Here is a 57,671-nt window from a genome sequence, read left to right on the forward strand (position 1 = left end):
AAAAGAAACGAGAGAGTTTAATGGTAAAATGTATGTTTTAGAACACGCATTTAATGCACAATTTGCATTTGTAAAAGCATGGAAAGGAGATACAGCAGGAAATTTAATATTTAAAGGAACTGCGCGTAATTTTAATCCGATGATGGCAATGGCAGGAAAAACAACGGTTGTTGAGGTTGAAGAATTGGTTGAAGCAGGAGAATTAGATCCAAATCAAATTCATATTCCAGGAATTTTTGTGCAACGTATTTTTCAAGGAAAGGATTATGAAAAAAGAATTGAACAACGAACAGTTCGCTCACGTTAATAATTAAAATAATGTAGCAATTAATTAATGAAACAAAGAAAAATGTAGTTGTAGAAAAATCAATTGAAGTTTCATTATTAGTTATAAAATATTGTGAAGTTTTAGAGTTAGAAAGAAAATATGTTATTTCTGGTCAATTATTAAAATCAGGAACAAGTATTGGAGCAAATATACATGAAGCTCAAAATGCAGAAAGCAAAGCAGATTTTATTCATAAAATAAAAATTGCAACGAAAGAATTAGAAGAAACAAAATATTGGTTGATACTTTGCGAAAGATCTAAAAGTTATCCTTCAAATACTGTTTTACAGGAAAAAGTAAATGAATTGGGACTAATTTTATATAAAATATTAAGTACAAGCATTAAATCTCGTTATCAGAATTGATACATTGATAAATTATTAAATTGATACACCTTTAAAATGTTAACAAAAGAACAAATAGCACAAAGAATTGCCCAGGAATTACAAGACAAATGGTATGTAAATTTAGGAATTGGAATTCCAACGTTGGTTGCAAACTATGTTCCTAATAATATTGAAGTTGAGTTTCAATCAGAAAATGGATTACTCGGAATGGGACCTTTTCCGGTTGAAGGAACAGAAGATGCCGATTTAATCAATGCAGGAAAACAAACAGTTACTATTTTAAAAGGTGGTTCTTTATTTGATTCTGCAATGAGTTTTGGAATGATTCGCGGACAACACGTTCAATTAACTGTTCTTGGCGCAATGGAAGTTGCACAAAACGGAGATATCGCCAATTGGAAAATTCCAGGAAAAATGGTGAAAGGAATGGGCGGCGCAATGGATTTAGTTGCATCCGCAGAAAACATTATTGTTGCAATGATGAATACCAATAAAAAAGGTGAATCGAAGTTGTTAAAACAATGTTCTTTGCCTTTAACAGGAGTTGGTTGCGTTAAAAAAGTAGTAACCAATTTGGCTGTTTTAGAAATTAAAAATGGTGCTTTTCATTTATTAGAAAGAGCTCCTGGAGTTTCTGTAGAGGAAATTAAAAATGCGACAGAAGGAACTTTGGTGGTTAATGGTGAAATTCCAGAAATGCAGTTCCTATCCTTAACCCTTTCCAAAGGAAAGGACTTTGAGCGCTCATAAAAAAGTATTTAAAATTAATTTTACAGCAAAATAAAAAACAAGTTTATCCCTTTGGGAAATTAAAAGAGGAACATGAAAATAATCTCATACAACGTAAACGGAATTAGAGCTGCTTTAAAAAAAGGTTTTTTAGACTGGTTGCAATCTACTAGACCAGATATAATCTGTATTCAAGAAACCAAAGCACATAAAGAACAATTAGATGTATCTGAATTTGAAGCTGCTGGATATCCATATCATTATTGGTTTTCGGCAGAAAAAAAAGGCTACTCATCAGTTGCTATTTTATGTAAAGAAAAACCAAATCATGTTGAATATGGAACAGGAATAGAATCAATGGATTTTGAAGGAAGAAATTTACGAGTAGATTATGATGAAGTTTCTGTAATGAGCTTGTATTTACCTTCTGGAACTAACGATGCTAGACTCGATTTTAAATTCAATTATATGGACGAATTCCAAAGTTATGTTAATGAACTGAAAAAGGAAATTCCGAATTTAGTAATCTGTGGAGATTATAATATTTGTCATGAAGAAATAGACATTCACAACCCGAAAATGAAAGGCGTTTCGGGTTTTTTACCAGAAGAAAGAGAATGGCTTGGTAATTTTATCAAAAGCGGATTTATTGATAGTTTTCGTCATTTAAATCCCGAGAAACAAGAATTTTCTTGGTGGAGTTATAGAGCAAATTCTAGAGCAAATAATAAAGGTTGGCGTTTAGATTATGCTATGGTTGCAGAACCGATAAAGTCAACGATTTCTAGAGCATACATTTTACCAGAAGCAAAACACTCAGATCATTGTCCGATTGTTGTTGAACTAGATTTTTAAAATATGAATTATCAAAAAATTACATTTTTATTTCTTTTATTATCTTTTTCTCTATCAGCACAAACCAAGCTAGATAGCATTGCAAACGATTCGTTAAAAAACGCTGTTAAAAAAAGTTTTTTTAGTGATAAAGATTTGTCTTTAATTGACAGTTTGGTTATTGAAACACAATACAGATCTCCTTTAACAGCTAATATCAATTATGTAATTAAAGGGTTAGAAGCTAAAGAAAAACCAGAATTAAAAATTCCTACAAATGTTTTAAAAGAACGCCTAAAGCATTTAGATAATTCATCTCCATTTTTTATTGAATACAATCCTATTTTAGAAAACGTAATCAATTCGTATTTAAAATATCGTAAGAAATATTATCCAGCATTAATGGCAAAAGCTGAGTATTATTTTCCGATGTTCGAAAAATATTTAGATCAGTTTAACATTCCGTTAGAAATGAAATATCTGGCAATTGTAGAATCTACTTTAAACCCAAGAGCAAGATCTAGAGTTGGCGCAAGCGGACTTTGGCAATTTATGTATTTAACGGGAAAACAATATAAATTAAACGTAAGTTCTTATGTTGATGAACGTCAAGATCCAGTCAAAGCAACCATTGCAGCTTGTCAATATTTAAGTGATTTATATGATATTTTTGGTGATTGGGATTTAGCTTTAGCGGCTTATAATTCAGGACCAGGAAATGTATCTAAAGCAATAAAACGCTCTGGAGGATATCAAAATTATTGGAATCTACGTCAGTATTTACCGTCAGAAACTGCGGGATATGTTCCTGCGTTTTATGCAACTTTATATATTTTTAAATATGCTAAAGAGCATGGTTTAGCACCAGAGAATCCGCCAATTTACCATTTTGCAACAGATACAATTCGGATTAAAAAAACAGTTTCTTTTGATCAAATTACAGAAGTTACTGGCATAGAAACAGAAATGTTACAATTTTTAAATCCGGAGTTTAAACTAGATATAATTCCGTTTGTAAAAGGTAAAAATTATGTAGTTACAATTCCAAGAAACACAACGATTAAATTTTTAGAAAAAGAAGAAGAATTGTATACCTTAGTTGATGAAGATAATGCAAAAAGAGAAAAACCTTTACCAAAATATTTAGAGTTAAATCAGCGAATAAGATATAAAGTTAGAAGCGGAGATTATTTAGGAAAAATAGCTAAAAAATTTGGTGTTCGAGTAAGTGAAATCAAAAAATGGAACCGACTTAGAAGTACTAATTTAAAAATTGGGCAACGGTTAACAATTTATCCAAAAAGATTATAAGAAAAAAGACATTGATTTTCCTAAAAGTGGAATAATATTTGAAGGAGATAAGGAAATAACTAAAACGTTAAATTAACAAATATGAAAAAAGGATTAACAATAGTTGCACTATTACTTTTTTTTACTTCATGTAAAAACCCAAAAGATACTTTTGTTTTAAGTAGTTCTGTTGGTAAATCTAATCATCTTCTTGTTGTTACCGAAGCAAGCGATTGGTCTGGTAAAGTTGGAGAAAATCTTAGAGAATTTTTAGGAGAATTAGTTGTTGGTTTACCTCAACCAGAAACAACATTTAGTGTTACCCAAATTGCTCCAAAAGGTTTTGGAAACATGATGACCAAATACAGAAATATTTTATTTGTTCAAGTAGGAGAAAGTGAGTCTTTTAGAGTTCAAAACGATTTTTATGCAAGACCTCAAACTTTAGTTTATGTAACAGCAAAAGATAAAGAAGGATTAAATATACTATTAGAAAAGCATAAAAAAGAAATAGTTAAGATTTTTAGAGATTCAGATATAAAGCATGTACAGCAACGTTTTTATTCTAAAAGAGTTGACGACTCTAAATATAAAACATTAGATGAATTAGGGTTGTCTTTAACCATACCAACAGATTTTAGAACTGTAAAAGACACACTAGGCTTTTTGTGGTTAAGACAACATTTAATGAGCGGAATTGCTCAAGGAGACGGAACAAATAACATTTTAGTATATTCAGTTCCATTACAAGAAGAGTTTGAGTTTGATGTTACCAATGCGATTATTAACAACAGAAATGTAATCGGAGAAAAACATATTCCTGGCTCTAAAGAAGGAATGTATATGATTACAGAAGCAGCTTTTACTCCAGAAACATTTGATGCTGTTATTGATAACAAAAAAGCATTTGAAACAAGAGGAAAATGGGAAGTAAAAAACGATTTTATGGCTGGTCCTTTTTTAAATTATACTGTTATTGATGAAAAAAATAATAGATTAATTGTTTTTGAAGGCTTTACATATGCACCATCAGTAGATAAAAGAGATTTTATTTTTGAGCTAGAAGCAATAGGAAAATCGTTAAAAATTAAATAAAAAAAGCAATTTTTAAAAAGGCTAAAACAACTTGTTTTAGCCTTTTTTTGTTTCACATAACTAAAAATCAAAAAGTTAATTGTTATATTTGAGAGAATCAAAAAACTAAGATATTATGGAATTTAATTTTTTAACAATTGCAGTAGCAGCTTTAATGCCTTTAGTTATGGGCTTTATTTGGTATGGACCAATGCTTTTTCAAAACGCTTGGATGAAAGAGATGGGTTTTACAAAAGAATCTATGGAAGGCGGTAATATGGCTTTAATTTTCGGTCTCTGTTATGTACTAAGTTTTTTAATGGCATTTATTTTACAAACTTTAGTAATTCATCAGTTTGGAGCGCAATCTGTTTTAATGGGAGAACCTGGTTTTGTTGAAGGAACAGGAGAAGCTTTTACGTATTTTCAAGATTTTATGGCACAATATGGCGATCGTTTTAGAACTTTCGGACACGGTGCTTTACACGGAACAATGATTGGTTTATTAATTGGATTGCCAATAATGGGAACTAATGCGATGTTTGAAAGAAAATCATTTAAGTACGTGATGATTAACGCAGGATATTGGACTGTAACATTAGCTTTAATGGGCGGGATTGTTTGTCAAACTGCTTTTTAAAAAATTAAAAATAAGTATAAAAAAAGACCGCAATTTTGCGGTCTTTTTTTAATTAAAATAGGTTTAAACTAATTTTTATTACCCCAACTATCACGCAAACCAACTGTTTTATTAAAAACCAGACTTTCTGAAGTTGAATCGTTATCTACATTAAAATAACCCAAACGTTGAAACTGAAAACGTTCTCCTATTGCTGCAGTTTTTATGCTTGGTTCTACAAATGCATTGATTATTTCTAAAGAATTTGGATTGATAAACTCCATAAAATCTTTGTCTTTATGTGCATCTGGAGCTGGGTCTAAAAACAATCTATCATAAGCTCTAACTTCTGCTTTTACAGCATGTTTTACAGAAACCCAATGCAAAGTTCCTTTTACTTTACGTTTGCTTTCTTCTGTTCCACTTCCCGATTTTGTTAACGGATCATAAGTACAGTGAATAACTGTAATTTCTCCATTTTCATCTTTTTCGCAACTTGTTGCAGTAATAAAATAAGCATTTTTTAAACGAACCTCTTTTCCTAATTTTAATCTAAAGAATTTTTTATTTGCTTCTTCTCTAAAATCTTCTCGTTCTATATAAATTTCTCTAGAAAAAGGCACTTCTCTAAAACCAGCACCTTCATCTTCTTGATTGTTTTCTGCAATTAAAATTTCTTCTTTTCCTTCAGGATAATTGTCAATTATTACTTTTACAGGATCTAACACCGCCATAACTCTATCAGCCGTTTTATTTAAATCTTCTCTAATTTTAAATTCTAAAAGCGCAACATCAATTACATTTTCTCGTTTAGAAACTCCAACTGTTTCTATAAAATTTTTGATAGAATTTGGTGTATAACCACGTCTTCTTAATCCAGAAATTGTTGGCATTCTTGGGTCGTCCCAACCATTAACAATTCCTTTTTCAACCAAGGTTAACAACTTACGTTTACTCATAATAGTATAACTTAAGTTTAAACGAGAAAATTCGCGTTGTTTTGGCGGATTTGGATAAACAGATTTACTGTATTCATACACATTATCACGAAACCAATCGTACAATTCTCTGTGAGGTTTAAATTCTAAAGAACATAAAGAATGTGATATCTGCTCAATATAATCACTTTCTCCGTGTGTCCAATCGTACATTGGGTAAATACACCAATCGTTGCCAGTTCTGTGATGTTCTTTGTACATAATTCTGTACATCATCGGATCGCGAAGCAACATATTTGGGCTGGTCATATCTATTTTTGCACGCAATGTATGTTCGCCTTCTTTAAATTTTCCTTCTTTCATTCCTTGAAATAATTCCAAGTTTTCTTCAACAGAACGAGATCTAAAAGGACTATTTGTTCCAGCTTCCGTAGGTGTTCCTTTTTGTACACGCATTTCTTCGGATGTTTGCGAATCTACATATGCTTTTCCGTCTTTTATCAACAGAATTGCCCAATCGTATAATTGTTGAAAATAATCTGAAGAATACAATTCATTTGCCCACTGATATCCGAGCCAAGAAATATCTTCTTTAATAGCATCTACATATTCTTGTTCTTCTTTTGCTGGATTTGTATCATCAAAACGCAAATTTACTGGCGCGTCATATTTTAATCCTAAACCAAAACTAATTCCGATGGCTTTTGTATGACCAATATGTAAATAACCATTTGGTTCTGGCGGAAAACGGAAACGTAAGTTTTCTTTTGGCATTCCGTTTGCTAAATCCTCTTCAATAATTTGCTCAAGAAAGTTGAGCGATACTTTTTCTTCTGACATATTCTCTTAAGATTGAAGCTACAAAATTAAGCAAAATAGTTGAGGTTGGTTCTAATAAAAAAGAAACCCTTTCATATTATATGAAAGGGTTTTTAATAAGAATATATTCTTAATGTTTGTAGGTTCCGTCTGGCAAAGTAGAAGGTAACTTATAAGTTGTATTTGTAAAAATTGCCCAAGCTTTAACGTCGTCTGATTGTACTTTTGCGTTTGTGTTTAAGGTCCATTCATTTTGAATATCTGTTAAACGATTTTCATTTGCGCCTAACATTGAAGAAAGTACCCAAAAATTGTATTTTGTTACTTGGCAAGAAAAATCACAACTTATTTCAGAATTTGTATACCATGCTCCAGTAGGATATGATGCTGGTGGATTTTGAAAAATACCGCCACGAGCTGTGTTCATAGCATCACTAATTTCAGAACTAGCTTGACTGCTAAATATTGATGGATACGAAACTTCATGCCCGTTTTTAGAAATAAAAGTCCAAACAGCTTCTATAGCACCATCAAAATCACCTGTATGACCGTTTGAATGCCAAATACTATTTACAGAATCTGCACCAATATCATATACATTATATCCGCTTGGCGGGATAACAGCATCTCTTTCTAAAGTGGTTTTCCATACATAAATAAAAGATTTACCTGTTTTTAGTTGATTATGAATCGTAGTATTATCAACAACTCCATCTTCATCATTATCTAAATATTGCGCTAAAACATTAGCAACATGAATTAATTTTGAATCTTCTACAGATTTAAAAGCAAAAACAGGAATATCAAACACAACAATTTTTCTATTAAAATCTTTAAATTGACTATCTGTGTTAACAACAATTCTATAATTTGGATCTGTACCTGGATCAATTAAAATAGATGTGTCTTTAATATTATCGTTAATAGTACAAGAAGTAAAATTTGCTAATACAACTGTAAAAAGCAATAACTTGGTAACAATTTTTAGGTATTTCATTTTTTTATTTTTAGTTATCTAATCTTAAATCTTCCCGAACTTTTAATACTTTTGCTGAATGGGAATAATTCAAGTAAACAATATCAAAATTTATGCCTTTCATGGTTGTTTAGAAGAAGAAGCAAAAATTGGTTCTGACTATAGAGTTGATATTGAAATTAAAGCAAATTTACAAAAATCTTCTAATACAGACGAATTAATTGACACTGTAGATTATGTACATATAAATTTTATTGTAAAAGAAGAAATGGCAATAAGAGCTAAGTTATTAGAGAATGTTGCCCAAAGAATTCTTAACAGAATTTTTACTGAACTTACATTGGTTAAAAAAGCAACAGTTTGTGTCGCAAAAATAAACCCACCAATTGGCGGTAATGTAGAAGATGTAAAAATTATTTTAAAGAAAAAAAGGAAAGCGTAAAAAAACTTGTCTAAATAGGAATTTTACGTAAATTTGCCAACTCAAAAGGTGTCGTGGCCGAGTGGCTAGGCAGTGGTCTGCAACACCATCTACAGCGGTTCGAATCCGCTCGACACCTCAAAAAAACGTTTCAATTTATTGAAACGTTTTTTTATATAGGAGCAAACTTCAGATTAAAGAAACTTAATTTGTTGAATAAATTTTTAATATCAAAAAAAACTGTATTAATTGACTTTGTTTTTTTATGATATTTATTGAAACAGAAGAAGTTTAAGAGTTTTCTTACTTAAATGTTTGATACACCAACAAAACACTTACTTCGAATTTTTAGGTTCTACAAACACCTATTTTGCTGAAAAAATGTTGCTTATTTTTTTAAAATAAACCTTAATTAGAAGGGCAATTTTGTAGTTTTATTCTTAGTTTATTTATTTTTTTGTAATATTGTGTCATAAATTTTTACGGTGATCCGAACCCCTCCAAGGAATCACTTTATGTATAACCTTATAAATAACAAACAAATGATTAATTTAGAAAAATTAACTAAAGACTTATCGATTGAAAATATTGATGAAGTAATTGGTGGAGGATGTGGAAAGAAGAGAAAAAGAAGAAAAAAAAGACGTGGAAAGGGTGGTAGCTCTAGTTCATCTAACTCAAGCAGCTCAAGCAGCTCAAGTTCTTCGAGTGGTGCAGGTGGAGTTATTGTAAACCCAGGAGATGTTATTGTTATAATATAATAATTTAACAGTCTTTTTTATTAAAATAAAACCTATTCAGTATAGCTGAATAGGTTTTTTTAATCTTACCAATGTGAATTACATTTTATCAAATAGCGTAAGTTTAAACGCTGAATTTATAAATGGAATAGAGTGTTATTACCTAGAAACGAACTCTAAAAAATACAAAACATTTAAAATTAATAAATCGATTTATGATTTTACTTTATGTTTTAAAGAGTGTAATACTTTTAAAAATGTTTTAAAAGAGTATAAAGAGAGTCTTCAAATTAAAGACAAAGAAAGTTTATTGGTTTTAGAAAACGCCTTAAAAAACTTTTTTGACCAGCTTATTTCAGAGAGAGTTTTAATAAAAGAAGGAACCAAATCATTAACTTTTGAAAGAACTTTTTTGTTTAAAAAAGAGCAATCAATTGGAGCTTATAAAATAATAGAAAACCTAGCAAATAATAGATTAACAGATGTTTATCTTGTTAAAAAAGGAACTGTTTTTTTTGTGATTAAACTTTTAAATCCAACAAAAATATTTTCTGAAAAGCATTTAATAAAATACAAAAACCTTTTAAGGTTAGAACATTCATTCCTTCAAAAATTTAATTCACCTTTTATTAATAAAACAATTGGGTATTACTCTACAAATAAATTTGATTATATTGTCTTAGAATATATTAAAGGGTTAAATATTTATAAATTTATTAAAAAGAATAAGCCTAAATTAAAAGAAAGAGAACAACTAATTTTAGAGATATTAAAAGCTTTTTCTATCATTCATAAAAAAAATGTGTATCATGGTGATATTCATTTTGGGAATATTTTGGTAACAAAAAACAATAAGATAAAGATTATAGATTTTGGACTTTCTAATAATGTAGAAACATCTGAGTTAGAATTAAAACACAATATAAGAAAACGAAATGGCGGTGTACATTATTTTATACCACCAGAACGAATTATTAAAGACGGAAATTTTAAGAAAAAATATACAACTGTTGCTTCTTTTAGCGCAGAAGTATATCAAATAGGAATGATTTGTTATTCGATTCTTTTTTATAAAGAACTATTTAATTCAGAAACTTGGAAAGATCATATACAAGACAAATTAAATTTTGATATAGAAAAAGATACAATGTTTATAAACAGAAAACGACTAAATAAATTTCATAGATTAATTATAAAGTCGTTAAAAATAAACCCAGAAGAAAGGTTTAAAGATGCACCAGAAATGTTAAAGTTTATTACCCAATAAAAATGGCAATTGTAGATCAACAATTAAAACATAACGATTGTGGTATAAGTGCCATTAAAACCATTTATAATATTTATAAAGAAGATATAAGTAGGTCTTATATACAAGATCATATTTTTTTAAATGAAAGTGGTTCTAGAATTACAGACATTTATTCTTTTTTTGAAGAGCATAAATTTGATGTTACTTATAAACTAATAGATGTTAATTCTATTACAAGTAATGCTGAATTTTTTAAAGATTTATTCCCTTTTATACTGCCAGTAGAAAAAAAAGGAGATTTACACTATTTAGTAGTAAATGAAATCAAAGGAAAAAAATTAAAGGTTTTAGATCCCGAAAATGGTAGAGTTTATTTTTTAACCTTAGAAGAGTTAAAAAGAAAATCGCACTTATCTAGTAGTTATTTTGACATATTACCAATTGAAGAAAAGTTAAGAAGCTTAATTTTAGACGAATTAAAAGAGTATCAAATAGAGATAAGTGATGCGCTTAAAAATAACGACAAACCAACACTTTTTAATAAGCTTACTTATTTTTCTTATCACAAAGAAAATTTTGGCTTTAAAGACACTGCTTCTGAAGAAGCTTTTTTAAAAGATTTAATTTTTAATCAAGAAATATCTTTTTTGCCTAAAAGTTTTAGAAGTTTAAAGTATAAAGATGATAAAGTTAGAATAAAAGCACCATTAGCTTTAGTTGTAAAAACAAATGCTAAAACTTTTGAAATTAAACAAGACGATGACAACACTACTGTAAAAGAAAAAAACGTCTTTTTAAGGTTAATTAAAGAATTAGGTTCTAATAAGAAACTCTGGAATATCTATATTTTTACAGCATTATTTGCTGGGTTAATATCACAATTTGCTGTTTTTATAAATCAGATTTTAATAGATAATGTTTTACCTAGTTTTCAGTTAAATACCGTAATGTTATTTGCAATTGGTGTAGGTGTTTTTGCGCTTTTCGAATTAGTTATCAGCCAATACAAACGATTTGTTTCTATACATTTAGGTAATATTTTAGATAAATTCTTTTTAAGTGTTTTTGACACCAAATTAAATACATTTTCTATACAATATACCCAAACTTACAGAAGAGGAGATTTAACAGAAAGGTTAAGTGATTCCTTAAAACTAAAATCTTTCTTTTTAAGTTATTTTACTCGAATTTTAGTAGACGTTATAATCTCTATCAGTTCTTTAATAATCCTTTTTGTAATACAGCCAAAACTAACCTTAGTTGTGTTAGTTGTAATTGCAATTTATTTTGCTTGGTTTAAGTTTATAACTCCGTTTTTAAAGAGTTACGAACATGAAAGGTTTAAAAGAAAAGCAAATCTATTTTCTAAAGTAATAGAAAAAATAGAAGGTTTACAGGTAATTAAAAACTTTAGAATAGAGAATGTAATTACCAACAGCATTATAACAAGTGTAGATAATTTAATAAAAACACAAACCAAATTAAAGTATATTAATTTATTAAATACTTCATTTGTTTCGATTGTAAGAACAGGAGCATCTTTATTTATTATTGTTTTTTTAGCTAGAGATGCTATTACAAATCAGTCAATTACAATTGGGCAGATTATAACTTTTTTAGCATTATCGGGTAGAATTATTAGTTCGCTTGGCTCTATTTTAAGTCAGAATTTAACGTTGCAAGAACATGAAGTTATTTTAAAAAGATATTATGATTTTAATGAGAAAGATTCATTAGAAACGTTTACCAATAATAATGGAATTAAAGATTTTGAAATTGATTCTTTAGAATTAAAAGATATTTCGTTTGGATTTTTTCCAAATCAATTAATATTAAATGAAGTAAACTTTAAAATAAATAAAGGAGAAATTATACAAATTGAAGGAAGAAACGGAACAGGAAAATCTACCTTTTCTAAAATACTTTCATCACTTTATAAACCAAAATCGGGTAGCTTTATAGTTAACAATTCAGATAGTTCGTTTTACAATAAAACCAAATTAAAAGAAAAGTTATTATTAATAACAAATGAAGATGTATTGTTTAATGAAAGTATTTACTTTAATATAACATTAGGAAAAAAAGTTTCTACATCTTTAATTTTAAAAATTGCTAAAAAAATAGAATTGTACGATTTTATTATCAGCAAAGAAGATAAATTAAGTTTTATAATTCAAGAAAGCGGAAAAAATTTATCTACAGGACAAAGAAAAAAAATACTATTAATGCGAGGACTTTTGTCTAATGCAGAAATATTGGTAATTGACGAGGTTTTATCAGGAATAGATAAAGAATCTAGAAGTAAAATAGAAAGCTTAATTAATGATTTTAATAAAACAATTATTATTATTTCTCACGAGCCGATAGAAGATATTAATTTTAATAAGAAGTATCATATACAAAATGGAAAACTTATTGCCTTATAACGCTAAAGAAATAAACTTTATAAAGTTGTTCTTTAAAATTTTAGTGGTTTTTACAGTTATTGGTTTGGTCTTGTTTTTTACATTACCAATTAATGATTCTGTAAGCTTTTCTAATGGAGAAATAATTTCAGAAAATCCAGAAATAGAATACAAATCGCCTTTTGAAGCTGTTTTAGAAAAAGTATATGTAAAAGAAGGAGATAAAGTTAAAAAAGGAGATACATTAGCAATTATTAATAATGGTGTTATAGACAAAGATATTAATAGCACAGAAAGTGAAATGAAATCACTATCAGGACAATTGTTATCTAACAAAAGAAACTTAGTAAATTTAGATAATAAAATAGTTTTTCAACGAAACGAAATTAACTTAAACTATAGACAATATATTATCTCTAAAGGAAAAACTGAAAAAGAAATTCAGTCTGAAACAAGTAGCGTAAATTTATTTAAAAATAGGTTAGAAGTTAAATCTAAAAAGCTAAAAATAGATTCTTTAATTTATAAAAAAGGAGTTATTAGTTTGTTAGAGTTAAGAAACTCGTACGATGATTTTTTAACCTACAAGAAAAATGTTATTGATGCTCAAAACAACTTAAGTCAATTAAATGCGCGTCTTTTTGAATTAGAAAATAATTATTTACAGAAAAAAAACAGCATTAGTATTTCTATTACAGAACTAGAAGAACAAAAAGAAAACCTAAAACAAAGCATTTCAAAGATGGAAGCTTCTTTAAAAAAAGAAGGAAACTCTTTTGATTTTTTAACCAACGAAATTGGCAAAAGATATTTGTTATCAGAAATTGATGGTGTTGTTACTAAAGTTTTTAATGAAAAACAAGAAATTAACTACGTAGATAAAGGTTTTCAAATGTTTAAAATATCTCCTAACAAGAAAGGTTTTTACGCTAAAGCTCAAATTGATGAGAGAGATATAAGACATTTAAAATTAGGGCAAAATGTAAATCTTAAATTAGATTCTTACAATTATTATAAATACGGAGCCATAAAAGGTAAAATTTCTTACATACCAATTAGAAAAAACTTAAACGAGCCTTTTTATGTAAGTGTAGAACTTTCTAATAAAGATAAAGACAATTTAAAATCTGGTTACACAGTTAGAGGTGATGTTATTTTAGAAACAATTCCTTTATATAAATATGCTGTTAAAAAGATGTTTAGAAAAATGGATTAGTTTTACTAATTCGGTTTTACAACTTAATTTTCACTTTAGTCTTTTTTGTTTTCATTAACAAAAAAGTCCTGTTTTTTCTGCATCTTTGTTTATATGAAAATACACCCAATAGAAACAGGAAATTTTAAGCTAGATGGCGGCGCAATGTTTGGTGTTGTTCCTAAAACTATTTGGCAAAGAACAAATCCTGCAGATGCTAATAACTTAATTTCTATGAGTATGCGCTGTATGCTTATTGAAGACGGAGAAAGATTAACATTGATAGATACAGGCTTAGGAGCAAAACAATCAGATAAGTTTTTTGGATATTATTACTTGTACGGTGATTTTTCGTTGGATACTTCTTTGGCTAAATTAGGGTTTCATAGAGATGATATTACCGACGTTTTTTTAACACATTTGCACTTTGATCATTGTGGTGGCGTTATTCAATGGAACAAAGACAAAACAGGATTTATGCCTGCGTTTAAAAACGCAAAAGTTTGGTCTAATGAAGATCATTGGCAATGGGCAACAATTCCGAATCCAAGAGAAAAAGCATCTTTTTTAACAGAAAACATTCAACCAATTAAAGAAAACGGACAATTAAACTTCATTAAAAACAGTGTTAATGATGTTGGCTTTGATGTTTTATTTATGGACGGACATACAGAAAGGCAAATGCTTCCTAAAATAGAATATCAAGAAAAAACAATTGTTTTTATGGCAGATTTATTACCAACAACTGGGCACATTCCATTACCGTATGTTATGGGTTATGATACAAGACCATTATTAACAATTAAAGAAAAAGCACAATTTTTAAATGAAGCTGCAGACAACCAGTATTTTTTGTTTTTAGAACATGATGCAGCTACAGAACTTTGTACTTTAAAACATACAGAAAAAGGAGTACGATTAAAAGAAACATTTAAGTTTACAGATATATTTAATTAATAAAAGAGATGAAGAGTATGAAAATTTTTAAGCCACTTTATATAACAGGTGTAATTACAATTGCTTTAGTAGGATGTAAATCAGTGAATACAATTCCTGTTCCGACAGGAGAAAACAATGTTGTTGTAATATCAGCAAAGAAAGCTCCACTTACCAAAATTCAAAAAGAAACTTGGGGTCATGCAGATTTAGCTACAGACACAATTCCAGGAATGAGTGTTGATAAAGCGTACACATTTTTAAAAGGTAAAAAAGGTGTTGAAGTTGTTGTTGGAGTTGTAGATTCTGGAACAGATTTAAAACACGAAGATTTAAGCGCAGTTGCTTGGGTAAACAAAAATGAAATTCCGAATAACGGAAAAGACGACGATAACAATGGATATGTTGATGATATTAACGGATGGAATTTCTTAGGGCCAATCTATAAAGAAAATGCAGAGGTAGAAAGAATCCTTAAAAATCCAAAGTTGGTTGATGAAGCTACTTATAAAATCATTAAAGAAGCTCAAGATAAAAAAGTAAAAGAAGCCTCAACAAATAAATTTAGATTTAACCAAATGCTACAAGCTGTTCAGTTTGCAGATAAAACTATTGGAGATCATTTAAAAAAGAAAGACTATACAAAAGATGATGTAGAATCAATAAAGTCAGAAGATAATGCTGTAATGCAAAGTGTAAATATTGCAAAACAAATGTTTGGTTTCGGATTATCTTCTTTGACACAAGCAATTACAGAAATTAAAAAAGAAATTCAAAAAGCAGATGACTTAGTTAGCGGAGACAATCTAAAAACAGATTATAGAAAAGCATTAGGAGACAACGCTCAAGATTTTTCTACAAAATTTTATGGAGATAATAAAACAGGCCATTCTACAAAAGATGAAGCTCACGGTACACATGTTTCTGGAATTATTGGAGCAGTAAGAAATAACGGAATTGGAATGAACGGTGTTACTAATAATGTAAAAATAATGGCGGTAAGAACTGTACCTGATGGAGATGAATATGACAAAGATGTTGCATTAGCTATTCGTTATGCAGTAGATAATGGCGCAAAAGTAATCAACACAAGTTTCGGAAAAGCATATTCGCCAAACAAAGAATGGGTTTACGACGCTATAAAATATGCAGCAGAAAAAGATGTGTTAATTGTAAATGCCGCAGGAAACGATGCAAAAAACATTGATGTAGAAAGAACGTATCCAAACGATTCAAAAGATTTAAAAACAGAAATTTCAGATAATGTTCTTACTATTGGAGCGATGAGCTCTAATTATAACGAGAACTTACCTGCAGATTTTACCAATTACGGAAAAATTAATGTTGATATTTTTGCGCCTGGAGTTCAAATTTTCTCTACAATTCCAGAAAATGAGTACGAATATTTTAACGGAACATCAATGGCAGCACCATCAACTGCTGGAGTTGCAGCGTTAATTCGTTCTTATTATCCAAAATTAACGGCAAAGCAAGTAAAACATATCATTATGAATTCTGGAACTAAAATAGATTTAGAAGTTATAAAACCAGGTTCATTTTCTCAAGACACTCCAAAAGGAGTAAAAGTTCCTTTTTCAGAATTATCTGTAACTGGAAGAATTGTTAATGCTTATAATGCCTTAAAAATGGCAGACAGAATGGTAAATGGTAAATAATACATTTACAATGAATTAGCATATATAAAAAAAGAGCTCTAAATTTACAGCAGTTCATAATTAAAGATCACAAACCAATAAAATAAATACTATCATGAAAAAAGTTTTATTTGTTGCACTATCATTTTCATTAATGGTTTCTTGTGCACAAAACTCAAAAAATTTAACAACATCTAAAAATGGGTATTGGCAACAACATGTTGATTACACAATGGATGTTGATGTAGATGTAGAAAAGTTTCAATACAGCGGAACTCAAAAATTAGTCTACACAAACAATTCTCCAGAAGATTTAAATAATGTGTACTATCATTTGTATTACAACGCTTTTCAGCCAGGAAGCGAAATGGATGCACGTTTACAAAGTATTGCAGATCCAGACGGCAGGATGATTATACGTGAAAATGGTGAAGTAAAAAGTAGAATTGCCATGTTAAAACCTAGTGAAATTGGGTATTTAAAAGTTAAATCATTAAAACAAAACGGTAAAGATGTAAAGTTTGAAGTTGCAGGAACTGTTTTAGAAGTTACTTTAATCGAACCAATTAAAGCTGGATCAAAAGTAACTTTTGATATGGAATTTGACGGACAATTACCAGTTCACATTCGTAGAGCAGGAAGAAATAGTAGAGATGATATTGCAATGTCTATGGCGCAATGGTATCCTAAAATGGCAGAATTTGATTTTGAAGGATGGCAAGCTCATCCATATATTGCTAGAGAATTTCAAGGAGTTTGGGGAGATTTTGATGTAACACTTAGAATTGATAGAAATTATACAATTGGTGGAACAGGAAACTTACAAAACCCGCAAGAAATTGGGCATGGTTATGAAGACATAACAAAGCCATTAAACGTTCCAGATACTCCAAAATTAGCGTGGCATTTTAAAGCAGAAAGAGTACATGATTTTACTTGGGCTGCTGATGATGAATATGTACACGATATTTACAAAATGGAAAATGGACCAGATTTACACTTTTTTTATAAAGACAGAGATTATAATCGAGAAAATTGGACAAAAAATCAGGCTTTAACTGCAAAAACGATGGAATATTTTAGCGAAACTGTTGGTCCTTATCCTTGGAAACAATATTCAGTGATTCAAGCTGGAGATGGAGGAATGGAATACGCGATGTGTACATTTGTTGCTGGTGGTGGAAAAAGAAGCAATATGGGAACAATTATTCATGAATTGGCTCATACTTGGTTTCAACAAATTTTAGCCAATAACGAAAGTAAACATTCTTGGATGGATGAAGGTTTTGGTTCTTATATTACTGGATTAGCTGCAAATAAAATTTTACGTGGTGGAGAAGGTAAACCATCGCCAGGAAGTTATAGAAGTTATTTTAATCTTGTAAAAAACGGGATGGAAGAAAACTTAACTACACATGCTGATAGATTTAACACAAACAGAGCTTTTAGTACCGGTAGTTATACAAAAGGAAGTATTTTCTTAACGCAATTAAATTATATTATTGGAGAAGAAAATGTAGAAAAAACATTAAAAAAATACTACAATGACTTTAGTTTTAAACATCCAGTTCCTAATGATATTAAAAGAACTGCAGAAAAAGTATCAGGATTGCATTTAGATTGGTATTTAAATGAGTGGACACAAACTACACACACAATTGATTACGGGATCCAAAGTGTTGATGGTAAAAAAATTACATTAGAAAGAATTGGTAAAATGCCAATGCCAATTGATGTTACTGTTACTTATACAGACGGCACAACAGAAGATTTTAATATTCCGTTAAGAATGATGAGAGGAAATAAACCAACAAGTGCAACAGTTATTGATGATTGGACTTGGGCACATCCTTCATATTCTTTTTCTGTATCTAAAGACATTAAAAAAGTTGAGATTGATAATTCTCAGTTAATGGCAGATATCAACAGAGATAATAATGTGTATGAAAAACGTTAATTAAAAAACAAATTACAGTTTAGTAAATAAAAGAAAAGCGAGGTTTTACCTCGCTTTTTTATTTTTCAACTTGTTCTATAAAGTTGTCTAAATTTAATTTTTCTTTTGGGATAAATCCTTTTAGAATTAAGCCAAAGCCAAAAATAATTAATAGAACACCCATGGTTTTTTTAATCTTGTAAATCACATTTGATGTTAGTTTCTTTTTTAATTTTTTAGCCAACACTATCTTTCCTAGATCGGTTATAAAATAGCTAATAATAATTGTAGTAAAGTACCAAAAAATATGATTTGGATTCATGTCTAACGTTGGCCCAATTACTACAATTAAACCTAACCAAAATCCTAAAACACCAATATTAATAAAGTTTAAAAAGAAACCTTTAAGCAATAATTTTAAATAATTATTACTAACCGGAATTTCTATTAACGGAGTGTCTTCTGCTTCCTTTTTGTTTGATTTATCAAAGTAAGTTATCAATCCATAAACTACAAGAATTAATCCGCCAATAAAAAATAGTCTTGGATCGTCTTTAATTCTTTCCAATAAATGTCTACTTCCTAAATAAGCAATAATTATAAAAGCAACATCGCCTAGAATTACACCAACATTAAACATAATTGCAGCTCTTGCGCCTTTTAAAATGCTAGTTTGTATCAACATAAAAAACACGGGTCCAATCATAAAAGAAAGAAAGAAACCAAAAAGTATTGCGTTTTTTATATCGTAGATATCCATTTTTTAAAGATACAATTTGTTATTAAACATCATCAAAATCGATAGTTATTTTTGGAGTTGTTGGATGCGCTTGACAGGCTAAAATAAATCCTTCTTCTACTTCGCCATCCGTTAAAATGCTGTTTTTGGTCATCACCGCTTTTCCTTCGGTAATTTTACACAAACAACTACTACAAACTCCACCTTGACAAGAATATGGAGCATCTAAATTATTACGTAAAGAAGCCGCTAAAATATTGTCGGTTTTACTCATTGTAAAAGTTGTTTCTTCATCATCTAACAACACCGTAATTTCTGTTTTTCCTTCTTCAATTTCTAAATCATTTTCTTCTGTAGAAGCCGTAAACAATTCAAAGTGAATTGCATTTTCTAGTAATTTATTACCTTTTAAAGTTTCTGAAACAATGTTAATCATTTCTTCTGGACCACATAAAAAAGCAGCATCAAAAGTTGTTTCTTTGTAAATATTTTTAACAAAATAATTTGTAATTCCTTTATCGATTCTTCCGAATTGAGAACCAGCATTATTTTCTTTACTAAAAATATAATGTACTTTAAAACTGTTTGGATTTTCTTCTAAAAGCGCATCTAGTTCACTTTTAAAAATAGTTCTATCGGTTGTTTTATTTCCATAAATCAAGGTAAAAGTAGAAGATTTTTCAGTTTCTAAAACTGTTTTAATCATTGATAAAACAGGTGTAATTCCGCTACCAGCTGCAAAAGCAATATAATTTTTATTTGCTTCAGGAGATAAAATAAATTTTCCTTCAGGTGCTGAAACCTCAAGAACATCGCCATCTTTTAAAACTGAAGTTGCAAAAGTAGAAAATACACCGTTTTCAACTGCTTTTACAGCAACTTTTAATTGGTTGCTGTTCGGCGAAGCACAAATAGAATAGGCTCTTCGTACTTCTTTATCGTTAATGGTTGTTTTTAACGTAATATATTGTCCGGCTTTAAAAGTAAATTCTTCTTTTAAATTTGCAGGAACATCAAACAAAATAGAAACTGCGTTGGCTGTTTCATTAATGATTTTTTGAATTGTTAATTTGTGAAATTTCGACATCAATCTTTATTTAAGAATGCAAAAATAAGAAACAAATCACGAACAGTTTGTTAGAGTTTATATAAATTAATTACCTAAGAGTTTTATATATAAGAAAATTATGTATAAATTTGTGGCGAATCGCCACAGATATTATTTCTGGTGATTTGTTAGTTTGAACGCATTCGAAAACTAAAAACTAAAAATTTACACGATTACACATCAAAACATGGGAAATCAAAAACTATTTAAAGGTTCTTTACAAACCATCATTTTAAAGTTGTTGGCACAGAATGATAAAATGTATGGTTATGAAATTACTCAAAAAGTAAAAGAACTAACCAAAGGCGAATTAAAAATTACCGAAGGCGCTTTGTATCCGGCATTGCACAAATTAGAAGCTGATGGTTTGTTAGATGTTGAGGTTGCAAAAGTAGGAAATCGTTTACGCAAATATTACAAATTAACCGAACACGGAACCAAAGAAACCGCAAATAAATTGGCAGAAATGCAAGAGTTTTTAAAAACGATGCAGCATTTGGTAAATCCTAAATTTAGTTTAGAATAATAAGGCTTGTTATGGAAAAGAAACACGAAATAACACCAAAGCAATTGGCTTTTTTAGATCGCTTTTTAAAGAAGTATAACTTTGGTTCTGAAGATGATAAAATAGAATTGAAAGATCATATTATATCAGATTTTGAAACAAATGGTAATGGAAACCTTTCTCAGTATCTTTCAGGAGAATTAGGTTTTATAAATAAGTTTATTGGCAGTAAATTACAAGTAATTCATAAAAGTTATAGAAGAAAAACAATTGATGAAGCGATTGGTTTTTTTACCTCAATTAAAAAGTTACCAATTACAATAACCGTGTTTTTTTGCATTTACCTATTAACAATTTCTTTAAACGAAACCGTTTTGATTGTATCATTTATTATTAATGTATTAGGACTTTTTATTTACAGTCAGTTTTTTTTAAATATAAAAAAAGAGGATAAAAAAAAATTAGATAGAATTGAATACTTAGGTCAGGAAATGTGGTTACCATATTTAATGGTAATGCTTCCGCTATCTTTTTATGACGAACTTATAGTAAATAATTTTTTTTTTAGCTTGTATTGGTTTATTGCATTAGTATATTCAATTGCTGCTATACTGGTTATGAAGAAGGAAAAGAAAATCATTTATGAAAAATACAAACACTTGTTAAACTAATGTTATGGAATTAACAAAAAATCAACTACAAGAAATTGAAAACTACATAAAGTCAAATGATGTAGATTATATTGATTTAAAAATAGAACTGTTAGATCATATAACTTCTGATGTTGAGCATAAAATAAGCAAAGGTTTTTCTTTTGAAAGTGCTTTTCAATTTACAAAACAAAAGTGGAATAAACATTTTAGAAACACGTCTAGTATTTTTTTAGGATTTCAACATTCTACTTCAAAAATTGTACTAAAAAAAGCGGTTAAAGAATTTAAACCGTTTTATTTTCTATACATCTTTTCATATTTTTTTCCTTTTTTAATTATTAAAACTTTTTCTATAGAATATACAGAAAACATGATGTTTTATATAAATACTTTTTTTAAAATTGCTACATTATTAGCATTAATATATTTTGTTTTTATTATTTATAAAGTAAGTTTTTCTAAAGTGAAAACAACCTATCGGTTTATTTTAAAAACACAATATTTTGGAATTGTATTTTTGTTAACTGCTCAATTTTTTACTGGTTATTCTGAGAAACTAGGGCAAATGAATGAGTTTTTTGTTAGTTTTTCGTGTGTCGGTTTAGCAACAACATACATTTGTCATCATTTTTATAAAAAACATTTTTTAGAAATTTCAAAGAATAATAAAACAAAGGTTTTATGAAAATAACAGAAACTCAAATAGAAGAACTTTATAAATTTACAAGAGAACATTTTGTATATCATTACGATGTACAAACCGAATTGGTAGATCATTTAGCAAATGATATTGAACAAATTTGGGTGGCACAACCAAAATTAACATTTAGAGAAGCAAGAGATATATCATTTAAAAAATTTGGTGTTTTTGGCTTTATGGATGTTGTGGAAAAGCGTCAAAACGCATTATCCAAAAAATATTGGAAAACCATTTTACAATTTGCAAAAGATTGGTTTCAGTTGCCAAAAATCATAGGAACAATAGGAGTTTTTGTTTGTCTTTTTCAGTTATTCACTTCAAATGTTTCAGAATTTATCTTTATTGGCATAATTTTATGCTATATCCTTTTTGTAATTGTAAAAATGGTTCAGTTGAAATCAACTTTTAAGAAACGAAAAAAAGTAGATGGAAAAACATGGATGTTAGAAGAATTAATCTTTAAACAAGGTGTTGGAAATGCAGCAATACTTCCATTATATACATTTCAAGTTTTTATTCATACAGGAGGCATAACCAATGTAAGTTTAATTTGGGGTTTATTACTCGCACTTTTTTATACAGCAATTTTTATTATTGGTTTTATTTCTTTAGTTATTTTACCTCAAAAAGCAGAAGAATTATTAAAGGAAACCTATCCAGAATATACAATGGTGTAATTTTTTTGTAACAAAAACCATATTTTAGACACTTATAACCATTAAACAATTAACCAAGTAATTATGTTTAGAAGATTTTTAAAATTAGAATGGAAACAATATTTCCGTTCTTCGTATTGGCAAAAAGGAATCGCATTAAAAATTATTATGGGCTTTTTCGCTTTATATATGATGGTTTCTTTTCTGTTTTTAGGTTTTTTCAGTTTTAAAATAATTGAAGAAATAAAGCCGGGTTCAGACCCGCTACAAGTTGTAAACGCTTATTTGCTTTTTGCAATTATTGGAGATTTAATTTTTAGGTATTTAATGCAAAAACTACCAGTAATGAATGTAAAACCATTACTTGTTCTTCCTATAAAAAAGAGCAAATTGGTGCATTATGTATTAGGAAAGTCGATGTTTTCTGCATTTAACATTTTCTCATTGTTTTTTTACATTCCGTTTTCAATTATATTGATCACAGAAAACTACAGTGTTTCTGGAGCTTTGGGCTGGTTATTTTCTATGATTTTAATAACACAATGCGCAAATTTCTTAAACTTTATTATCAATAAAAATAATGTTGCTTTTTGGATTTTAGCAGTTATTTTAATGGGAACGATAGCTTTACAATATTTTAATATTTACGATGTAACAATTCACAGTCAAGCAATTTTTGATGGTGTTTTTGCAAACCCTATTTATGTTATTATTCCGTTTGCTTTGTTGGCAATTTTATACAGCGTAAATCAAAAGATATTAAGACAGCAATTGTATTTAGATGATGCCGTAAAAGTAAAAGTAAAAGAAGCAAATACGGCAGATTTATCTTGGGCAAATAGATTCGGAGAAATGGCGCCGTTTATTAAAAACGAAATTAGATTAATTTGGAGAAACAAAAGAACAAAAACGGTTTTCTTAATGTCTTTTGCATTTGTTTTATATGGATTGATCTTTTTTACAAATCCTATTTATGAAGAAAAAATGCCAGGATTTTTAATTTTTGCATCGTTATTTGTAACAGGTGGCTTTGTTTTAAACTACGGTCAATTTATCCCAGCTTGGGAAAGCGCTTACTACAAAATGCTAATGACTCAAAACCTTTCTTACAGAAAATACTTAGAATCTAAATGGTTTTTAATGAGTATTATGACCGCCGTTTTATTTCTTTTAGCAACGCCATATATTTATTTTGGATTAAAATATTATTTAATGATTGGCGCTGGAGCACTTTTTAATATTGGCTTTAACACGCTGGTTTTATTATACGCAGGTTCGTTTAACAGAAAACAAATAGATTTAAATGCAAGCGGCTTTGGAAACACGCAAGGAACAAGTGCAAAACAGTTTATCGTAATTATTCCAGTAATGTTAATTCCTGTCGGATTATTTTACGCATTTAGTTTACCATTTGGCTTTAACGCAGGTATTGCTGCTATCGCAGGATTCGGAATTTTAGGATTAGTAGCAAAAAATTATTTTATGAATTTGATTGCCAAAAAGTATATTCAAGAAAAATATGCTGCAATTCACGCATTCGATCAAAAAGCATAATCAACAACAAATTAAGACACAAAAAATTATGATACATTCAAAAAATATCACAAAAAAATACGGTACAACTCAAGTATTAAATATAGAAGAATTAGAAATTCCTAAAGGACAAAGTTTTGGATTAGTGGGAAATAACGGAGCAGGAAAAACAACGTTTTTTAATATTCTGTTAGATTTAATTAGACCAACAACTGGCGAAGTTATCAACCACGAAGTAACTGTAAATAAAAGCGAAGCTTGGAAATCTTTTACAGGTTCTTTTATTGATGAAACTTTTTTAATTGGTTATTTAACTCCAGAAGAATATTTCGATTTTATTGGAGATTTACGCGGAATGAACAAAGCAGACATAGCAAGTTTTTTAAGTCAGTTCGAAGAAATATTTAACGGAGAAATTCTTGGAGGAAAGAAATATTTAAGAGATTTAAGTAAAGGAAATCAGAAAAAAGCAGGAATTGTTGCAGCACTTTTAGGAAATCCGCAAGTGGTAATTTTAGACGAACCTTTTGCAAATTTAGATCCAACAACACAAATCAGATTAAAAAAGATGTTGAAAGAATTAACAGACAACAAAGAGGTTACCGTGTTGGTTTCTAGTCACGATTTAAGTCACGTAACAGAAGTGTGCGAGCGTATTGTGGTTTTAGATAAAGGAAATGTTGTTAAAGACATTAAAACATCAACCGAAACTTTAAAAGAATTAGAAAGCTATTTCGCGGTGTAAATTCTTACTTTTTTTATTCTTATTTTTACGGCTTCTATTCACAATATTTTTAAAGAAAATATGTTTGTGAATAGGAGCTTTTTAAGTTTTGATGTTGAATCTATTTTATGAATACTAAAAACACAATAGTACTTTTTTTGATTGCCATATTGGCTTTTGTTTCTTGTAGCACAAAAAAAGATGCTTTTGTAAATAGAGCTTACAATTCAATTACAACTAAATACAATATTTTGTATAATGGTAATTTGGCTTTTCAGGAAGGATTAGATCAAATTAACCAACAGCACAAAGATAATTTTTGGGAACAACTTTCTATAGAACCTATTACTTTTGAAGAAAAACCAATTTCAATTGCTTCTTTTGGTGGAAATCCTGGATTTCCAGGCGCAAATAATAAAGAAGAAAAGGCACTTACAACTTTTGATAAAGCAGAAGAAAAAGCGGTAAAAGCAATTCAGTTACATTCTATGAATATTGGCGGACGAGAACGCAATAATCAAATTGATAATGCGTATTTGTTATTAGGAAAATCAAGATATTATACACAACGATTTATTCCAGCAATTGAAGCATTTAACTACGTGATTATAAATTATCCGTACGCAGATTTAATTGATGAAACTAGAATTTGGAGAGCAAAAACAAACATAAGATTAGACAATGATAAGTTGGCAATAGAATCTTTAAAGATTGTTTTAAAAAATGAAGAATTAGAACCAAGAATTAAAGAAGAAGCGCACACAGCTTTGGCAATGGCGTATGTTAAAAATGATAGTATTCAACGTGCAATTCAGCATTTAACATTAGCAACTGCAACGCAAACAAATACAGAACAAGCTGCAAGAAATCTGTTTGTTTTGGGGCAAATTTATAGTTCAGAAAACAAAAAAGATTCTGCTGCAGTTGTATTTCAGAAATTAATCAACTTTAAAAAAGCGCCGTATAAATTTAAAATTTATGCCAATATTGATTTGGCAAAAGCAAGCACATCAGATTCTGCAGTTTCTAGTTTAATAACAAAGTTTAAAACACTTATAAAAGATAGAGAAAACAGAGGATATTTAGACGCGTTGTATTATCAAAAAGGTTTGTTAGAAGAGAAAAGAGATAGTTTGCATATTGCGTTAAAAGATTTTAAAACCTCGCTTAGAATTCCAGACGGAGATGTTGTTCAGAAAACCTACACGTACGAAAAATTAGGAAATATTTCGTTTGATTATTCCTTATTTGTACAAGCAAGTGCTTATTACGACAGCGTAATTCAGATTTCAAAAAACAGTACAGATTTACGAATTAGACAAATTAGAAGAAAGCATAAAAATTTAGCAGTTTTAACTGCGTTTGAAACAACATTAAAAACAAATGATAGTGTTTTAAAAATAGCCGATCTATCTAAATTAGAACAAATTACTTTTTTTAAGAAACATATAGAAAATCTTAAAAAAGCAGATGAAAAAGCAGCAAAAGCACAGTTAAAAAATATTTCATTTGGAAGTTCTTTTAGCGGAGGTTCTTCAATAAAATCAACCAAAAAAGGAAAATGGTATTTTTACAATGTACAATCTTTAAATTTTGGCAAAAGCGAATTTGAAAAAGTTTGGGGAAATAGACCGTTAGAAGATAATTGGAGAATTTCTGACAAGCAACAAACGCAAGTTGTAGCTACAGCAACTTCAACAAAAAAAGAAGTAATTGTATCGTTGCCAAAATATGATTTAAAGACGTATTTAGATGCGTTGCCTCAAACAAAATCAGATATTGATTCTTTAGTTTATAATAGAAATGAAGCGTTATATCAAACTGGAATTATTTATAAAGAGCAATTTAAAAATGTAGATTTAGCAATTTTTAGACTAGAAAGATTGCTAAAAGAAAAACCAGATAAAATGTTGTTATTGCCAACAAAATATCACTTGTATCAATTGTATTCAGAATTAAAAAGTGGCAAAGCAGACGAGTACAAAGAGTTAATTATTAGAGAATATCCAACGTCTAGATACGCAGAAATATTACAGAACAAACCTAAAAAACAAGACGACAAAAAGATAAGTCAAACCGAAGCAATTTATAAAGAATTGTATTACATCTATAAGGATGATAAATTTGAAGATGTGGTTTCTCAAATCATAGAATTAGCACCAGAAATTAAAGATTCAAATTTAATTGCTAAATTTGAACTGCTTAAAGCCATGGCTATTGGTAAATATCAATCTAAAGAAGCATATAAAAAAGCACTAGAATATGTGTTGTTTAATTATGGAAACACCAAAGAAGGGCAACGAGCAAAAGAAATCATTAAACAATTAAATTAAAACATTCCCCAATGTTTAATAAAGAAACTAATCAGAAGAAACCAAACGCAATGGAAAGAAATATCTTAGCCAAAAACACAAAGATTGTTGGCGACTTAAGCTCTGAAGGAGATTTTAGAATTGATGGAATTCTAGAAGGAACATTAGAAACAAAAGGAAGAGTAATTATTGGACTTGAAGGATCGGTTCAAGGAAAAGTAATTTGCGACAATGCAGATATTGAAGGAAAATTTTCTGGAGAATTAAAAGTAAATAAAATGCTAACCATAAAAGCAACGGCTTCTATTGGTGGAGAAGTTATTTTAGGAAAATTATCTGTAGAACCAGGAGCAGCTTTTAATGCATCTTGTACTATGAAAGGTGCTTTAAAAGAGCTAAATGCAAATGAAAAAAAATCAAAACCCGAAGAAAAAACCGCTTAATAAGTTTATTAGACTTAGTGGAGTTGGATTGCAAATGGGAATTACCATTTACTTTGCCGCTTACTTTGGAAAAAAAATTGATGCTCATTATCAATTTGAAAAAAACTACGTAACATTAATTTTTATACTTTTCGGATTTGTAGGCTCGTTAATTAGCTTAATGATCCAGTTAAAAAAAATAAATGAAAAAGAAGAATAGTACTCAAAAGGTAGTAGTTAATTTTTTTACTCAATTAATTATTGGTCTTTTACTTGTTTTTTTTGTTCATACTTTTCTTTTAGAAAACTACGACTTGCCAGTTTATGAAGCTAAGATTGTTTTAGCTTATTTTATAAATGGTTTGTTAGCCATTATTATTTTTTTGGTGTTATTTTTTTTAAGAGTAAAGCAAAAAAATCAATTAGGTTTTCTTTTTATGTTTGGCAGTTTTTTAAAATTTGCTGTATTTTTTATTTTCTTTTATCCTTCTTATAATGCCGATGACACTATTTCTAGATTAGAGTTTATGGCGTTTTTTATACCTTATATATATGCTTTACTAATAGAAACTTTAGCGTTAATTAAGCTTCTAAATCTTCCTGAAAAAGCGACATAATCATTTAGAATTTTAAGCGGATAAAATAAAGTTATAAATAGTTTTTATTTTTAAGAGAAAAACCTACCTTTGCACCGATTTTAAAGACACTATTATCCGAGTGATATGCGAAGAAAATTTTTAATAAAAAAGATTACGTTTTTACTATTTTTAGTTTCGTTTGTTTCTGTGGCTCAACACAGTGACAACGCAACAGTTGAAAACCAACCTAAAGAAGAAAAGAATTTAAAAGCTTCTATTAAAGAATATATCCAACATCACTTGTTAGATTCTTATGATTTTGGTTTGTTCTCTTATACAGACGAGAATAAGGAAGTTCATCATATTGGAGCTCCGTTACCTATTATTTTATGGGACAATGGATTAAAAGTATTTTTGTCTTCTAAATTCCATCATGGTGAAACTGTTGCCGAAGTAGATGGAAATTACTACAAAGTTTATCACAATAAAATTTACAAAACGGATGCTGCTGGTACAATTACATACGATGCAGAACATCATCCAACAAACGTAAAACCATTAGACTTCTCAATCACTAAAAATGTGGTATTTATATTTTTAGTTGGTTTATTAATGTTCTTTGTTTTTACTAGAATGGCTAAAAACTACCAAAAAAATGCTTTACCAAAAGGTGTTGGTCGTTTGTTAGAGCCAATTATTTTATATATTAGAGACGATATTGCAATCCCAAATATTGGAGAAAAGCATTATAGAAAATACATGAGTTATTTATTAACTGTATTTTTCTTTGTTTGGATTATCAACTTGTTAGGATTAACTCCATTAGGAGTAAACGTAACAAATAATATTGCTGTAACTTTAGTGTTGGCGTTAATTACATTTATATTAACAAATGCAACAGCAAATAAAAGTTATTGGGGGCACATTTTCTGGATGCCAGGAGTTCCTAAATTAATGAGAGTTGTTTTAGCTCCAATAGAGCTATTAGGGATTTTTATTAAGCCATTTTCATTAATGATTCGTTTGTATGCAAACATTACAGCAGGTCATATTGTATTAATGAGTATCATTGGTTTGATTTTTATATTTAAAAGTTGGATTGGTGGTCCGTTATCATTCGGATTGGCGTTTGCATTATCATTATTAGAATTATTAGTAGCAGCGCTACAAGCTTATATTTTTACTATGTTATCTGCATTGTATTTCGGTTCAGCGGTAGAAGAACATGATGATCACTAAAATTGAATGTTTAATTAATTAATTATATATATTATGGAAATTCCAAGTATCGTAGGAGCAGGATTAATTGTAATCGGAGCTGGTTTAGGTATCGGTAAGATTGGTGGTTCAGCAATGGACGCTATCGCACGTCAACCAGAAGCTTCTGGAAAAATCCAAACAGCAATGTTAATTGCTGCTGCCTTAATTGAAGGTATCGGATTTGCTGCATTATTTGCAGGTTAAAAAAACTAACAAAAGCTATAACGGTTGGTTATAGCTTTTGTTTAACATTAAACAAAAGATAAAAAATTATATAGATATAATAATATGGATAAGTTAATAAACGATTTTTCTTTCGGGCTATTTGTATGGATGGGCGTTTTGTTTGTACTATTGGTTTTGTTGTTAAAGAAATTTGCTTGGAAACCAATTTTAGATGCTGTAAATGACAGAGAAGAAGGTATTAAAAAAGCTTTAGCATCTGCAGAAGAAGCAAAAAAAGAAATGCAAAATTTAACTGCTAATAACGAAAAGCTTGTTAAAGAAGCTAGAGCAGAAAGAGACGCAATGATGAAAGAAGCTAGAGAAATCAAAGAAAAAATGATTTCAGAAGCTAAAGAAGATGCAAAAGAACAAGCGGCTAAACTAATTGAAGGAGCAATCGTTGCAATTAGCCAAGAAAAACAAGCAGCAATTGCACATTTAAAAAAGGAGGTTGGAGATTTATCAATTATTATTGCAGAAGCAGTAATTAAGAAAGAATTAACTTCTCAAGAAGACCAAATTAAATTGGTAGAAGAAAAGCTTAAAGACGTTACTTTAAACTAAATAGCAGTATGAAAGGTACAAGACCAGCATTACGTTACGCAAAAGCTATTTTAAATATAGCAAAAGAATCATCTTTAGAAAGTAAAGTAAATTTAGACATGCAACTAATTTACGAAACGATTTCTAGTAGTGATGATTTTCAAACAATGTTGAAAAGTCCAGTAATCAAAGCATCAAGTAAAAAGAAAGTTTTAGACGCTCTTTTTGCAGATAAAGTAACTTCAATATCTTTAGGATTGTTTAATCTTCTTGAAGAAAACAAAAGAATGATTATGTTAGCGCCAATTGCGCAACAATATACTATCATTTATGATTTCTTAAAAAATATGGACACAGCAAAAGTTACAACTGCTGTTCCGTTAACAAAGAGTTTAGAAGAAAAAATATTAGAGAAAATAGTTGAACTTACTGGAAATAAAACTAGTATAGAAAACAAAATTGATCCAGCTATTTTAGGAGGATTTATTTTACGTGTTGGAGATATGCAATATGACGCAAGTATTTCTAGCAATTTGAATGAGATAAGAAAAGAATTTGACAACAGTCAATATATACCAAAAATTTAATTTTACATCAAATTATAAAAGATGGCAGCAATTAAACCAGCTGAAGTTTCAGCAATATTAAAGCAACAATTAACAAATTTCGAAGCAAAGGCTTCGTTAAACGAAGTAGGTACTGTATTACAAGTAGGTGATGGTATTGCTCGTGTTTATGGATTATCTAATGTTCAATATGGAGAATTAGTAGAATTCGAAAGTGGATTAGAAGGAATTGTATTAAACCTTGAAGAAGACAATGTAGGAGTTGTACTTTTAGGAGACCCAACATCTGTTGTAGAAGGCTCTGTGGTAAAAAGAACAGAAAGAATTGCTTCTTTAAATGCTGGAGAAGGCGTTGTTGGACGAGTAGTAGATACTTTAGGGAATCCTATTGATGGTAAAGGGCCAATTGAAGGTAAAACGTATGCAATGCCTTTAGAACGAAGAGCTCCTGGAGTTATTTTTAGAGAGCCAGTAACTGAGCCATTACAAACAGGTATTAAAGCTATTGACGCAATGATTCCGGTTGGACGTGGACAACGTGAGTTAATCATTGGAGACCGTCAAACAGGTAAATCTACCGTTGCTTTAGATACTATTTTAAATCAAAAAGAATTTTATGATGCTGGTGAGCCAGTATATTGTATTTATGTAGCTATCGGTCAAAAAGCTTCTACTGTTGCAGCTATTGCAAACATGTTAGAAGAAAGAGGAGCAATGGCTTATACAACAATTGTAGCAGCAAATGCTTCTGACCCAGCAGCAATGCAAGTTTATGCACCGTTTGCAGGAGCAGCAATTGGAGAATATTTTAGAGATTCTGGAAGACCAGCTTTAATTATTTATGATGATTTATCTAAACAAGCTGTTGCTTACCGTGAAATATCTTTATTATTAAGAAGACCTCCAGGACGTGAGGCATATCCTGGTGATGTATTTTACTTACACTCAAGATTATTAGAACGTGCTGCAAAAGTTATTAATGATGATAAGATTGCAAGTGAAATGAACGACTTACCAGATTCTTTAAAAGGAATTGTAAAAGGTGGAGGTTCTTTAACTGCATTACCAATTATTGAAACACAAGCAGGAGACGTATCAGCATATATACCAACAAACGTAATTTCGATTACAGATGGACAAATTTTCTTAGATGGAGATTTATTTAACTCTGGAGTTAGACCAGCAATTAACGTAGGTATTTCTGTATCTCGTGTTGGTGGTAACGCACAGATTAAATCGATGAAAAAGGTATCTGGAACATTAAAATTAGATCAAGCAGCTTACCGTGAATTAGAAGCGTTTGCAAAGTTTGGTTCAGATTTAGATGCTGCTACAATGAGCGTAATTTCTAAAGGACAACGTAACGTTGAGATTTTAAAGCAAGCTCAAAATGATCCATATTCTGTAGAAGATCAGGTTGCTATTATTTATGCAGGTTCTAAAAACTTGTTAAGTAAAGTTCCAGTAGAAAAAGTTAAAGAATTTGAAGCAGATTATATTTCATATTTAAACGCTAAACATAGAGACGTTTTAGATACTATAAAATCTGGTAAATTAACAGATGAAGTTATTGCTACGTTAGAAAACGCTGCAAAAGAGATTTCAAGCAAATATTAAGCTTAATATATAGTTGTTATTCTTACGAAAGTGAGAATATCATCATTCAAATTATAAAGAATGGCAAACTTAAAAGAAATACGTAATAGGATAACAACGATTGGTTCTACCATGCAGATTACTAGTGCCATGAAAATGGTATCTGCTGCTAAGTTGAAAAAAGCGCAAGATGCAATTACAGCAATGCGTCCATATTCATCTAAGTTAACCGAATTATTACAAGGTTTAAGCGCTACTTTAGATGGCGATGTTGGAGGAGCATATTCTAATCAAAGAGAGGTTTCTAAAGCATTAATAGTTGTAGTTACTTCTAACAGAGGTTTGTGTGGTGGATTTAATTCTTATGTAATTAAAGAAACACTTAAAACTATTGAAGATAATTATAGCAATTGCTCTGTAGATCTACTTACTATTGGTAAAAAAGGACATGGAATTTTATCAAAAAACCACAATGTAATCGAAAATAATAATGATATTTTTGATGACTTAACTTTTGATAATGTTTCTGTAATTGCTGAAAAATTAATGAGTTTATTTGTTGATGGTAGCTATGATAAAATAGAAATTATTTACAATAGATTTAAAAATGCTGCAACACAAATACCAACAGTAGAGCAATTTTTACCAATTAAACCTGTAGAAGGAGAAAATGTAAACGCAAATTTAGATTACATTTTTGAACCATCAAAGGAAGAGATTATTTTAGAGTTAATTCCTAAATCATTAAAAACACAATTATACAAATCTATTAGAGATAGTTTTGCCGCAGAACACGGTGCTCGTATGACAGCGATGCACAAAGCAACAGACAATGCTACAGATTTACGTGACGATTTATTATTAACATATAACAAAGCACGTCAAGCTGCAATTACCAACGAAATTCTTGAAATCGTTGGAGGTGCTGAGGCATTGAACAATTAGACTTAGTAAAAGCGAAGTCAATTTTTCAAAAAGTGCGGAAGCATTAAACAATTAGATATAATTATACAAGTATATTTGAGAGCTTATCAATTTTGATAAGCTCTTTTTTTTTGTAAATTGGCATAACAATTGAAATATAATATAAAATTAAATGTATGAAATCAATAAAATTACTCCTCTTCTTATGTGTTGTTGTTAGTTTCTCTAGCTGTAGCACATTAAAATTAACTAAATCGGCACCTTTTACTGTTTTTGGAGCAACTTATCACAATTGGGTTGGTGGACAACCAGGAGTTAGCGGAACAAATTTAATTATTGGTGTAGAAAACGATGCAAACATTACTTTTAAGAAAATATATTTTCACAATAAAGTTGTTGATGCAAGTACTACAGAAAGGAAAGGAAAAAAATATGTGACAGCCAACATAAGTACTTCAGCAGAAATGATTATAGTAACTAGAACAAAAACTACTGTAAATGGAGGAGTGGTTATGTCTGATGAAAGAAACAATCCAAAAATTAAAAGAAAAAGAATTCCTTTTAATTTAGAACCAAACGAAGCAGTAATTAGCTATATGTTTGGTGAAAAAACATACTATTATAAAGTATCAAAAATCAAAAAGACTGATACAATTTATTATCCATAAAGAAATGCGGTTTTTAATTATAAAAGGCAACCAATATTGGTTGCCTTTTCTTTTTGGCACGTAATTTGAAATTACAATACTATAATCATAAAATTGATGCTTATGAAATCAGTAAAACTACTTTTAATACTTTTAATTACAGGAGTTGTATTTACATCATGTAAATTTTTAGATGATGATTACATGTACGAAATTCCTTTAGAAGAAGTGATGACCGAATATGATTTATGGTATGTAGATTATCATAAAACGACAGGGAATGGAGATGTACCGTTTTTATCAAAAGCATTTACAGTATCTTTTTTTAACGGACAATTCTATGCAAATAATAATATTGCCGATATTGGAATTACTGGAAATGGATTAGGAATTAAAGTTGGAAACTATAATACATATAATGGATATTTAGAAATAGATCACAGTATAGATGGTGGCTATGATTTTGATGTATTTGTAATTTCTGCAAACGAAATAAGAATTGACGATACATATAACAATGTTTCCTATTATTTAATCGGATATCAAAGAAATAATTTTGATTATGATAAATTGTTTTATGAAAACATCGAATATTTTCTGCAAGAATATGTTGCTTGGGAAAAAATAAGTACAAGTAATTCAGGAACTGTAAATGCTTTTGATCAAGAAATGTTTTTACAATTTACACCAGAAAACAACACAACGTTCTATTCGTCAAAAGATCCTTTTGGCACAGATATTGATATTATTAATTGGGATTTTATAGGCAGTTATAACATATACGATGTTCAAAATTATGACAACCTAAAGATTTTAACACTTAATTATGATGGCGGAGACAATGAAGAATTCGAATTAAGCGTTATTAATGATAGAAAGATAAGTTTATACCACATAAGTTCAGAAACAACTTATGAGTTTAATGGAAGAGGTTTTATTCAATTCTTAAAAGGAGGAAAAGAAAAACCAAATGTAAATGTAAGGAACAACGGTAGAAAACGAACTAAGATACAAAGAGAAACAAAAATTAGAAGACATTTAAAATAAAGTTTGGTTAGTTGATTTTTAGTTGGTTGTGTAAGCAACCAATTAAAGTAAACCGCTCTAGAGGTAGAGCGGTTTTTTCATGCATTATAGTTTTGATTTTTAAATCAACTCAAGTATCTTTAACAAAAAGAAAATCAATGAGTTTAATTGCATTTATAACCGGAGCAACATCCGGAATCGGAAAAGCAACCGCAGAACTGTTTGCTAAAAACCAAATTCGTTTAGTCCTTTGTGGAAGAAGAAAAGAACGATTAGATGAACTTCAAAAAGAATTAGAAAAACTAACCGACGTAACAACATTACAATTTGATGTTAGTAACAAAGAAGACGTTTTTTCGGCAATTAATTCTTTACCAGAAAACTTTAGTGATATAGATATTTTAATCAACAACGCTGGTAATGCTCATGGGTTGAGCACCATTCAGGATGGAGAAATTGATGATTGGGATGCGATGTTAGACATCAACGTTAAAGGATTGTTATATGTTTCTAAAGCTATTATTCCTAAAATGACAGCAAAAAACAGCGGTTTTATTCTTAATATCGGCTCTATTGCAGGGAAAGAAGTCTATCCAAACGGAAATGTGTATTGTGCCTCTAAATACGCTGTAAATGCGTTAAATAAAGGAATGAGAATAGATTTAAACAAACACAATATTCGAGTTTGCGCAATTCATCCAGGAGCTGTTGAAACAGAGTTTTCTGAAGTTCGTTTTAAAGGCGATACAGAAAAAGCAAAAACAGTTTATTCTGGCTATAAAGCATTGCAAGCAGAAGATATTGCAGACATTATTCACTTTGTGATAACAAGACCTTATCATGTAAATATTGAAGATTTAATTGTGTATCCAACAGCACAAGCTAGCGCAACAATTATGAATAGAAACTAACATGATTAACAAACGCCTTTTGATTAAAAATTTACTTTCTCATAATGATGAGAATAGTTTTTATGATAAAAAGCAAAAGTTATCATTGCATAATAAAGAAGGAAAAGCAAAGTTTATAAAGCATGTTTGTGCGCTGTCAAATTCGAATCCAACAAACAATTCTTATATTGTTATTGGCATCGAAGACGAAGAAAATAAAATTATTGGTGTCGATTTTTTTGATGACAGTAAAATCCAGAATCTTGCAAATGCTTATTTAACGAATCCGCCAAAAATACAATACGAAAACGTTCCTTTCCCGACTTTACCTCGTCATAAAGTAATTGGACTAGTTAGTATTTTACCAAATAATAGAATTACATCGCTTGCAAAAAACGCTTGGAAATACAAACAAGGTTCGGTGTTTTTTAGACGCGGAAGCAATTCAATGTCATCAAAAGGAAATTTTGAACTTAAAAACACCAATCAAGAAATTGTTGAAGCAATTGAAAAAAATGCGAGTAATAATATAGAATTAACGTTAAACGGAGTTTTTGATTTTATCAACAATCACAAAAAAGAATACAATCCGCAGTATAAAGTTTTTAACGAGCAATTTGTGTTGTGTTGGGCTGGAAAAAAAACGACTATAAACGGAGAAGAATTTTTTTCTAGAGTAGATATCGAATTGATAAACGAGCAGGTTCAATTGTTTTTTTCTGCTTTAGATGAAGTGCAAATTAGTTACAATTCGCATTCGTTTATCATTACAGAATATATTTTATTAGGCATTGATAAAAATGAAACACATTATCCGTTAGAAAAAACAATTATCCATTTTAAAGACAATGGCAAGCACGATATTGTAAATGAATTAATATTTAAACCACCAACTTTTGATGAAGTAATTATTAAACATATTTACGATAACAACAACGTAATCGTAAAAAAAATAATTTCAAAAACAGCGCTTTTTGTTACCGAACACGAAGATGTTTTTAAAATGCCAACCAATTATTTAATTTGTTATTTACATGGATATTTAGACGCTCAAACTCAATTACAAAAAGCAAAAGAGTATATCAAAAATATTCCAGATAAAACGACCTATATTAAATACAAAGAAGCAATGCGAGTGTTAAGAAAATTGAAGTACAATTAAAAAACCACGCAATTTGCGTGGTTTTTTTAATAAGTTTAAAGATTTAAAAGTTAATTTCTCCCTCTTCCTCTTCTTCTTGGTGGATTGTCTTTTTTCCATTTTTCGTACATCACCCATTGAGCGTCTGTAAATATTTTTTTCAAACCTTTGTCTGTTTCAGTTTGCATTTTGGTAAATGCTTCCATCATTTCTTCTCTACCACCACCACTATTTCGTAGTTCTTGAAATTTTTTTGTTCTGTCTTCCGAGGATTTAATAAGTAAATCATACACTTTTGTTCTTTGCTCGTCAGATAAACTAAATTCTTTTTGCCAAGTATCAGCACTTGTTTTAGCTTGTACTTTTGGATCTGGACGTTCACCTCTTTGAGCCTGAACTGTTAGTGTTCCAATTAGAAATAGGATTGTAATTACCAAGTGTTTTGTTTTCATTTTATAAATATTTTTAATTTAACTACCAGTTATAAGAATAAATAAATTTTTTATCCAGCCTGTTTAAGCTTAGACTAATATTTTTTAATTAGGTTTAATCTAATAATTATTTTATTTGTACACCTTCTGGATATATCTTTTCTAACTCGGATGCTTTCATTTTAATCATATTTACATCTAATGAAATGTCAGAAAGAGGTTTGTTGGTTGAGTCGCGCTCTAAATTTGTTATAGTGTTTACAACATCCATACCTTTAATAACTTTTCCAAAAATGGTGTATTTGTCATCTAATCTACTTAAACCGTCTTTATTTTGAACAATATAAAATTGACAACTAGCAGAAAGCATTTTTGGATTATCATCACGACCAGCTCCAACAGCACCATAAACATGACGCAAATTTTCATCAAACTCTGGTTCTAATAAATATTCTGGATCATTAAAACCTTCTGGTGTGTCTGGGCAACCGCCTTGAGCAACAAAATTTGGTATTACACGATTAAACGTATAATTATCCCAATAACCATCAGTTGCTAATTGTGTAAAACTTGCTTTGTGATTTGGAGTTTCATCATGTAACCAAATTAAAATTTCGCCTTTAGTAGTTACAATTTGTCCAACATCATATGTTTTTTCTGTGCTGCAAGAAACCATACCAATAAGAACGAATAAGTAGATTATTTTTTTCATAAAGATTTTCTTTTTGTTTCTATAAAAATAGAGATAAAATTTAATTTATTTTCTTAAAAAGAAAAACCAACTCAAAAGAGTTGGTTTTTTTTATCGTTTGCAATTATTTAAAACCTCTTAAAGGTCAAATTTAATTCCTTGTGCCAAAGGCAATTCATCAGAATAATTGATTGTATTTGTTTGTCTTCTCATGTACACTTTCCAAGCATCTGATCCAGATTCACGTCCGCCACCAGTTTCTTTTTCTCCACCAAAAGCGCCACCAATTTCTGCACCAGATGTTCCGATGTTTACATTAGCAATTCCACAATCAGAACCAGCATAGGATAAGAATTTTTCAGCTTCTTTTAGTTCATTAGTCATAATTGCAGAAGATAATCCTTGAGCAACTCCATTTTGTTTTTCAATTGCGTTTTCTACTTCACCAGAATATTTCATTAAATATAAAATTGGCGCAAAAGTTTCATGTTGCACAATTTCAAAATGGTTTTCAGCTTCAATAATTGCTGGTTTTACGTAGCAACCACTTTCGTAACCTTGACCTTCTAAAACACCACCTTCAACCAATACATTTCCGCCTTCAGCTTTTGCTTTTTCAATTGCGGCTAAATAAGTGTTTACAGCATCTTTGTCGATTAACGGACCAACATGATTGTTTTCATCTAACGGGTTTCCAATTTTAATTTGTTTGTAAGCACCCACAATTGCGTCACGTACTTTATCATATACCGATTCGTGAATAATTAATCTTCTTGTAGAAGTACAACGTTGTCCACAAGTTCCAACTGCACCAAAAACAGCACCAGGAACTACTACTTTTAAATCTGCAGTTGGTGTAATAATAATTGCATTGTTTCCTCCTAATTCTAATAAAGATTTTCCGAAACGTTTTGCTACAGTTGCACCTACAATTCTTCCCATTCTTGTTGATCCCGTTGCAGAAACTAAAGCAACTCTATGATCTGTTGTAATCATTTCACCCACTTTATAATCTCCGTTAACAATAGAAGAAATTCCTTCTGGTAAATTATTTTCTTTTAAAATTGAAGCAATAATATTTTGACAAGCAATGGTACATAAAGGCGCTTTTTCGGAACCTTTCCATACACAAACATCACCACAAATCCATGCTAAAGCTGTGTTCCAAGCCCAAACAGCAACAGGAAAATTAAATGCAGAGATAATACCAACAACTCCAATTGGATGCCATTGCTCTCTCATTACGTGTCCTGGTCTTTCAGACGGAATCGTTTGTCCGTTTAATTGTCTTGATAATCCAACTGCAAAATCACAGATGTCAATCATTTCTTGAACTTCACCGTAACCTTCTTGCAAAGATTTTCCCATTTCGTAAGAAACCAATTTTCCTAAAGGCTCTTTTAGTTCTCTTAATTTGTTTCCGAACTGACGTACAATTTCTCCTCTTTGTGGAGCAGGCATATTTCTAAAAGACTGAAATGCTTCAGTTGCAGTTCTCATGACAACTTCGTAGTCTTCTTTTGTTGTAGTTTTTACTTTGCCAATTAATTTACCGTCAACTGGAGAATAACTTTCTATAATTTCTCCGTTAGAAAAATTATTTGAACCTGTAGAAGTTCCGTTATTTATATCTTTTACACCTAATTGTTGTAAGGCTTCTTTTATACCAAATTCGCTCATTTTGTAGTTCTTTTTTAATTATTAAAATAGAACATCAAAAATACAAATAATTTAATAGATAATAAATTAAACAAAACCTAAAAAGATTGTTTAATATCAAACATTAAAACTGCAACAATTCTTCTGGCAAAGGTTGTAAATCTAACTCCTTCACTTCAGTTTTTATTTTAATTTCTAGAAGTGGAGGTGTTTCTAAAGTAAGTTTTATTTTTTTCTTTTTCTTAATTCTTTTAAGTACATCATTAATTGTATTTCTTTCGCTAAGAATTAAATTATTTAGAATTAAATTTGATTCTTCTTTAAAGTCAAAACAATCAACAAAATAAGTAGGTTCATCGTTTTTATAAAGAATCCATTGACCAGATCTTTTTTTAGGTATTTCAAGAACATCTTTAGAACCAGTTATAGTTCTGTACGTAGTAAGCTTGTATTTTTTCATACAAATATTAATTTAGGGGGATTAATAAAAACAACGCTTCTTTACCGAAATAAAAAGCTATTGATAATAGTTTAGCTTCACAAAAATAATACCAAGTTCGAATTTAAAAAACAATTTTAACAATATTAACAAATCTTCTATAAAGATATTTTTATCAACTATTTTTGCAATACATGAAGGGTACAATTTTTAATATAAATAGCTCAAAAAACTTTAATGAAGTTGCTTTAACTATTTTTAAACATCAGTTTAAGAATAATAAAGTATATCGCTCTTTTTGTGATTTATTATACATTCATCCTTCTGATATTACCGAAATAAAAGACATTCCGTTTTTACCAATTCAGTTTTTTAAATCTCGAAAAATACTTTCTTCTTTAGATAAAATCCAAGAAACTTTTTCAAGTTCAGGAACTACAGGAAGCGTAACAAGTAAACATTTTGTAACCGATATCTCTTTGTATGAAGAAAGTTATTTAAAAGGCTTTCATCATTTTTATGGTGACATAAAAGAATATACAGTTTTGGCATTGTTACCAAATTATTTAGAACGAAAAGGTTCGTCTTTAGTGTATATGGTCAATGATTTGATTGAAAAATCCAATCAACTAGAAAGCGGATTTTACCTTAACAATTTAAAAGAATTATCTGAGACGTTACTTCGCTTAAATCAATCCCAAAAGAAAGTGTTGTTAATTGGTGTTTCTTTTGCCTTGTTAGATTTGATTGATGAATATCAATTCGATTTAAAAAACACTATCGTAATGGAAACTGGCGGAATGAAAGGAAGGCGAAAAGAATTGATTCGTGAGGAATTACACACCATTCTTAAAAACGGATTTGGCGTTTCTCAAATTCATTCCGAATACGGAATGACAGAATTGTTAAGTCAAGCGTACTCTAAAGAAAACGGAGTTTTCGATTGTCCGCCTTGGATGAAAATTTTAACGCGCGATACCGAAGATGCATTAAGCATTCAAGAGCCCAATAAAACAGGCGGAATTAACGTCATTGATTTAGCCAATTACAATTCCTGTTCTTTTATTGCAACGCAAGATTTAGGGAAAGTACACCAAAACGGAAGTTTCGAAATTATTGGACGCTTTGATAATTCTGATATTAGAGGTTGTAATTTGATGGTGTTATAGTAGAAATTAGTTTGTTTCTAAACTTTTTGGCAACTTCGTTAACTGTGCCGATCCAAATCATTGAAACAAATTCATATCAAAATACAGTTAACGAAACTGTAATATTTTTTTCTGTAATTTCCGAACATTTTCATCGACTATTAGCAAAACTAATTTCGATGAAACAATTTATCACACTACTATTTATTACGATTTCAACCACATTTTTTGCCCAACAAGATTATAACACTAAAAAAGATTTTATCGCCGAAGGCTATGATGTTGTAGAGTATTTTAACAACAATGCAGAAAAAGGAAATAAGAAATTTCAAACTACTTTTGATGGTGTAAAGTTTATGTTTTCTACAAAAGAAAATTTAGAAACCTTTAAAAAAGCTCCACAAAAATATACACCACAATACGGCGGATATTGCGCATACGCAATTGGTAAAAACGGAGAAAAAGTTTCTATCAATCCAAAAACATTTGAAATTAGAGACGGAAAATTATATTTGTTTTACAACTCTTGGGGAACAAACACTTTAAAACTTTGGACCAAAGAAGGCGCAGAAGAATTAAAAACATCTGCAGATAAAAACTGGGAAAAGTTAAAAAAGAATTAACGTTTGTCATTCCTGTGGAAAAAGGAATCCCTATAAAGGTTTGTTTAGATTCCTGCTTACGCAGGAATGACATTTAACTCGAAAAAAATACCAAATGTCATTTCGAAATGAGCTTTTTTTAAGCGATTGAGAAACCTTATAAAATAGAAGTATAATTTATGAGATTCCTCTTCGTTACTCTTTTAAAATGAAAGTATTATAATAAATTACTCAACGTTTAATAAAAAATAACTTTTCTTTCCACGTTGTAATAACACATATTTATTTGCAATTAAATCAGTAGAGGTAATTGTATAATCTTCTTTTACCTTTTCTTTATTTACAGAAACAGCATTTTCTTTTAAGGCTCTTCGTGCATCAGAATTAGATGCTAAAAAATTTGTTTTTGCCGCCAAAGCGCCAATCATATCTAATCCATTTTCTACATCTTCTTTGCTAACAGATGCTTGCGGAACTCCTTCAAAAACATCTAAAAAAGTTTGCTCATCTAAGGATTTAATATCATCAGAAGTAGATTTTCCGAATAAAATATTTGAAGCTTTTATAGCATTTTCATACGCTTCTTGTCCGTGCGTCATTACTGTAACTTCTTCTCCAATTTTCTTTTGCAACAAACGCAAATGCGGATTTTCTTTATGCTCTGCAATTAAAACATCAATTTCTTCTTTAGATAAAAAAGTAAATATTTTAATGTATTTCTCAGAATCTTCATCCGAAGAATTTAACCAATATTGGTAAAATTTATAAGGCGATGTTCTTTTTGCATCTAACCAAACATTTCCACCTTCGGTTTTTCCAAATTTTGTTCCGTCTGCTTTTGTAACTAAAGGAACAGTAATTGCGTACGCTTTTCCTTGTGCTTTTCTTCTAATTAATTCTGTTCCGGTTGTAATATTTCCCCATTGATCAGAACCGCCCATTTGCAGTTTACAATTTTTTTCTTTGTATAAATGATAAAAATCGTATCCTTGAAAAAGCTGATATGTAAATTCTGTAAAACTCATTCCTTCTGCAAACTCTCCGTTCAAACGTTTTTTTACAGAATCTTTTGCCATCATGTAATTAACAGTGATGTGTTTTCCAGTATCTCTAACAAAATCAATTAACGAAATATCTTTCATCCAATCGTAATTGTTTACCAATTCTGCCGGGTTTTCAGAAGTATTTTCATCAAAATCTAAATAACGTTCTAAGTTTTCTCTAACTCCAGCAATATTTTTCGCTAAGGTTTTTTCATCCAATAAATTACGTTCTGCAGATTTCCCTGAAGGATCACCAACCATTCCGGTTGCACCACCAACTAAAGCGATAGAAGAGTGCCCAGCTTTTTGAAAATGCATTAAAATAATAATCTGCACTAAGCTACCAATATGTAAAGAATCTGCTGTTGGATCAAAGCCAATATAACCAGCAGTTTTGTTTTTTAATAAATATTCTTCGGTGTCTGGCATGATATCATGTAATAATCCACGCCAACGTAATTCTTCTACAAAATTTGTCATCAGTAATAATTTATGAGAGAGCAAAGATACTTTTATCCTTCAAAAAAAACTATTTTAGCATCTAGGATTTTTAGAATTTAGCAATGATTTTAGTAACAGGAGGCACAGGTTTAGTTGGTTCGCATTTATTATATCAATTAACGGTAAAAAAAGAGAAAATTAAAGCAATTTACAGAACCGAAAAAAGTTTTGAAGTTGTAAAAAGAATCTTTTCTTATTTTACAGATGATGTAGATTCTCACTTTTCTAAAATTGACTGGATACAAGCTGATATTACGGACATTCCATCATTAACCGAAGCTTTTAAAGACGTTTCAATTGTGTATCATGCTGCTGCATTAGTTTCTTTTGATGCCAAAGATTACAGAAAAATGCGTCAAATAAATATTGAAGGAACAGCAAATATTGTAAATAAATGTATTAGCAATTCTGTAAAAAAATTGTGTTATGTAAGTTCTATTGCTGCAATTGGAAATGCTATAAATAACGAAATTGTTACCGAAGAAAACGAATGGAATAAAGAGTCTAATAATAACGGATACGCAATTACAAAACACGGCGCAGAAATGGAAGTTTGGCGCGGAAGTCAAGAAGGAATTGATGTTGTAATTGTAAATCCTGGAGTAATTTTAGGCGCAGGTTTTTGGGATATTAACACCGGACAATTATTTTCTAAAGTAGCTAAAGGCTTTTCTTTTTATTCTGAAGGAGTTACAGGTTTTGTTGGCGTAAAAGATGTTGCAAAAGCAATGATTCAATTAACCCAAAGTTCAGTGAAAAATGAGCAATTTATTTTAGTTGCAGAAAACAATTCATTTCGAGAAATTTTTACGCTAATTGCTAATCAGTTTGGTAAAAAACCGCCAACAATTCGTATTTCAAAAACACTTTCAAAAATATTGAGAAGAGCAGACGCTGTTGTTACTTTTATCACTAGAAAAAAACGTTTAATTACTAAAGAATCTATAAATTCTTTACACGGAAAAACATATTATTCTTCAGAAAAAATTATTGAGAAAATCGGATTTAATTTTAAATCAACAGAAGAGGTAATTGAAGAAGTTTGCGCTATTTATAAAAAAGAAAACATAGCAAAATAAATTATTCTGGTTTGTCTTTTAGGCTTTCTTCTAGCTCAGCTTTTTTTGCAAGTAATTTGTCATTTACAGCTTGATAAATTAACTCATATTCTTCGAGTTTAGAAGTGTAATAAAAGTTGCTACTACCAAATCGAGTACTGTCAATTTTATATTTATTATACACCAAAGGCATATAATTTACCTTGCGATTATTTTGTGTATTCTTTTCATTAAAAGCACTTTTTGCAATAAATAAATCAGTCAATAAAAGCACCATTGTATCCTTCGGAATTAAATCTTTGGGCTTTTCTAAAATGGTGTTACTTGTGCAAGAAGTTACTATAATTCCAATAAAAAAGAATACAATTTTCTTCATAATTATCGATTAAAAACTAAGCGTTCTCCTTTTATTTCTTCGTTAAATTTTCCGTTATCATACATCAAATTACCGTTTACAAAAGTATGTGTAATTGTTGATGAAAATGTAGTTCCTTCAAACGGAGACCAACCACATTTGTATAAAATAGTATCTTTAGAAACGGTGTTTGAAAGCGTAGAATTTACCAAAACTAAATCGGCATAAAAACCTTCTTTTATAAAACCACGTTTTTCAATTTTAAAGATTTTAGCCGGATTATGACTCATTTTTTCTACTGCTTTTTCAATAGAAATTGTTCCGTCTTTTACTTTTTCTAAAATAGCATATAATGCGTGTTGCACTAAAGGTCCACCACTCGGAGCTTTTGTATATACATTATTTTTTTCTTCGATTGTATGTGGCGCATGATCGGTTGCAATAACATCAATTCTGTCATCCAACAACGCTTTCCATAAACCGGCTCTGTCATTTGCCGTTTTTACTGCTGGATTCCATTTTATCAACGTTCCTTTTTCATTATAATCTTCATCAGAGAACCATAAATGATGCACACAAACTTCGGCTGTAATTTGTTTTTCTTCTAAAGGAATATCATTTCTAAATAAATGTGTTTCTTTTTCTGTAGATAAATGAAAAATATGCAATCTTGCTCCGGTTTTTTTAGCCAGTTCAATTGCTCTTGAAGATGATAAATAACACGCTACTTCGCTTCTAATAATTGGATGAAATTTTAACGGAATATCATCGCCATAAATCGCTCTGTAATGTTCTGTATTTTTTTTGATGGTAGCTTCGTCTTCGCAATGAACCGAAATTAACATTTTTGTAGATGAAAATATTTTTTCTAAAACCACTTCATTATCAACCAACATATTTCCTGTTGATGAACCTAAGAATAGTTTTATTCCGGCTACATTTTTAGGATTTGTTTTTAGTAACTCTTCTAAATTATCGTTTGTGCCGCCAAACATAAATGAATAATTTGCATAAGAATCTTGCGAAGCAATTTTAAATTTATCTTCAAGTAATTCTTGCGTTGTAGCTTGCGGAACCGTATTTGGCATTTCTATAAAAGAAGTAATTCCGCCAGCAATTGCTGCTTTACTTTCTGTAGCAATATTTGCTTTATGTGTTAATCCTGGTTCTCTAAAATGCACTTGATCGTCTATAAAACCTGGCAATAAAAAACTGCCATTTGCATCAATAATTTTTGTGTTTTCTGTTGCAGAAATATGTTTAGAAATTTCTTTTATAATGTTATTTTCAATTAGTAAATCGCCTTTAAAAACAACATTTTCATTTACTATTTGAGCATTTTTAATTAACGTTCTATTCATTTTATTTTGGGATTCCTTTTAGTCTTAATTTTAATACGCCAAACAATGCTTCATACACAATTGATCCGCTCATTTTAGATTCTCCTAAAGTTCTATCAGTAAAAATTACAGAAACTTCTTTGATGTTAAACTTGTGTTTCCAAGCTTTAAATTTCATTTCTATTTGAAACGCATAGCCCACAAATCTAATTTTATCAAGTTGAATTTTTTCTAAAACTTTTCTTTTATAACATACAAAACCTGCGGTTGTATCGTGAACTGGAATTCCGGTTATAAAACGCACATATTTAGAGGCAAAATACGAAAGTAAAACACGTTTCATTGGCCAATTCACAACGTTTACACCTTTAGAATATCTAGAGCCAATTGATAAATCTGCGCCGTTTTTAGAACAGGCATTGTATAATCTAATCAGGTCTTTTGGATCGTGAGAAAAATCTGCGTCCATTTCTATAATGTATTCATATTTTTTTTCAATTGCCCACCTAAATCCGTGAATATAAGCAGTTCCAATTCCGTTTTTTTCAGTTCTATTTTCAATAAATAATGTATCAGGAAACTCGTTGATAAGATGTGTAACTATAGCTGAAGTTCCGTCAGGAGAATTATCATCAACCACTAAAATATGAAATGGTTTCTTTTGTTTAAAAATAGCTCTAATTATCGCTTCGATATTTTCTTTTTCGTTGTATGTAGGAATGATTACTAAAGCGTCAGACATTTTTTTACTAATAAAAAATAAGAGTAACAAATATACGCTATTTTATCACTAATTTTGTGTTATATTTTTCATAAAAACAATTTAATGCAAGCTATAGAACGTATAGATTTCTCTAATAATTGGCTAACGCTTGTCTTTATATTAGGCTTACTTTTGTTGGTTGTTTTAAAAACGTTAAATCAACAAAAACTTTTTGAATATTCTAGAGCATTCTTTTTAAAAGGTTTTATTGAGAAAAAAGTAGAAGAACGAGCTTCCTTTTTTAATGGTTTTAATATTATTTTATTTCTGTTTTCTGTTTTAGTGTATGCATTATTATTTACTCTTTCAACAGTATTTTTTTTCCCTGAAACCGAACTTAATATTCAATTATACTTAAAAATAACAGCATTTGTTTTTAGTTATTTTACTGTATTTATTGCGTTAGATTTTAGTTTATGTCATTTGTTAGAAATAAGAACTGAATTAGCGCATCTTATTGCCGCAAAATGGGGATATTCATATAATATTGCTTTATTTCTTTTTCCGATTTTAATATTTACAACATATAGTTTTTTAACCGTTTATGCATTATTAACGGTCTTTGTTATCTTATTTACATTAAGTATTGTACTAACTTTTATAAATAACAAAAACTTGATTATTAATAAGTTGTTTTATTTTATTTTGTACCTTTGCGCACTTGAAATAGCACCGTTGTTAATTATTTATAAAATAACTGTTTAATAAAAAAGGAGATATATGAAAGTGAAAACAATATTGGTGTCGCAACCAGCTCCAAAAACGGAAACTTCACCTTATTTTGACTTGTCTGAAAAACAGAAAGTAAAGGTTGATTTTAGATCTTTTATTCACGTAGAAGGTGTAGAAGTAAAAGACGTTAGGGCTCAAAAAATTGATTTAAATCAACACACTGCAATTATACTGACTAGTAGAAATGCTGTAGATAATTTTTTTAGAGTTGCAGAAGAAATGCGTTTTAAAGTTCCAGATTCTATGAAATATTTTTGTCAGTCTGAAGCTGTTGCTTATTATTTACAAAAATATGTTGTGTACAGAAAACGTAAAATTTATGTAGGAAACAGAACTTTTCCAGAATTATGTAAATTGATTAAAAAGCACAAAGACGAAAAATTCTTATTACCAGCTTCTGATAAATTAAAAGATTTAATTCCTGAAGAATTAAATGCTTTAGGTGTAAATTGGAAACCTGCTACTTTATATAAAACTGTAGTAAGTGATTTATCTGATTTAGAAGATGTGTTTTACGATATTTTAGTGTTTTTTAGTCCATCTGGAATAGATTCTTTATTTCAGAATTTCCCAGATTTTAAACAGAACAATACACGCATTGCTGCTTTTGGAAACTCAACAATTAAAGCGGTAACTGATGCTGGTTTAAAGTGTGATATTATGGCGCCCGCACCAGAAACACCATCAATGACGATGGCATTAGAAAAGTACATTAAAGAAGTAAATAAAAAATAGGTTTCGACCGTGCTCAACCTGACAAATTTGGTTTGAGCATATAATATAAGTTGATAAAAACCGAGCAGAAATGTTCGGTTTTTTTATGCAAACAATGTTGCAAATGCTTCTTCAACTTTTCCAACAAGAATCAATTGAATTTTACGATTCTTAGTTGTTATTTTATTGTATTTTGATGCAACAAACTTTGTGTAGCCCAATTTTTCTGCTTCGCTAATACGCTGATCTATTTTAGAAACTGGTCTTATTTCTCCTGCCAAACCAACTTCTGCCGCAAAACAAACTTGTGGCGAAATTGCAATGTCTTCATTTGATGATAAAATAGAAGCAACAACTGCCAAATCTATTGCCGGATCATCAACATTAATTCCGCCAGTAACATTTAAAAATACATCTTTTGCTCCTAATTTAAATCCAGCTCTTTTTTCTAAAACAGCCAAAATCATGTGTAATCTTTTTAAATTATAACCAGTTGTAGAGCGTTGCGGAGTTCCATAAACTGCAGTACTAACTAATGCTTGAATTTCTATCATTAAAGGACGAATTCCTTCTAATGTTGATGCAATTGCGGTTCCGCTTAAATCAGCATCTTTTTTAGAAATTAATATTTCAGACGGATTTGAAATTTCACGTAATCCATCAGATAACATTTCGTAAATTCCTAATTCTGCTGTAGAGCCAAAGCGATTTTTTTGTGCTCTTAATATTCTGTACGTATGATTTCTATCGCCTTCAAATTGTAAAACAACATCAACCATGTGTTCTAAAATTTTTGGTCCAGCAATTTGTCCTTCTTTGTTGATGTGACCAATTAATAAAACTGGAGTTGCAGTTTCTTTAGCAAATTTTATCAATTCTGCTGTAGTTTCTCTAATCTGAGAAATGCTTCCGGGAGTTGCATCGATAGATTCTGTGTGTAAAGTTTGAATAGAATCTATGATTAAAAATTCGGGTTGAATTTCTTCTATATTTTTAAAAATTTGTTGTGTGTTGGTTTCGGTTAAGATTAAACAGTTAGATGTTGAAGCGTCAATTCTTTCGGCTCTCATTTTAATTTGAGACTGACTTTCTTCACCAGAAACGTACAATACTTTTTGAGAAATTGACAAAGCAACTTGTAACAATAAAGTTGATTTTCCAATTCCGGGTTCACCTCCTAAAAGCGTTACAGAACCTTTTACCAAACCGCCGCCCAAAACCGTATCTAATTCGTTGTTGTTGGTTTTTATTCGCTCTTCTGAATTTAGTTGAATCTCATCAATTCGTAATGGTTTTGCCTTTTGTTTTAAAGAAGTAGATTGTTTCCAATTTCTTTTATCTTCTTTCTGAATAACTTCTTCAACAATCGTATTCCATTCGTTACAAGTTGAACATTGTCCTGTCCATTTTGGAGTTTGTGCTCCACAGTTTTGACAAAAAAAAGAAGTTTTTACTTTAGCCATTTAAAAAGAGTTTCAAAGTTGTAAAGTTACAAAGTTTATGGGTGATAACTAATTTGTTTTTTATGAGATTCCTTCGTAAACTCACAAAGGCAAGTGAATTTTTATCCAATTACTTATTTTTATTATAGATAGGAAGCACTAAAAAAGAGAGTCCTCCAAAAATGATAATCATAGCAGTTTGCGCTGTCCACATAATCCAACCAAAAGCAGTAGCAGGTTCTTCAGAAATACCAAATAAAGCCAAAGCTCCAGCTACAGCAACAGGATATAAACCGATTCCGCCATTTGTTGCAGCAATACTAAATGCGCCAGCAATAAAACCAATTAAAACACCACCAATAGGTACGTTTAAACCTTCAATTGCAGGAATTGTAGCCCAAAACATTGCAACATACATTGCCCAAATAAACACCGTATGAAATATAAATGCCCATTTGTTTTTCATTTTAAAAATGCTTGTAACACCTTCAATCAAACCAGAAACAAAGGTTTTAATTTTAAGTAGAAATCCTTTTTTTGCATTTTTTACAAAGGATGTAAAAACGATGAACCCAATAATTAAAAGAGCAACTAAAAGGATGATTTTTGTTGGATCAAAATTTTTGGTAAGCAAATCGTAAATAAAATCGAATTGGACAAAAAGAGTAATTAAAATGATAATTAACATCATAATTAAATCAGCAATTCGTTCTGCTACAATAGTTCCAAAACCTTTTTCAAACGGAACGTTTTCGTAATTTGTTAATACTGCAGCTCTAGAAACTTCTCCGGCTCTTGGGATTGCTAAATTGACTAAATATCCAACTAAAACAGCTAATATGCTATTTCCTAATTTAGGATTATATCCAATAGGTTCTAACATAAATCGCCAACGATAAGCTCTAGATAAATGACTTAGAATTCCGAATAATAATCCTAAACCAATCCACCAATAATTAGCATTCTTAAAATAAGAAACTAATGTTGCAATTGAAATATTTGATAAAGAATACCACACTAAAAATCCTCCTAAAACAAGAGGTAATATAATTTTTAGTATTTTCTTTAGTGATTTGTTCAAGCTTAGTTAAGTGTATTTGTTTTTTCGTTTGGGAAAACCAAAGATGGTTTAAATTCTTTAGCTTCTTCAAAATTCAAAAGCGCATAAGTAATTAAAATAAGTACATCGCCAACTGCAACTCTTCTTGCAGCAGCTCCGTTTAGCGTAATTTCTCCGCTTCCTCTTTTACCAGGAATGGCATAGGTTTCTAATCGTTCGCCATTATTGTTGTTAACAATTTGCACTTTTTCTCCTTCAATTATATTGGCAGCTTCCATTAAATCTAAATCAATGGTAATACTTCCTATATAATTTAAATCTGCACCCGTTACTTTAACTCGGTGAATTTTAGATTTTACTACTTGCACTAACATGCGGCAAAAATAAAACTTTTAAATGTAATTGTATCTTAAAAAAAACAAAAAGGGAAAAGGTGATTTTTCTTTATAAAGAAATGTTGTCGATTAATCGAATTCCGCCAATATTAACAGCTATAAACGCTCTGTTTTTTTTGTCAAAATTAATTTTTGAGACCTCCATTAATGTATTTTCTTCTGCAATTGTAAAATATTCTAACTCCAATGAAGTTGTGGCGAATTCACTTTCTACAAAAGCATAGATATCTTTTATCGATTTAGTTTTAGCAAAACCGACTACTTTTTTTAAGGTTTGATAGATAAAAGGAGCTTCATTTCTTTGTTCTTTAGAAAGGCGAATGTTTCTAGAACTCATTGCTAAACCGTCGTTTTCTCTATAAATTGGGCATCCAATAACTTTTACAGGAATATTTTCTTTTTCTGCTAGTTTTTTTACAACTTGTAATTGCTGAAAATCTTTTTCACCAAAATATGCATTATTTGGTTTTATGATTTCAAAAAATGCTTGTACAATTGTTGCGACGCCATCAAAATGTCCTTTTCTAAACTTTCCTTCCATTTGATTTTCAATTCCGTCAAAAGAATAGGATTTAGAAACCACAGTTTGTGCGTAAATTTCTTCAACAGTTGGAATAAAAACAACATCACAATCAATATTTTCTAGTAATTCTAAATCTTTATCCAGCGTTTTTGGATATTTTTTTAAATCATCAGTATTGTTAAACTGAGTAGGATTTACAAAAATGCTTACAACAGTATAATCGTTATTTTCTTTAGATTCTTCTACCAAAGATTGGTGCCCTTTATGCAATGCACCCATTGTTGGGACAAAACCAATTTGCTTGTTTTTTTCTTTAAGTAAAGATAAACAATGAATTAAAGCGCTCTTTTTTTTAAAAATTTGCATAAACCGTACTTGTAAAATGTGTGCAAACTTAGCATTTTAACATGAAATTAGCATAAAAAAGTGTATTTTTGCACTTCTTATAAAGGGATAGATTTAAATGAAAGATAAGAGAATATTATACGTTTCCTCTGAAGTAGTACCATATTTGCCAGAAACAGAAATGGCATCAACAGCATTTAATGCTGCCAGAAATGCACATTCTAATGGTGTTCAGACACGAATTTTTATGCCAAGATTTGGTGTTATTAACGAAAGAAGACATCAATTACACGAAGTAATTAGATTATCAGGAATGAATTTGATTATTAATGACATGGATATGCCATTAATAATTAAAGTTGCATCAATTCCGAAAGAAAGAATGCAAGTTTATTTTATTGATAACGAAGAATATTTTAAGCGTAAAGCAATCTTTACAGATGAAGATGATCAGTTATTTGAGGATAATGACGAAAGAGCAATCTTTTTTGCAAAAGGAGTTATAGAAACTGTAAAAAAATTAAATTGGGCGCCAGACATTATTCATATTCATGGATGGTTAGCTTCTTTATTGCCGTTATATTTAAAAGAATTTTACAAAGAAGAACCGTTGTTTACAGAAAGTAAAATTGTAACCTCTATTTACAATAATGATTTTGAAGGAACGTTAAATGCATCATTAGCAGATAAAATTAAATTTGATAAAATTGATGCAAGTAAAGTTGTTGGATTAAAAACACCTAACCATACAAACATCCTTAAGAGCGCAATAGAAAATTCTGATGCAGTAATTAAGGGAAGCGAAAGTATTTCTGATGAATTAACTAGTTTTATTGAAAATAACAATAAACCAGTATTAGACTATCAAACAGAAGAAAACCTAACCGAAGCTTATTTAAATTTTTATGCTAACGAAGTTTTAGCAAAATAACCCATTATTTTAAAGGAAGAATGATTAAAAAGAGTGCATATATTAGCGTGTTTATATTGTTTATAACAATGGTAGTTTCTTGTGAAAAAGATTTTCAAGACATTGCAACTTCAGTAGTAAGTAACACCAAGTTTGAAACTAAAGATACAATTATAGACATTGTAATAACAAACAAACAAATTACAAGTGTTAGAGCAGATGGTTTAACTATTGGAGGATCACTTAGTCAATACCTTCTAGGTGTTTATAATAATCCAAATTACGAAAAAATTGAAGCATCAATTGTGTCTCAATTAGCACTAGATGAGGGAATTAAATTTAAAAACAATGCCGAAAGAGTGTACGGAAATGATACAACTGTTGTAACAACAATAGATACTGTGTTTTTAAAATTACCCTATCAAGCAACTTTAAAGACAGGAACAACATCAGAATATATTTTAGATTCAATTATTGGAGATCAAACAAAACCTTTTACTCTTAATTTGTATAGAACAGATACTTATATGAGTCGTTTAGACCCGGTTGATCCATCAAAAGCAAGTAATTTTCAATCAGACAGAACATACCAACTTCTTCCAGGAGAATTAAATGCTCAAGTAAATTACCCATTTATACCAAATGCAACAGACACATTAATGGTATTTAAAAGAAGGTTGAGTAACGGAACTGTTTATAAAACAGATACACTTAGGTTATCAAATAATAATCCTTTTGCTAGAGTTACTTTAGATGAAGCTAAAATAAAACAGATTTTTGTAGACGAATATGAAACTCCTAAATTTGAAACTCAAGATGCATTAGAACAATACTTTAAAGGACTTTATATTCAAGCAAGTGGAAACGAAGGTTCTTTAATTTCATTTAAAATAAATGAACCAAATCTTAGTTTAAGACCTTCAATTGAGGTTAGATATACTAAAACAGTGTTAAAAGGCGGAACAATCGTTTTAGATACTATAGAAAAATCAAATTCATTTTTGCTTTCTAATTTTAGCACAAGTGTTTATAAAATGAATGAAAAAGCATATCCAAATAATGGAAATATTGTTTTACAAGGAACAGCAGGAAATATGGCTCAAGTAGAATTACTTGCTGCAAACGAATTGACTGCTTTGAGAAATAAAAATTGGCTAATTAATGATGCAGCTTTAAACTTTTTTGTCAATCAAAATATTGTAGGAACAGATACAATTGTAACTCCTTATAGGTTGTTTTTGTATAAAGATGGTAGCCCAAAATCTCAAATTAAAGATGTAGTTACTGAAGGAGTAGAATCTTTTGGTGGAAAGCTGGTTATAAATAATGATAAACCAGATTATTATACTTTTAAAATTACAGATTATATTTCTGATTTATTAAGTGGAGAATCAAATTATAATCCAAATTTAGGACTTAAAGTGTATAATTCCTCTGATTTTCCGACTACAGCTACAGATACTTTAATTACAAATTATAGTTGGAATCCAAAAGTGGTTACGCTATTAAATCATTCAAATGTAAATGGAGCAAGAAAAGCTCAATTAAAAATATCATACTCAATTAAAAAATAAAGCATTGCTATGTGTGGAATTACAGGTTATATAGGCTATAGAGAGGCATATCCAATTGTTGTTAATGGATTACAAAGATTAGAATACAGAGGTTATGATAGTGCCGGTATTATGATGTTTGACGGAGAAAATATTCACGTTTCTAAAACAAAAGGAAAAGTTGCTGACTTAAAACAAATAACGGATGAAAATCCAGATACAAAAAAAGGAAATATTGGAATTGGTCATACAAGATGGGCAACTCATGGTGTTCCTAACGATGTAAATTCTCATCCACATACATCAATGTCTGGTGAGCTTGTAATTGTTCATAATGGAATTATAGAAAATTATGATACCATAAAGAAAGAATTATTAGACCGAGGTTATACTTTTAAAAGCGACACAGATACCGAAGTTTTAGTAAACTTAATAGAAGAAGTAAAAAAACAAGAAGGATGTAAATTAGGGAAAGCAGTTCAGTTAGCATTAACACAAGTAATTGGTGCATATGCAATTGCTGTATTTGATAAAACAAAAACAAATGAAATTGTTGTAGCTCGTTTAGGGAGCCCAATTGCAATTGGAGTAGGAAAAGACAACAAAGAGTTTTTTATAGCATCAGACGCATCGCCTTTTTTAGAATATACTAAAGACGCTATTTATTTAGAAGACGAACAACTAGCAATTATAAAACTTGATAAAGGAATTAAAGTTCGCAAAATTCATGATGATTCTATAGCAGTTGCTAAAATTCATGAATTAAAAATGAGTTTAGAACAGATAGAAAAAGGTGGTTACGACCACTTTATGTTAAAAGAAATTCATGAGCAGCCTAAAGCAATTATCGATACGTACCGTGGTAGAATGCTTCCAGATGAAGGAATTATTAGAATGGCTGGTGTTGATGATAATATTGAAAGATTTTTAAATGCTAATAGAATTATTATTGTTGCTTGTGGTACATCTTGGCACGCAGGTTTAGTTGCAGAATATTTATTTGAAGATCTAGCAAGAATTCCTGTTGAGGTTGAATATGCTTCTGAGTTTAGATATAGAAACCCAATTATTACTGAAAAAGATGTTGTTATTGCAATTTCACAATCAGGAGAAACAGCAGACACTTTAGCAGCAATTAAATTGGCAAAAGAAAAAGGAGCTTTTGTTTTTGGTGTTTGTAATGTTGTAGGTTCATCAATTGCTAGAGAAACACATGCAGGAGCTTATACGCACGCAGGACCAGAAATTGGAGTTGCATCTACAAAAGCATTTACAACACAAATTACGGTGTTGTCTTTAATCGCTTTAAAATTAGGGAAAGCGAAAGGAGCAATTTCTAATTCAGCTTTTCATTCATATTTACAAACCTTACAATTAATTCCTGGTAAAGTAGAAGAGTTATTAAAAATAGATGATCAAGTAAAACATATTGCATCTGTATATAAAGATGCAAAAAACTGCTTGTACTTAGGAAGAGGTTTTAACTTTCCTGTTGCTTTAGAAGGCGCATTAAAACTGAAAGAAATATCTTACATCCATGCAGAAGGTTATCCGGCAGCAGAAATGAAACATGGTCCAATTGCATTGATTGATGAAAATATGCCAATTTTTGTAATTGCAACTAGCAAAGGACATTACGAAAAAGTTGTAAGTAATATTCAAGAAATTAAATCGAGAGCAGGAAAAATTATTGCTGTTGTAACTCAAGGTGATACAACGGTAAAAGAAATTGCAGATCATGTAATTGAAATTCCTGATACAGAAGAGGCATTTACACCTTTATTAACAACAATTCCGTTACAATTATTATCGTATCATATTGCGGTACTATTAGGTAGAAACGTTGATCAACCAAGAAATTTAGCAAAATCAGTTACTGTAGAGTAATTTATTTTTAGAAAAAATTATATTAAAAATCCAGCTAATTAGCTGGATTTTTGGTTAGATTTTATCATGAACTTTGGTGTGATTTCCATCATTCCAAAGTGTTAAAATATCTGTTGCTACAGTTGCTCCACTACCAGCAGCAATTGCAAATTGACTTCTAATTCCTGCAATTGTACCACAAACATACAATCCGTCTTTTATTAAAAAATCTTCGTTTTGTATCTGGATTCTATCTTTTTTAGGGTTTGCTTTTTTGTGCGGAATTATATAATTGTCTAATCCTTTTATTAAAAAAGGTTTTGAATAATTTAAAGCAACTACAACAATTTTAGATTCGTAAATCCCTTTATTTGTAACCACTTTGTATCCACCTTTAAAATCTTCAACAGAAAAAACTTTTTCATTTTCTATTTGATGTACATCAGGATATAATTCAGAAAGTTGCTTTTTACCATCTTCTAAAATATCTTTTCCTAATGTTTTTGGATTTAAACCCAACACATTATTAAATAATGCGTTTTGTAAATGTGATGCTTTTTGATTGATAATAATTCCAATTTTTTTATTGGCAGCAAATGTTTTATTCTTAGCAGAACCCAAAACCAAAGCACATTGCATTCCTGCAACTCCGCCTCCAATAATAAGTGAATCAAAAATCATTTTAAATAAATAATGCTTTAATATTTGCAGCAAAAAGTTTTACGGCAATTGCTAATAAAATAACTCCGAATACTTTTCTAATAATACTAATTCCGTTTTGACCAATAATGCGCTCAATTTTAGAGGAAGTTTTTAAAACAATATAAATTACAATAACATTTAAAAGTACTGCAACAATAAT

61 protein-coding genes and 1 tRNA gene (2 of these 62 only partly in view) are annotated in these 57,671 nt (G+C 29.8%); 44 read left to right on the forward strand and 18 right to left on the reverse strand.

All coding sequences use genetic code 11. The features are described 5' to 3' along the window. The 7 genes from ABDX67_RS01870 to ABDX67_RS01900 all read left to right on the forward strand — a co-directional run. Window positions 1-307: the 3' portion of a CoA transferase subunit A gene (locus ABDX67_RS01870; RefSeq protein ID WP_347173130.1), read on the forward strand. 392 nt of this gene lie to the left of the window's left edge; the window shows 307 of its 699 coding nt (coding positions 393-699); its start codon lies beyond the left edge, outside the window; its stop codon occupies window positions 305-307. 83 nt (window positions 308-390) lie between these two features. After that, on the forward strand, window positions 391-693 hold the full coding sequence (locus ABDX67_RS01875; protein ID WP_430438068.1) for a four helix bundle protein: 303 nt from the start codon (window positions 391-393) through the stop codon (window positions 691-693). Between the two features lie 36 nt (window positions 694-729). Then, on the forward strand, window positions 730-1,425 hold the full coding sequence (locus ABDX67_RS01880) for a 3-oxoacid CoA-transferase subunit B (protein ID WP_347173131.1): 696 nt from the start codon (window positions 730-732) through the stop codon (window positions 1,423-1,425). A 72-nt stretch (window positions 1,426-1,497) separates the two neighbouring features. Then, the gene (locus ABDX67_RS01885) at window positions 1,498-2,259 is read left to right on the forward strand and encodes an exodeoxyribonuclease III (protein ID WP_347173132.1); all 762 of its coding nucleotides are present in this window, start codon (window positions 1,498-1,500) and stop codon (window positions 2,257-2,259) included. Between the two features lie 3 nt (window positions 2,260-2,262). Continuing rightward, complete coding sequence (locus tag ABDX67_RS01890; protein ID WP_347173134.1) at window positions 2,263-3,549, forward strand: lytic transglycosylase domain-containing protein; 1,287 nt, start codon at window positions 2,263-2,265, stop codon at window positions 3,547-3,549. 81 nt (window positions 3,550-3,630) lie between these two features. Beyond that, window positions 3,631-4,623 carry a DUF4837 family protein gene (locus tag ABDX67_RS01895; RefSeq protein WP_347173136.1) on the forward strand — a complete coding sequence of 331 codons (993 nt, stop codon included), beginning with the start codon at window positions 3,631-3,633 and terminating at the stop codon, window positions 4,621-4,623. 115 nt (window positions 4,624-4,738) lie between these two features. After that, window positions 4,739-5,242: a DUF1761 domain-containing protein gene (locus tag ABDX67_RS01900; protein ID WP_347173138.1), complete on the forward strand. Its 504-nt coding sequence runs from the start codon at window positions 4,739-4,741 to the stop codon at window positions 5,240-5,242. 68 nt (window positions 5,243-5,310) lie between these two features. Here the strand turns inward: ABDX67_RS01900 and ABDX67_RS01905 are convergent, their stop codons facing one another. After that, complete coding sequence (locus ABDX67_RS01905; protein WP_347173140.1) at window positions 5,311-6,999, reverse strand: glutamine--tRNA ligase/YqeY domain fusion protein; 1,689 nt, start codon at window positions 6,997-6,999, stop codon at window positions 5,311-5,313. Window positions 7,000-7,108: 109 nt separating this feature from the next. Beyond that, on the reverse strand, window positions 7,109-7,975 hold the full coding sequence (locus ABDX67_RS01910) for a hypothetical protein (RefSeq protein WP_347173142.1): 867 nt from the start codon (window positions 7,973-7,975) through the stop codon (window positions 7,109-7,111). A 58-nt stretch (window positions 7,976-8,033) separates the two neighbouring features. On the opposite strand from ABDX67_RS01910, the gene folB reads away from it, so the two are divergent. From folB to ABDX67_RS01955, 9 genes are all read left to right on the forward strand, one after another. Then, window positions 8,034-8,396, forward strand: coding sequence for a dihydroneopterin aldolase (gene folB, locus ABDX67_RS01915; RefSeq protein WP_347173144.1), 363 nt, complete (start codon window positions 8,034-8,036; stop codon window positions 8,394-8,396). Window positions 8,397-8,443: 47 nt separating this feature from the next. Then, a tRNA-Cys gene (locus ABDX67_RS01920) sits at window positions 8,444-8,514 on the forward strand. A 376-nt stretch (window positions 8,515-8,890) separates the two neighbouring features. Further along, a complete protein-coding gene (locus ABDX67_RS01925) occupies window positions 8,891-9,136 on the forward strand; it encodes a hypothetical protein (RefSeq protein WP_347173146.1) in 246 nt (81 codons plus the stop codon). Between the two features lie 73 nt (window positions 9,137-9,209). Next, entirely contained in the window at window positions 9,210-10,382 is a 1,173-nt protein-coding gene (locus tag ABDX67_RS01930) for a protein kinase family protein (protein WP_347173148.1), read from the forward strand. A gap of 2 nt (window positions 10,383-10,384) precedes the next feature. Then, the gene (locus tag ABDX67_RS01935) at window positions 10,385-12,790 is read left to right on the forward strand and encodes an ABC transporter transmembrane domain-containing protein (protein WP_347173150.1); all 2,406 of its coding nucleotides are present in this window, start codon (window positions 10,385-10,387) and stop codon (window positions 12,788-12,790) included. Then, window positions 12,768-13,985 (forward strand): HlyD family secretion protein, encoded by a 1,218-nt coding sequence (locus tag ABDX67_RS01940; RefSeq protein ID WP_347173151.1) that lies wholly within the window; start codon window positions 12,768-12,770, stop codon window positions 13,983-13,985. Before ABDX67_RS01935 ends, ABDX67_RS01940 begins: the two co-directional genes overlap by 23 nt. A gap of 93 nt (window positions 13,986-14,078) precedes the next feature. Beyond that, window positions 14,079-14,921: an MBL fold metallo-hydrolase gene (locus ABDX67_RS01945; protein WP_347173152.1), complete on the forward strand. Its 843-nt coding sequence runs from the start codon at window positions 14,079-14,081 to the stop codon at window positions 14,919-14,921. A gap of 17 nt (window positions 14,922-14,938) precedes the next feature. After that, window positions 14,939-16,576: a S8 family peptidase gene (locus ABDX67_RS01950; RefSeq protein ID WP_347173154.1), complete on the forward strand. Its 1,638-nt coding sequence runs from the start codon at window positions 14,939-14,941 to the stop codon at window positions 16,574-16,576. A gap of 94 nt (window positions 16,577-16,670) precedes the next feature. Next, a complete protein-coding gene (locus ABDX67_RS01955) occupies window positions 16,671-18,512 on the forward strand; it encodes a M1 family metallopeptidase (RefSeq protein ID WP_347173155.1) in 1,842 nt (613 codons plus the stop codon). Between the two features lie 58 nt (window positions 18,513-18,570). Here ABDX67_RS01955 and ABDX67_RS01960 read toward each other — a convergent pair whose 3' ends face one another. Together ABDX67_RS01960 and ABDX67_RS01965 are read right to left on the reverse strand one after the other, a co-directional pair. After that, window positions 18,571-19,251 (reverse strand): LysE family translocator, encoded by a 681-nt coding sequence (locus tag ABDX67_RS01960; protein WP_347173156.1) that lies wholly within the window; start codon window positions 19,249-19,251, stop codon window positions 18,571-18,573. A gap of 22 nt (window positions 19,252-19,273) precedes the next feature. Further along, window positions 19,274-20,317 (reverse strand): 2Fe-2S iron-sulfur cluster-binding protein, encoded by a 1,044-nt coding sequence (locus ABDX67_RS01965; RefSeq protein ID WP_347173158.1) that lies wholly within the window; start codon window positions 20,315-20,317, stop codon window positions 19,274-19,276. 208 nt (window positions 20,318-20,525) lie between these two features. Between ABDX67_RS01965 and ABDX67_RS01970 the strand changes: the two genes are divergently transcribed. From ABDX67_RS01970 to ABDX67_RS02065, 20 genes are all read left to right on the forward strand, one after another. Further along, window positions 20,526-20,864 (forward strand): PadR family transcriptional regulator, encoded by a 339-nt coding sequence (locus ABDX67_RS01970; protein ID WP_347173160.1) that lies wholly within the window; start codon window positions 20,526-20,528, stop codon window positions 20,862-20,864. Between the two features lie 11 nt (window positions 20,865-20,875). Next, window positions 20,876-21,514 (forward strand): hypothetical protein, encoded by a 639-nt coding sequence (locus tag ABDX67_RS01975; RefSeq protein WP_347173161.1) that lies wholly within the window; start codon window positions 20,876-20,878, stop codon window positions 21,512-21,514. 4 nt (window positions 21,515-21,518) lie between these two features. Beyond that, complete coding sequence (locus tag ABDX67_RS01980) at window positions 21,519-22,181, forward strand: hypothetical protein (protein WP_347173162.1); 663 nt, start codon at window positions 21,519-21,521, stop codon at window positions 22,179-22,181. Continuing rightward, entirely contained in the window at window positions 22,178-22,873 is a 696-nt protein-coding gene (locus tag ABDX67_RS01985) for a hypothetical protein (RefSeq protein ID WP_347173163.1), read from the forward strand. Before ABDX67_RS01980 ends, ABDX67_RS01985 begins: the two co-directional genes overlap by 4 nt. A 63-nt stretch (window positions 22,874-22,936) precedes the next feature. After that, the gene (locus tag ABDX67_RS01990; RefSeq protein ID WP_347173164.1) at window positions 22,937-24,406 is read left to right on the forward strand and encodes a DUF5687 family protein; all 1,470 of its coding nucleotides are present in this window, start codon (window positions 22,937-22,939) and stop codon (window positions 24,404-24,406) included. 28 nt (window positions 24,407-24,434) lie between these two features. Beyond that, on the forward strand, window positions 24,435-25,130 hold the full coding sequence (locus tag ABDX67_RS01995) for an ABC transporter ATP-binding protein (RefSeq protein ID WP_347173165.1): 696 nt from the start codon (window positions 24,435-24,437) through the stop codon (window positions 25,128-25,130). A 107-nt stretch (window positions 25,131-25,237) separates the two neighbouring features. Beyond that, the gene (porW, locus tag ABDX67_RS02000) at window positions 25,238-27,442 is read left to right on the forward strand and encodes a type IX secretion system periplasmic lipoprotein PorW/SprE (RefSeq protein ID WP_347173166.1); all 2,205 of its coding nucleotides are present in this window, start codon (window positions 25,238-25,240) and stop codon (window positions 27,440-27,442) included. 11 nt (window positions 27,443-27,453) lie between these two features. After that, window positions 27,454-27,864, forward strand: coding sequence for a bactofilin family protein (locus ABDX67_RS02005; protein WP_347173168.1), 411 nt, complete (start codon window positions 27,454-27,456; stop codon window positions 27,862-27,864). Further along, window positions 27,827-28,063, forward strand: coding sequence for an AtpZ/AtpI family protein (locus ABDX67_RS02010; protein WP_347173169.1), 237 nt, complete (start codon window positions 27,827-27,829; stop codon window positions 28,061-28,063). Before ABDX67_RS02005 ends, ABDX67_RS02010 begins: the two co-directional genes overlap by 38 nt. After that, complete coding sequence (locus ABDX67_RS02015) at window positions 28,047-28,460, forward strand: DUF6168 family protein (RefSeq protein ID WP_347173170.1); 414 nt, start codon at window positions 28,047-28,049, stop codon at window positions 28,458-28,460. The genes ABDX67_RS02010 and ABDX67_RS02015 overlap by 17 nt, the downstream gene beginning before the upstream one ends. A gap of 105 nt (window positions 28,461-28,565) precedes the next feature. Beyond that, a complete protein-coding gene (gene atpB / locus ABDX67_RS02020) occupies window positions 28,566-29,660 on the forward strand; it encodes a F0F1 ATP synthase subunit A (protein WP_347173171.1) in 1,095 nt (364 codons plus the stop codon). A 33-nt stretch (window positions 29,661-29,693) separates the two neighbouring features. Beyond that, window positions 29,694-29,885: an ATP synthase F0 subunit C gene (atpE, locus tag ABDX67_RS02025; protein WP_347173173.1), complete on the forward strand. Its 192-nt coding sequence runs from the start codon at window positions 29,694-29,696 to the stop codon at window positions 29,883-29,885. Window positions 29,886-29,969: 84 nt separating this feature from the next. Next, window positions 29,970-30,470, forward strand: a complete 501-nt coding sequence (locus tag ABDX67_RS02030; protein ID WP_347173174.1) for a F0F1 ATP synthase subunit B — start codon at window positions 29,970-29,972, stop codon at window positions 30,468-30,470. A gap of 8 nt (window positions 30,471-30,478) precedes the next feature. Next, on the forward strand, window positions 30,479-31,036 hold the full coding sequence (gene atpH, locus ABDX67_RS02035) for an ATP synthase F1 subunit delta (protein ID WP_347173175.1): 558 nt from the start codon (window positions 30,479-30,481) through the stop codon (window positions 31,034-31,036). Between the two features lie 21 nt (window positions 31,037-31,057). Then, window positions 31,058-32,632 (forward strand): F0F1 ATP synthase subunit alpha, encoded by a 1,575-nt coding sequence (atpA, locus tag ABDX67_RS02040; protein ID WP_347173177.1) that lies wholly within the window; start codon window positions 31,058-31,060, stop codon window positions 32,630-32,632. A 60-nt stretch (window positions 32,633-32,692) separates the two neighbouring features. After that, window positions 32,693-33,556 carry an ATP synthase F1 subunit gamma gene (gene atpG, locus ABDX67_RS02045; protein WP_347173178.1) on the forward strand — a complete coding sequence of 288 codons (864 nt, stop codon included), beginning with the start codon at window positions 32,693-32,695 and terminating at the stop codon, window positions 33,554-33,556. Between the two features lie 155 nt (window positions 33,557-33,711). After that, entirely contained in the window at window positions 33,712-34,203 is a 492-nt protein-coding gene (locus tag ABDX67_RS02050; RefSeq protein ID WP_347173180.1) for a hypothetical protein, read from the forward strand. Window positions 34,204-34,305: 102 nt separating this feature from the next. Next, the gene (locus ABDX67_RS02055) at window positions 34,306-35,229 is read left to right on the forward strand and encodes a hypothetical protein (RefSeq protein WP_347173181.1); all 924 of its coding nucleotides are present in this window, start codon (window positions 34,306-34,308) and stop codon (window positions 35,227-35,229) included. Window positions 35,230-35,366: 137 nt separating this feature from the next. Next, a complete protein-coding gene (locus tag ABDX67_RS02060; protein WP_347173183.1) occupies window positions 35,367-36,119 on the forward strand; it encodes an SDR family NAD(P)-dependent oxidoreductase in 753 nt (250 codons plus the stop codon). 1 nt (window position 36,120) lies between these two features. Beyond that, window positions 36,121-37,260 carry an ATP-binding protein gene (locus ABDX67_RS02065; RefSeq protein ID WP_347173185.1) on the forward strand — a complete coding sequence of 380 codons (1,140 nt, stop codon included), beginning with the start codon at window positions 36,121-36,123 and terminating at the stop codon, window positions 37,258-37,260. 50 nt (window positions 37,261-37,310) lie between these two features. Here the strand turns inward: ABDX67_RS02065 and ABDX67_RS02070 are convergent, their stop codons facing one another. From ABDX67_RS02070 to ABDX67_RS02085, 4 genes are all read right to left on the reverse strand, one after another. Further along, complete coding sequence (locus tag ABDX67_RS02070; RefSeq protein WP_347173187.1) at window positions 37,311-37,691, reverse strand: DUF4890 domain-containing protein; 381 nt, start codon at window positions 37,689-37,691, stop codon at window positions 37,311-37,313. Between the two features lie 106 nt (window positions 37,692-37,797). Further along, on the reverse strand, window positions 37,798-38,382 hold the full coding sequence (locus tag ABDX67_RS02075) for a peptidylprolyl isomerase (protein ID WP_347173189.1): 585 nt from the start codon (window positions 38,380-38,382) through the stop codon (window positions 37,798-37,800). Between the two features lie 117 nt (window positions 38,383-38,499). Continuing rightward, entirely contained in the window at window positions 38,500-40,041 is a 1,542-nt protein-coding gene (gene amaB / locus ABDX67_RS02080; RefSeq protein WP_347173190.1) for an L-piperidine-6-carboxylate dehydrogenase, read from the reverse strand. A gap of 103 nt (window positions 40,042-40,144) precedes the next feature. Next, window positions 40,145-40,480 carry a hypothetical protein gene (locus ABDX67_RS02085; RefSeq protein WP_347173191.1) on the reverse strand — a complete coding sequence of 112 codons (336 nt, stop codon included), beginning with the start codon at window positions 40,478-40,480 and terminating at the stop codon, window positions 40,145-40,147. Between the two features lie 173 nt (window positions 40,481-40,653). On the opposite strand from ABDX67_RS02085, the gene ABDX67_RS02090 reads away from it, so the two are divergent. Together ABDX67_RS02090 and ABDX67_RS02095 are read left to right on the forward strand one after the other, a co-directional pair. Then, on the forward strand, window positions 40,654-41,628 hold the full coding sequence (locus ABDX67_RS02090; protein WP_347173192.1) for a LuxE/PaaK family acyltransferase: 975 nt from the start codon (window positions 40,654-40,656) through the stop codon (window positions 41,626-41,628). Window positions 41,629-41,786: 158 nt separating this feature from the next. Next, window positions 41,787-42,230 carry a YHS domain-containing (seleno)protein gene (locus tag ABDX67_RS02095; RefSeq protein ID WP_347173193.1) on the forward strand — a complete coding sequence of 148 codons (444 nt, stop codon included), beginning with the start codon at window positions 41,787-41,789 and terminating at the stop codon, window positions 42,228-42,230. 206 nt (window positions 42,231-42,436) lie between these two features. On the opposite strand, the gene tyrS is transcribed toward ABDX67_RS02095, so the two are convergent. Further along, entirely contained in the window at window positions 42,437-43,732 is a 1,296-nt protein-coding gene (gene tyrS / locus ABDX67_RS02100) for a tyrosine--tRNA ligase (RefSeq protein ID WP_347173194.1), read from the reverse strand. Window positions 43,733-43,815: 83 nt separating this feature from the next. On the opposite strand from tyrS, the gene ABDX67_RS02105 reads away from it, so the two are divergent. After that, window positions 43,816-44,832 (forward strand): SDR family oxidoreductase, encoded by a 1,017-nt coding sequence (locus tag ABDX67_RS02105; protein ID WP_347173196.1) that lies wholly within the window; start codon window positions 43,816-43,818, stop codon window positions 44,830-44,832. A gap of 1 nt (window position 44,833) precedes the next feature. Here the strand turns inward: ABDX67_RS02105 and ABDX67_RS02110 are convergent, their stop codons facing one another. From ABDX67_RS02110 to ABDX67_RS02120, 3 genes are read right to left on the reverse strand one after another with little or no spacing between them, the layout of a single operon-like run. Further along, window positions 44,834-45,187 carry a DUF4296 domain-containing protein gene (locus tag ABDX67_RS02110; RefSeq protein ID WP_347173197.1) on the reverse strand — a complete coding sequence of 118 codons (354 nt, stop codon included), beginning with the start codon at window positions 45,185-45,187 and terminating at the stop codon, window positions 44,834-44,836. A 2-nt stretch (window positions 45,188-45,189) separates the two neighbouring features. Next, window positions 45,190-46,527: a dihydroorotase gene (locus ABDX67_RS02115; protein WP_347173198.1), complete on the reverse strand. Its 1,338-nt coding sequence runs from the start codon at window positions 46,525-46,527 to the stop codon at window positions 45,190-45,192. 1 nt (window position 46,528) lies between these two features. After that, window positions 46,529-47,248 (reverse strand): polyprenol monophosphomannose synthase, encoded by a 720-nt coding sequence (locus tag ABDX67_RS02120; protein WP_347173199.1) that lies wholly within the window; start codon window positions 47,246-47,248, stop codon window positions 46,529-46,531. A gap of 84 nt (window positions 47,249-47,332) precedes the next feature. On the opposite strand from ABDX67_RS02120, the gene ABDX67_RS02125 reads away from it, so the two are divergent. Both ABDX67_RS02125 and ABDX67_RS02130 read left to right on the forward strand, forming a co-directional pair. Continuing rightward, window positions 47,333-47,974, forward strand: coding sequence for a DUF4271 domain-containing protein (locus ABDX67_RS02125; RefSeq protein ID WP_347173200.1), 642 nt, complete (start codon window positions 47,333-47,335; stop codon window positions 47,972-47,974). Window positions 47,975-47,989: 15 nt separating this feature from the next. After that, window positions 47,990-48,736 carry a uroporphyrinogen-III synthase gene (locus ABDX67_RS02130; protein ID WP_347173201.1) on the forward strand — a complete coding sequence of 249 codons (747 nt, stop codon included), beginning with the start codon at window positions 47,990-47,992 and terminating at the stop codon, window positions 48,734-48,736. A gap of 83 nt (window positions 48,737-48,819) precedes the next feature. Here the strand turns inward: ABDX67_RS02130 and radA are convergent, their stop codons facing one another. The 4 genes from radA to panC form a co-directional block, all read right to left on the reverse strand. Then, the gene (gene radA / locus ABDX67_RS02135; protein WP_347173202.1) at window positions 48,820-50,178 is read right to left on the reverse strand and encodes a DNA repair protein RadA; all 1,359 of its coding nucleotides are present in this window, start codon (window positions 50,176-50,178) and stop codon (window positions 48,820-48,822) included. A gap of 109 nt (window positions 50,179-50,287) precedes the next feature. Next, entirely contained in the window at window positions 50,288-51,238 is a 951-nt protein-coding gene (locus tag ABDX67_RS02140) for a lysylphosphatidylglycerol synthase transmembrane domain-containing protein (protein ID WP_347173203.1), read from the reverse strand. 2 nt (window positions 51,239-51,240) lie between these two features. Next, window positions 51,241-51,591, reverse strand: a complete 351-nt coding sequence (gene panD, locus ABDX67_RS02145; RefSeq protein ID WP_347173204.1) for an aspartate 1-decarboxylase — start codon at window positions 51,589-51,591, stop codon at window positions 51,241-51,243. Between the two features lie 70 nt (window positions 51,592-51,661). Beyond that, window positions 51,662-52,501, reverse strand: a complete 840-nt coding sequence (gene panC, locus ABDX67_RS02150; RefSeq protein WP_347173205.1) for a pantoate--beta-alanine ligase — start codon at window positions 52,499-52,501, stop codon at window positions 51,662-51,664. A 97-nt stretch (window positions 52,502-52,598) separates the two neighbouring features. Between panC and ABDX67_RS02155 the strand changes: the two genes are divergently transcribed. The 3 genes from ABDX67_RS02155 (at window position 52,599) to glmS (ending at window position 56,830) form a co-directional block, all read left to right on the forward strand. Continuing rightward, the gene (locus ABDX67_RS02155; RefSeq protein WP_347173206.1) at window positions 52,599-53,411 is read left to right on the forward strand and encodes a glycogen/starch synthase; all 813 of its coding nucleotides are present in this window, start codon (window positions 52,599-52,601) and stop codon (window positions 53,409-53,411) included. Between the two features lie 68 nt (window positions 53,412-53,479). Next, on the forward strand, window positions 53,480-54,964 hold the full coding sequence (locus tag ABDX67_RS02160) for a DUF4270 family protein (protein WP_347173207.1): 1,485 nt from the start codon (window positions 53,480-53,482) through the stop codon (window positions 54,962-54,964). A gap of 9 nt (window positions 54,965-54,973) precedes the next feature. Then, window positions 54,974-56,830, forward strand: coding sequence for a glutamine--fructose-6-phosphate transaminase (isomerizing) (glmS, locus tag ABDX67_RS02165; protein ID WP_347173208.1), 1,857 nt, complete (start codon window positions 54,974-54,976; stop codon window positions 56,828-56,830). Between the two features lie 54 nt (window positions 56,831-56,884). Here the strand turns inward: glmS and ABDX67_RS02170 are convergent, their stop codons facing one another. Together ABDX67_RS02170 and ABDX67_RS02175 are read right to left on the reverse strand one after the other, a co-directional pair. Further along, entirely contained in the window at window positions 56,885-57,490 is a 606-nt protein-coding gene (locus tag ABDX67_RS02170; protein WP_347173209.1) for an NAD(P)/FAD-dependent oxidoreductase, read from the reverse strand. A gap of 1 nt (window position 57,491) precedes the next feature. Further along, a protein-coding gene (locus ABDX67_RS02175; protein ID WP_347173211.1) for a MarC family protein crosses the window boundary here: on the reverse strand, window positions 57,492-57,671 show its 3' portion. Its footprint extends 405 nt past the window's final position; only the last 180 of its 585 coding nucleotides appear in the window; the start codon falls outside the window, past its right edge; the stop codon is at window positions 57,492-57,494.

This window comes from Polaribacter uvawellassae, from assembly GCF_039748955.1.
GTDB lineage: Bacteria > Bacteroidota > Bacteroidia > Flavobacteriales > Flavobacteriaceae > Polaribacter > Polaribacter uvawellassae.

Bases quoted from the DNA above. Each gene is read 5' to 3' on its own strand.
- ABDX67_RS01880 (WP_347173131.1), top strand. From the start codon at position 730: ATGTTAACAAAAGAACAAATAGCACAAAGAATTGCCCAGGAATTACAA.
- ABDX67_RS01885 (WP_347173132.1), top strand. From the start codon at position 1,498: ATGAAAATAATCTCATACAACGTAAACGGAATTAGAGCTGCTTTAAAA.
- ABDX67_RS01890 (WP_347173134.1), top strand. From the start codon at position 2,263: ATGAATTATCAAAAAATTACATTTTTATTTCTTTTATTATCTTTTTCT.
- ABDX67_RS01895 (WP_347173136.1), top strand. From the start codon at position 3,631: ATGAAAAAAGGATTAACAATAGTTGCACTATTACTTTTTTTTACTTCA.
- ABDX67_RS01900 (WP_347173138.1), top strand. From the start codon at position 4,739: ATGGAATTTAATTTTTTAACAATTGCAGTAGCAGCTTTAATGCCTTTA.
- ABDX67_RS01905 (WP_347173140.1), bottom strand. From the start codon at position 6,999: ATGTCAGAAGAAAAAGTATCGCTCAACTTTCTTGAGCAAATTATTGAA.
- ABDX67_RS01910 (WP_347173142.1), bottom strand. From the start codon at position 7,975: ATGAAATACCTAAAAATTGTTACCAAGTTATTGCTTTTTACAGTTGTA.
- folB (WP_347173144.1), top strand. From the start codon at position 8,034: ATGGGAATAATTCAAGTAAACAATATCAAAATTTATGCCTTTCATGGT.
- ABDX67_RS01925 (WP_347173146.1), top strand. From the start codon at position 8,891: ATGTATAACCTTATAAATAACAAACAAATGATTAATTTAGAAAAATTA.
- ABDX67_RS01935 (WP_347173150.1), top strand. From the start codon at position 10,385: ATGGCAATTGTAGATCAACAATTAAAACATAACGATTGTGGTATAAGT.
- ABDX67_RS01940 (WP_347173151.1), top strand. From the start codon at position 12,768: ATGGAAAACTTATTGCCTTATAACGCTAAAGAAATAAACTTTATAAAG.
- ABDX67_RS01945 (WP_347173152.1), top strand. From the start codon at position 14,079: ATGAAAATACACCCAATAGAAACAGGAAATTTTAAGCTAGATGGCGGC.
- ABDX67_RS01950 (WP_347173154.1), top strand. From the start codon at position 14,939: ATGAAAATTTTTAAGCCACTTTATATAACAGGTGTAATTACAATTGCT.
- ABDX67_RS01955 (WP_347173155.1), top strand. From the start codon at position 16,671: ATGAAAAAAGTTTTATTTGTTGCACTATCATTTTCATTAATGGTTTCT.
- ABDX67_RS01960 (WP_347173156.1), bottom strand. From the start codon at position 19,251: ATGGATATCTACGATATAAAAAACGCAATACTTTTTGGTTTCTTTCTT.
- ABDX67_RS01965 (WP_347173158.1), bottom strand. From the start codon at position 20,317: ATGTCGAAATTTCACAAATTAACAATTCAAAAAATCATTAATGAAACA.
- ABDX67_RS01970 (WP_347173160.1), top strand. From the start codon at position 20,526: ATGGGAAATCAAAAACTATTTAAAGGTTCTTTACAAACCATCATTTTA.
- ABDX67_RS01975 (WP_347173161.1), top strand. From the start codon at position 20,876: ATGGAAAAGAAACACGAAATAACACCAAAGCAATTGGCTTTTTTAGAT.
- ABDX67_RS01980 (WP_347173162.1), top strand. From the start codon at position 21,519: ATGGAATTAACAAAAAATCAACTACAAGAAATTGAAAACTACATAAAG.
- ABDX67_RS01985 (WP_347173163.1), top strand. From the start codon at position 22,178: ATGAAAATAACAGAAACTCAAATAGAAGAACTTTATAAATTTACAAGA.
- ABDX67_RS01990 (WP_347173164.1), top strand. From the start codon at position 22,937: ATGTTTAGAAGATTTTTAAAATTAGAATGGAAACAATATTTCCGTTCT.
- ABDX67_RS01995 (WP_347173165.1), top strand. From the start codon at position 24,435: ATGATACATTCAAAAAATATCACAAAAAAATACGGTACAACTCAAGTA.
- porW (WP_347173166.1), top strand. From the start codon at position 25,238: ATGAATACTAAAAACACAATAGTACTTTTTTTGATTGCCATATTGGCT.
- ABDX67_RS02005 (WP_347173168.1), top strand. From the start codon at position 27,454: ATGTTTAATAAAGAAACTAATCAGAAGAAACCAAACGCAATGGAAAGA.
- ABDX67_RS02010 (WP_347173169.1), top strand. From the start codon at position 27,827: ATGAAAAAAAATCAAAACCCGAAGAAAAAACCGCTTAATAAGTTTATT.
- ABDX67_RS02015 (WP_347173170.1), top strand. From the start codon at position 28,047: ATGAAAAAGAAGAATAGTACTCAAAAGGTAGTAGTTAATTTTTTTACT.
- atpB (WP_347173171.1), top strand. From the start codon at position 28,566: ATGCGAAGAAAATTTTTAATAAAAAAGATTACGTTTTTACTATTTTTA.
- atpE (WP_347173173.1), top strand. From the start codon at position 29,694: ATGGAAATTCCAAGTATCGTAGGAGCAGGATTAATTGTAATCGGAGCT.
- ABDX67_RS02030 (WP_347173174.1), top strand. From the start codon at position 29,970: ATGGATAAGTTAATAAACGATTTTTCTTTCGGGCTATTTGTATGGATG.
- atpH (WP_347173175.1), top strand. From the start codon at position 30,479: ATGAAAGGTACAAGACCAGCATTACGTTACGCAAAAGCTATTTTAAAT.
- atpA (WP_347173177.1), top strand. From the start codon at position 31,058: ATGGCAGCAATTAAACCAGCTGAAGTTTCAGCAATATTAAAGCAACAA.
- atpG (WP_347173178.1), top strand. From the start codon at position 32,693: ATGGCAAACTTAAAAGAAATACGTAATAGGATAACAACGATTGGTTCT.
- ABDX67_RS02050 (WP_347173180.1), top strand. From the start codon at position 33,712: ATGAAATCAATAAAATTACTCCTCTTCTTATGTGTTGTTGTTAGTTTC.
- ABDX67_RS02055 (WP_347173181.1), top strand. From the start codon at position 34,306: ATGAAATCAGTAAAACTACTTTTAATACTTTTAATTACAGGAGTTGTA.
- ABDX67_RS02060 (WP_347173183.1), top strand. From the start codon at position 35,367: ATGAGTTTAATTGCATTTATAACCGGAGCAACATCCGGAATCGGAAAA.
- ABDX67_RS02065 (WP_347173185.1), top strand. From the start codon at position 36,121: ATGATTAACAAACGCCTTTTGATTAAAAATTTACTTTCTCATAATGAT.
- ABDX67_RS02070 (WP_347173187.1), bottom strand. From the start codon at position 37,691: ATGAAAACAAAACACTTGGTAATTACAATCCTATTTCTAATTGGAACA.
- ABDX67_RS02075 (WP_347173189.1), bottom strand. From the start codon at position 38,382: ATGAAAAAAATAATCTACTTATTCGTTCTTATTGGTATGGTTTCTTGC.
- amaB (WP_347173190.1), bottom strand. From the start codon at position 40,041: ATGAGCGAATTTGGTATAAAAGAAGCCTTACAACAATTAGGTGTAAAA.
- ABDX67_RS02085 (WP_347173191.1), bottom strand. From the start codon at position 40,480: ATGAAAAAATACAAGCTTACTACGTACAGAACTATAACTGGTTCTAAA.
- ABDX67_RS02090 (WP_347173192.1), top strand. From the start codon at position 40,654: ATGAAGGGTACAATTTTTAATATAAATAGCTCAAAAAACTTTAATGAA.
- ABDX67_RS02095 (WP_347173193.1), top strand. From the start codon at position 41,787: ATGAAACAATTTATCACACTACTATTTATTACGATTTCAACCACATTT.
- tyrS (WP_347173194.1), bottom strand. From the start codon at position 43,732: ATGACAAATTTTGTAGAAGAATTACGTTGGCGTGGATTATTACATGAT.
- ABDX67_RS02105 (WP_347173196.1), top strand. From the start codon at position 43,816: ATGATTTTAGTAACAGGAGGCACAGGTTTAGTTGGTTCGCATTTATTA.
- ABDX67_RS02110 (WP_347173197.1), bottom strand. From the start codon at position 45,187: ATGAAGAAAATTGTATTCTTTTTTATTGGAATTATAGTAACTTCTTGC.
- ABDX67_RS02115 (WP_347173198.1), bottom strand. From the start codon at position 46,527: ATGAATAGAACGTTAATTAAAAATGCTCAAATAGTAAATGAAAATGTT.
- ABDX67_RS02120 (WP_347173199.1), bottom strand. From the start codon at position 47,248: ATGTCTGACGCTTTAGTAATCATTCCTACATACAACGAAAAAGAAAAT.
- ABDX67_RS02125 (WP_347173200.1), top strand. From the start codon at position 47,333: ATGCAAGCTATAGAACGTATAGATTTCTCTAATAATTGGCTAACGCTT.
- ABDX67_RS02130 (WP_347173201.1), top strand. From the start codon at position 47,990: ATGAAAGTGAAAACAATATTGGTGTCGCAACCAGCTCCAAAAACGGAA.
- radA (WP_347173202.1), bottom strand. From the start codon at position 50,178: ATGGCTAAAGTAAAAACTTCTTTTTTTTGTCAAAACTGTGGAGCACAA.
- panD (WP_347173204.1), bottom strand. From the start codon at position 51,591: ATGTTAGTGCAAGTAGTAAAATCTAAAATTCACCGAGTTAAAGTAACG.
- panC (WP_347173205.1), bottom strand. From the start codon at position 52,501: ATGCAAATTTTTAAAAAAAAGAGCGCTTTAATTCATTGTTTATCTTTA.
- ABDX67_RS02155 (WP_347173206.1), top strand. From the start codon at position 52,599: ATGAAAGATAAGAGAATATTATACGTTTCCTCTGAAGTAGTACCATAT.
- ABDX67_RS02160 (WP_347173207.1), top strand. From the start codon at position 53,480: ATGGTAGTTTCTTGTGAAAAAGATTTTCAAGACATTGCAACTTCAGTA.
- glmS (WP_347173208.1), top strand. From the start codon at position 54,974: ATGTGTGGAATTACAGGTTATATAGGCTATAGAGAGGCATATCCAATT.
- ABDX67_RS02170 (WP_347173209.1), bottom strand. From the start codon at position 57,490: ATGATTTTTGATTCACTTATTATTGGAGGCGGAGTTGCAGGAATGCAA.